General features: G+C 50.3%; 30 protein-coding genes (2 of these 30 cut by a window edge). 22 read left to right on the forward strand and 8 right to left on the reverse strand.

The genetic code is table 11. The features are described 5' to 3' along the window. The 11 genes from VIS48_06090 to VIS48_06140 all read left to right on the forward strand — a co-directional run. On the forward strand, positions 1–561 hold the 3' portion of the coding sequence (locus VIS48_06090; GenBank protein ID HEY9165716.1) for a hypothetical protein. Its footprint begins 180 nt before the window's first position; only the last 561 of its 741 coding nucleotides appear in the window; its start codon lies off the left edge, out of view; the stop codon is at positions 559–561. A 316-nt stretch (positions 562–877) separates the two neighbouring features. Continuing rightward, positions 878–2,107, forward strand: a complete 1,230-nt coding sequence (locus VIS48_06095; GenBank protein ID HEY9165717.1) for an ROK family protein — start codon at positions 878–880, stop codon at positions 2,105–2,107. A gap of 445 nt (positions 2,108–2,552) precedes the next feature. Continuing rightward, positions 2,553–4,928: a glucosamine-6-phosphate deaminase gene (locus tag VIS48_06100; GenBank protein ID HEY9165718.1), complete on the forward strand. Its 2,376-nt coding sequence runs from the start codon at positions 2,553–2,555 to the stop codon at positions 4,926–4,928. 648 nt (positions 4,929–5,576) lie between these two features. Then, the gene (locus VIS48_06105) at positions 5,577–8,621 is read left to right on the forward strand and encodes a TonB-dependent receptor (protein HEY9165719.1); all 3,045 of its coding nucleotides are present in this window, start codon (positions 5,577–5,579) and stop codon (positions 8,619–8,621) included. An 87-nt stretch (positions 8,622–8,708) separates the two neighbouring features. Continuing rightward, a complete protein-coding gene (locus VIS48_06110) occupies positions 8,709–10,493 on the forward strand; it encodes a T9SS type A sorting domain-containing protein (GenBank protein HEY9165720.1) in 1,785 nt (594 codons plus the stop codon). A gap of 849 nt (positions 10,494–11,342) precedes the next feature. Beyond that, positions 11,343–14,276 (forward strand): TonB-dependent receptor, encoded by a 2,934-nt coding sequence (locus tag VIS48_06115; GenBank protein HEY9165721.1) that lies wholly within the window; start codon positions 11,343–11,345, stop codon positions 14,274–14,276. Positions 14,277–14,477: 201 nt separating this feature from the next. Further along, a complete protein-coding gene (locus VIS48_06120) occupies positions 14,478–16,226 on the forward strand; it encodes a T9SS type A sorting domain-containing protein (protein ID HEY9165722.1) in 1,749 nt (582 codons plus the stop codon). A gap of 91 nt (positions 16,227–16,317) precedes the next feature. After that, a complete protein-coding gene (locus VIS48_06125) occupies positions 16,318–17,715 on the forward strand; it encodes a glycosyl hydrolase family 18 protein (GenBank protein HEY9165723.1) in 1,398 nt (465 codons plus the stop codon). Positions 17,716–17,802: 87 nt separating this feature from the next. Next, positions 17,803–19,137, forward strand: coding sequence for an MFS transporter (locus VIS48_06130; GenBank protein ID HEY9165724.1), 1,335 nt, complete (start codon positions 17,803–17,805; stop codon positions 19,135–19,137). A gap of 15 nt (positions 19,138–19,152) precedes the next feature. Continuing rightward, positions 19,153–21,600 carry a GH116 family glycosyl hydrolase gene (locus VIS48_06135; GenBank protein HEY9165725.1) on the forward strand — a complete coding sequence of 816 codons (2,448 nt, stop codon included), beginning with the start codon at positions 19,153–19,155 and terminating at the stop codon, positions 21,598–21,600. Continuing rightward, positions 21,597–23,195: a glycosyl hydrolase family 18 protein gene (locus VIS48_06140; protein ID HEY9165726.1), complete on the forward strand. Its 1,599-nt coding sequence runs from the start codon at positions 21,597–21,599 to the stop codon at positions 23,193–23,195. The genes VIS48_06135 and VIS48_06140 overlap by 4 nt, the downstream gene beginning before the upstream one ends. Before the next feature lie 40 nt (positions 23,196–23,235). On the opposite strand, the gene VIS48_06145 is transcribed toward VIS48_06140, so the two are convergent. Further along, a complete protein-coding gene (locus tag VIS48_06145; protein HEY9165727.1) occupies positions 23,236–24,282 on the reverse strand; it encodes a LacI family DNA-binding transcriptional regulator in 1,047 nt (348 codons plus the stop codon). 559 nt (positions 24,283–24,841) lie between these two features. Here VIS48_06145 and VIS48_06150 point away from each other — a divergent pair. From VIS48_06150 to galK, 3 genes are all read left to right on the forward strand, one after another. Further along, a complete protein-coding gene (locus tag VIS48_06150) occupies positions 24,842–25,114 on the forward strand; it encodes a hypothetical protein (GenBank protein ID HEY9165728.1) in 273 nt (90 codons plus the stop codon). A 62-nt stretch (positions 25,115–25,176) separates the two neighbouring features. Further along, positions 25,177–27,663 (forward strand): beta-galactosidase GalA, encoded by a 2,487-nt coding sequence (galA, locus tag VIS48_06155; GenBank protein HEY9165729.1) that lies wholly within the window; start codon positions 25,177–25,179, stop codon positions 27,661–27,663. 48 nt (positions 27,664–27,711) lie between these two features. Next, positions 27,712–28,887 carry a galactokinase gene (gene galK / locus VIS48_06160; GenBank protein HEY9165730.1) on the forward strand — a complete coding sequence of 392 codons (1,176 nt, stop codon included), beginning with the start codon at positions 27,712–27,714 and terminating at the stop codon, positions 28,885–28,887. 143 nt (positions 28,888–29,030) lie between these two features. Here galK and VIS48_06165 read toward each other — a convergent pair whose 3' ends face one another. After that, positions 29,031–30,320 (reverse strand): hypothetical protein, encoded by a 1,290-nt coding sequence (locus tag VIS48_06165; protein HEY9165731.1) that lies wholly within the window; start codon positions 30,318–30,320, stop codon positions 29,031–29,033. Positions 30,321–30,644: 324 nt separating this feature from the next. Here VIS48_06165 and VIS48_06170 point away from each other — a divergent pair, with 324 nt between their 5' ends. Continuing rightward, a complete protein-coding gene (locus VIS48_06170; GenBank protein HEY9165732.1) occupies positions 30,645–36,821 on the forward strand; it encodes a PAS domain S-box protein in 6,177 nt (2,058 codons plus the stop codon). A gap of 159 nt (positions 36,822–36,980) precedes the next feature. On the opposite strand, the gene VIS48_06175 is transcribed toward VIS48_06170, so the two are convergent. Continuing rightward, complete coding sequence (locus VIS48_06175) at positions 36,981–39,407, reverse strand: discoidin domain-containing protein (GenBank protein ID HEY9165733.1); 2,427 nt, start codon at positions 39,405–39,407, stop codon at positions 36,981–36,983. 465 nt (positions 39,408–39,872) lie between these two features. Here VIS48_06175 and VIS48_06180 point away from each other — a divergent pair, with 465 nt between their 5' ends. Further along, a complete protein-coding gene (locus VIS48_06180) occupies positions 39,873–41,231 on the forward strand; it encodes a cellulase family glycosylhydrolase (GenBank protein HEY9165734.1) in 1,359 nt (452 codons plus the stop codon). Between the two features lie 614 nt (positions 41,232–41,845). Further along, the gene (locus tag VIS48_06185; GenBank protein HEY9165735.1) at positions 41,846–42,064 is read left to right on the forward strand and encodes a PGPGW domain-containing protein; all 219 of its coding nucleotides are present in this window, start codon (positions 41,846–41,848) and stop codon (positions 42,062–42,064) included. A gap of 45 nt (positions 42,065–42,109) precedes the next feature. Here VIS48_06185 and VIS48_06190 read toward each other — a convergent pair whose 3' ends face one another. The 3 genes from VIS48_06190 to VIS48_06200 form a co-directional block, all read right to left on the reverse strand. Beyond that, positions 42,110–43,561 (reverse strand): nitrilase-related carbon-nitrogen hydrolase, encoded by a 1,452-nt coding sequence (locus tag VIS48_06190; GenBank protein ID HEY9165736.1) that lies wholly within the window; start codon positions 43,559–43,561, stop codon positions 42,110–42,112. Positions 43,562–43,712: 151 nt separating this feature from the next. Then, entirely contained in the window at positions 43,713–45,617 is a 1,905-nt protein-coding gene (locus VIS48_06195; protein HEY9165737.1) for a glycoside hydrolase family 44 protein, read from the reverse strand. Positions 45,618–45,635: 18 nt separating this feature from the next. Beyond that, positions 45,636–48,440 carry a TIM-barrel domain-containing protein gene (locus VIS48_06200; protein HEY9165738.1) on the reverse strand — a complete coding sequence of 935 codons (2,805 nt, stop codon included), beginning with the start codon at positions 48,438–48,440 and terminating at the stop codon, positions 45,636–45,638. 458 nt (positions 48,441–48,898) lie between these two features. Here VIS48_06200 and VIS48_06205 point away from each other — a divergent pair, with 458 nt between their 5' ends. The 4 genes from VIS48_06205 to VIS48_06220 all read left to right on the forward strand — a co-directional run bounded on the left by VIS48_06205 (position 48,899) and on the right by VIS48_06220 (position 54,243). Further along, a complete protein-coding gene (locus tag VIS48_06205; protein HEY9165739.1) occupies positions 48,899–50,860 on the forward strand; it encodes a sodium:solute symporter family protein in 1,962 nt (653 codons plus the stop codon). Further along, positions 50,857–52,053, forward strand: a complete 1,197-nt coding sequence (locus VIS48_06210) for a glycosidase (GenBank protein ID HEY9165740.1) — start codon at positions 50,857–50,859, stop codon at positions 52,051–52,053. The genes VIS48_06205 and VIS48_06210 overlap by 4 nt, the downstream gene beginning before the upstream one ends. A gap of 384 nt (positions 52,054–52,437) precedes the next feature. Beyond that, positions 52,438–52,896, forward strand: a complete 459-nt coding sequence (locus tag VIS48_06215; GenBank protein HEY9165741.1) for a hypothetical protein — start codon at positions 52,438–52,440, stop codon at positions 52,894–52,896. Positions 52,897–53,070: 174 nt separating this feature from the next. Further along, complete coding sequence (locus VIS48_06220; protein HEY9165742.1) at positions 53,071–54,243, forward strand: T9SS type A sorting domain-containing protein; 1,173 nt, start codon at positions 53,071–53,073, stop codon at positions 54,241–54,243. Between the two features lie 637 nt (positions 54,244–54,880). On the opposite strand, the gene tnpA is transcribed toward VIS48_06220, so the two are convergent. Both tnpA and VIS48_06230 read right to left on the reverse strand, forming a co-directional pair. Continuing rightward, complete coding sequence (gene tnpA, locus VIS48_06225; protein ID HEY9165743.1) at positions 54,881–55,306, reverse strand: IS200/IS605 family transposase; 426 nt, start codon at positions 55,304–55,306, stop codon at positions 54,881–54,883. A 498-nt stretch (positions 55,307–55,804) separates the two neighbouring features. Beyond that, on the reverse strand, positions 55,805–57,220 hold the full coding sequence (locus tag VIS48_06230; protein ID HEY9165744.1) for an AGE family epimerase/isomerase: 1,416 nt from the start codon (positions 57,218–57,220) through the stop codon (positions 55,805–55,807). Positions 57,221–57,601: 381 nt separating this feature from the next. Here VIS48_06230 and VIS48_06235 point away from each other — a divergent pair, with 381 nt between their 5' ends. Beyond that, positions 57,602–57,671, forward strand: partial view of a cellulase family glycosylhydrolase gene (locus VIS48_06235; GenBank protein ID HEY9165745.1) — the start only. 1,784 nt of this gene lie beyond the right edge of the window; the window shows 70 of its 1,854 coding nt (coding positions 1–70); the start codon lies at positions 57,602–57,604; its stop codon lies beyond the right edge, outside the window.

Consider the following 57,671-nt stretch of genomic DNA (forward strand, 5'->3'; position numbering starts at 1 on the left):
GCTTTCGAATGTATTCCGAAGGATGAATTTTGGCTCGATAAGGAGGCAACGGAGCACGAACAGAGCTTCTTCATCGACCATCTGCTGGTTGAACACAGATTGATGGAGAAGGGTGTTCCCTATGACGCTGCGCTGGAGGCTGCCGATAAGAAAGAGAGGGCAGAGCGTAAGAGAGCGGGTGATATTAAAAAGCTTACACGCGGAGGCAATCTTCCTGATTCAACAAAAGTGCACGTGCGGCTCTGGAAGAAATTAGAAACTGGAATCAGTGTTTGGATCATCAATGGCAGGTTAGTGAGAAGCGTCTTCGACATTGATTTTACCGAAGGCGGGCACGATTACGTGTATGAGTTTGTGCCTCAGAATGAAGTATGGATTGATGATGATCTTGAAGAAGTGGAGCGCCCCTATGTTCTTCTTCACGAGCTGCACGAGCGGAACTTGATGGCGAAAGGATGGACATACAGCAAAGCGCACGAGGATTCAAGCAAGATTGAGTATTACTGTCGCCATCATCCCAACGAGTTGCACTCGAAGCTGGCAGATGAAGGGTGGGAATGAGAGGATGTTTCTTGTTTGAGCGCGCGTTCCCTAGTCGCATCGGGATAATCACACCATGGTGCTGATGCTGATTCGCACAACTGACTTCTTCGGTGAATCGTGCCTAGCCGCGGTTGTTCTCTTAATCTTAGGTCCGTAGAATCGTCAAAATTTCCCCATCTGGGGAGGTTAGAATGATTTTTATTGAAATAATCCGGCCTGTTGTGTATAATTTCCACGCGGCAAGAAATGGTCGAGCTTCTCAACTCAAGTGGTCAATCCGACCTAACGACCGTATGTTTATCTATTAAGATCGAGACAAATACAGAGCGAGGAAATGCAAACAGGTGATCTGAAGTTAGTAAAGAGTATCAACGACCGACTCGTCCTTAATTTGATCAGGACGAATCGAATCATTTCGAGTTCAGATCTTGTCAAGGTCACGGGTATGAGACCGTCGACAATCTTCAACATACTGAACGACCTGTCTGCGAAGTCCATGGTGATCAACCTTGGCAAGGGCGAGTCGACGGAAAAGGGCGGCAAGAAGCCGTACCTTTGGAGTTTGAATAAAGACGCTGCGTACGCCATCGGTTTGGATTTTGAAATCGGTCAGCTCACTGCAGTCGTTCTTGATTTCAGTGCCGACATCGTAGCAAAGAAGACCTATAAGGTCGAGGAGTTCGAATCTCTCGACGAATTAGTCAAACAGATTATTATGATAGTGGATGACGTCCTTGCCGACTCAAAAGCAGAAGGAAGCAAGGTGATCGGAATGGGTATCGCCGTTGCCGGGATAGTGAACAGCGAGACTGGCGTCGCCGTCATGACGAGTGTTTTTCAACAGATGAACGTGCCATTCCTTTCCGCACTGAAGAAGCATTACTCTTTTCCGATCGTAGTAGAGAACAACGCGAATGCTTCAGCTGTTGGCGACAAGTGGGTTGGAGTTGCGAAGGAAAGCAAGAATTGTATGACGGTGCTTGTCGAGTTCGATAAAATATTCCGCGGAATGGGTATCGGGTTGATAATCAACGAGGAGCTCTACCATGGTTCCTCCTTCAGCGCGGGCGAGATCAACTCACCTCTCTTGAACCTCAGGGAAATGCTGGACAATGTCAGGAATCTCCTCTCCAAGGGGGCAATCCTGAAACAGTACGAGTCCACGCCCGATCTCATTGATGTCAACATCATGATCGACGCTGCCAAACAAGGTGACGAAGTTGCTCTTGCGTTTTTCAAGCGGTTGGGTTACTTGATAGGGAGAAGTATAAGCGGCTACATCGCGGTTCTAAATCCTGACATGTTAATTATATCGGGAGACATTGCCGAGCTGGGCGAGATCATTGCAGCGCCCGTAAAAAGCAGCATCGACCTTCAGGTTCTTTCAATCACAAGTGAGACATTGAGTGTAGTGACAAGCTCGCATGGTCATTATTCCGTTGCAATGGGAGCGGCATCCATCATCCTTAGCAATCATTTCAAAGTACCTAACGTCAGGATGATAAGTTTCGGAGCGGCTGGCAGAGGAGCTAAAAAGGTTTCTTCTGCTCGGCGTGCCTCCTGATCCACACTCCTTTTACCTGCACATTGCCTTAGACATCTATCCGGTATGTTTTCTTATCGAGTAAATGAGTGCTACAGCTTGAATGATCTTGAACTCGCTGCATTCTAAGACGAATTGATATGTCTAATTTCTTGCAAAAAAGCGGTGGCCTGGAAATCCGTCCCGAGGCTGGCCTAAGCTTCGCGAAGAGAGGCTCCTGTTCCAAACGAAGAAAGTTTTTCTTGCAAATAAACCGACCACTACGTAGATTTAGAATAGGAGATCACCAGCGAGTTTGACTGATGAGATACCGCGGAAGTTGCTGGGCAGTCCTGCGGCCGATGGGGCGGCTCGACGTCAGCCCCCGAATCCTTGTATCCTCCAATTTGTTATGATGTCGGGATTGATTCCCTAAGAATGATCCGGTGATTTTTCTTGGCAATGTAGAAAGGATGGAATCTAGAGATTGAAAAAAACAGACTCTACGAGGAGAGAAAAAACAGAAAGCACCTTCTCGAAAGTTGAGTTGCAGGCCCTTGCGGTCTCAGGTGAGAAGCTGAGCTACTCGCCGGCAGAGAAGATCGGAGTGATCGTGGTCGACAACTTTCCCATGCTCGGTAAACTGACTGCCTTGAGATTCCTTGAGTGGATGCAGGATAATGCGGGCGGAACAGTCTCCCTTCCTACTGGAAAGACCCCCGAGCATTTTATCAAGTGGGTCTCGCATTATCTTGATAACTGGGGCGACGACTCCTTGAAGAAAGATCTTGAGGCCAACGGCGTCGACCCTTCGCGGAAACCTGATGTGAAATCTCTCCACTTCGTCCAGATAGATGAATTCTATCCGATAAATCCTGAACAGCAGAACAGCTTCTATTATTATGTGAACAAATTTTATATAAAGCCGTTTGGATTCGACCCGAAGAGAAGTATGCTTATCGACTGCAGCAAAATCGGACTCCCCGACGGCAAGAAGCTCGATGATGTCTGGCCCGACAACAAAGTGGATCTGACACTGAGGTTTCGACAGCCGAAGACAGCGCAGGACCGCCTTCAGCAAGCCGTTCTCGAAAATGTGGACCAGTGGTGTGCGGACTACGAGGAAGGAATCCGTGCCCTCGGAGGGATTGGCTTCTTCCTGGGCGGAATCGGACCCGACGGCCATATCGGTTTTAATATTCGCGGGTCTGATCTAAACTCAACGACAAGACTGACACCGACCAATTACGAGACGCAGGCAGCAGCGGCGACTGATCTGGGGGGCATAGAGGTGTCCAGGAACAGACACGTAATAACGATAGGGCTGAGCACGATCACCCGGAACCCCGATTGCACTGCCATAATAATGGCTGCCGGCGAGGCAAAAGCACAGGTGGTCGCGAACGCGATTCAACATCCGAAGCATGTTCGATATCCGGCCACCGTTCTTCAGTCGCTTACTAACGCGCGTTTCTATTTAACAAGAGGCGCCGCTAAGTTGCTGGATGAAAGACGATATGAGGGTTTGGTCGGGAAGAAGACGATATCCGATCAGGAGACCGAAGAGATTGTCATAAACCTCGCCGTTGAGAAGAGAAAGAGGATTAGAGATCTCACGCGAGCCGATTTCGAAAGTAACAGGCTTTCTTCAGAGCTGCTGCGAAAACGGCCCGATGGCATTGACGCGATAACCGCCTGTATAGAGAAGAACATCGTTGAGCGAATCGCGGTCGGGAGCAAATCCGAACTTAACACCGTGTTTCTTCACACTGAGCCGCACCATGATGATATAATGCTAGGCTATCTGGCATACGTCGTCCGGAGGACGCGCGATGCTTCAAACAGGCACACGTTCCTCACGCTAACGAGCGGATTCAACTCGGTGACGAATGAATACATGCTGGAGCAGTTGAGAAATCTTAAATACTTCCTTAACCGCGGAATGTTCGACAAGCTCTTCTCTGAAAACTACTTTACCGCCAATGACGATCACAAGAGCAACCGGGACGTGTGGCAGTACCTGGACGGGGTGGCAGAGAACAATCCCCATACGAAACGCGAAGGAGAAGCGAGAAGACTTCTCCGGAACCTGACAACATTGTTCGAAGATGACAGCAGCGAAAATATTCTTCACCGGATAGACGAATTGATAAATTATTTCGAGACACAGTACCCGGGCAAAAAGGACCTGCCTCATATTCAGCGTCTTAAAGGGATGGTCCGCGAATGGGAGGCTGAATGCCTCTGGGGATATTTCGGATTTAATTCGCCGTCAATCGTGCACGCGCGCCTCGGCTTTTACAAGGGGGACGTCTTTACGGAAGAACCCGAAATCGGGAGAGATGTCGTACCGGTCCTGGGCATTTTGCGTGAAGTCAAACCTGACATCGTGGGTGTTGCCCTTGATCCGGAGGCGAGCGGACCGGATACCCACTACAAAGTTCTTCAGGTCATGGCGGAAGCTCTGAAGATGTATCAGAAAGAAACGGGAAAAGATAACATTAAGGTGATCGGGTATAGAAACATCTGGTACCGCTTCCATCCATCCGAGTCGAATGTATATGTACCGGTATCTCTCAACATGCTTTCGGTTCTCAACGATTCCTTCATGAACGCGTTTGCGTCGCAGCGTGGCGCCTCATTTCCGAGCTACGAATATGACGGACCGTTCTCGGAGCTTGCACAGAAGATTCAGGTTGAGCAATACAGGATTTTGAAAACCTGTCTGGGCCGCGAATACTTCAACGAACATGTAAGTCCGTTGATTCGTGCTACAAGAGGGTTCGTATTCGTGAAAGCGATGACTCTGAACGAGTTTTACGAAACCTGCATGGCACTGAGGAAATCGACGGAGAATATCTAAGCAGAAAGTTCCGCCCAGGTAAGCCGCTTCGAATCTGTAAAAGAAATCCTCCTATCCAATCGGTTGAATCCAATCGTAGAGGAGATGAGGGGAGAACAAAATCTTTTCTCCACGCCTCTGTGCCTCTCGTCGATTAATTCGGGCGTCGAAGGCAAGCGGGAAGTGCAAGCCTGAGAGTGACCCTTACCCGGCGACGATCAGGTCCGTCAGCCTGGACTCGATTTTGCGAATGTCGACATGAGGCCTTCCGTGTCCCTAGCTTCAGAATTTAATTTCTTCAGAAAAAAAATCAACAAACCTATCCGCTTGAAAACAAGGGTGCGCGCAACGGTGAAACCGGCCTAAATTGTCCCCATTCCAGCCAAGGCGGCACTTGACAATCAACCCATGATTGTCTAATATTGTTTGGTTTGTTCGTGCTCCCGACAAACAGGCGGTCGTTTCGAAGACTGCGGGAGCGGGAAGTCACATCGCCTTTCACACCGGTCAAGGCGAAATCCCGTACCACGATTTTGGGCGCACGATGACCTTGGCAAAGGATTAAAGCGCGGGAGCGAGGAACTAGTGACAAGGCAGATCCGTCCGATGCGAATCTAAGAAGTTGCGTACATGCATTTTCCAATCTTGAGTTTTCGAAGGGAAGGAAGTATGCCAATCCAAATTAGAGCTGTAAGCCACAGACTTTTCGCGGGAGTCGCCGTTCCCTCACCGCTAGGAATCATCATTTCAATCAGCGTGCTCGTCACTGGTTTGCTCTTTCAGGTTTCCGCTTATGGCGCGGGGGTTCTGACAAATTCGAGTATAAAGGGTAGTGTTAAGGATTCGCAAACAGGCGACGCACTTCCTGGAGCAACTATCCTTCTGAAGGGGACTAGCCTGGGGTCGTCGTCCGACCTGGCTGGCGACTTCATTATCAGGAATGTCCCGCCCGGCTCTTACACTCTTCGTGCTACCTATGTCGGCTATAGATCTGTTGAGGTTCCGATCACAGTGAATGAAGGCCAGGACCTGACCGAGAACCTGAAACTCGAAGCGGTTGCCATTCAAGGGCAGAGTGTATTGGTGACGGCGCAGGCTAGCGGACAAAATGCGGCGATAAACCAACAACTGTCCTCCATGCAGATTACGAATGTCGTATCCGCCGCGAAGATTCAGGAGCTCCCTGATGCGAACGCGGCGGAATCGGTCGGCAGGCTGCCCGGAGTATCCTTGATCAGAGAGGGCGGCGAGGCCTCTCAAGTGGTCATCCGCGGACTCGCACCGCAATACAATCAGATAACGATTGACGGCGTCCAGATGGGTGGGAATGTCACTCCCAATACCTCCTATAATTTGCTGCCGGATACCCGCTCCCCGGGGATCAACGATCAAACAGCGCTGGCGAACCTCTCCAACTTTGGTGATCGATCAGTGGACCTGAGCATGGTTTCTTCGAACAGCCTTGGAGGAATAGAGGTCACCAAGGCGATAACTCCGGACATGGACGCTGCGGTGCTGGGTGGTGTCGTGAACTTTGATTTGAGGGAGGCTCAAACCGGCGTGTCGGCGTTCCATCTTCTGGCCCAGGGCGGTTACAACAACCTGAAGGACGACTATGGCGATTACAGGCTTGGCACCAGCGGCGAGAAGAGATTCTTCGATGAACGCCTTGGTGTCTACGCAGATGTGGAGGTGGAGCGCAGAAATTTATCCGCAAACCAGCTCGGTGCGGACTACAATATAAAGACAAAAAACTTTGGCGTGACCAACAGAACCTACCTCTATGATGTCACGCTGACAGACATCCCCCGCGAGAGACAACGATATGATGGCACGATCACCATGGATTACAAACTAAACGACGGCAAGATTGATCTGATGACGTTCTACAGCTACGGGGACACGAAAGAGCAGGATCGGGCTGAAACGTTCAAGCTGCTTGATCAGGGCAACAGCCACGTATATTCGCTGACAGACCAGGAAACACAATTGACTCAATTGACTAACATCCTTGATTTCAAGAAAGAAATATCGAGCTTCGACATAGACGCAAAGGTCTCGCACTCTTATTCAGAGAATTATCTGCCTTACAACAACGATTACCAGTTCCAGCAGTTGTCTGCAGGATACTCAAATGTAAATGATGAGAACCTGAGCCCTCAACAGATACCGGCCCTCGCAAACGACAGTCTTCCGATCACACAAATGTTCAGTGTCGCGGACGCAAACAGTATGACCAAACAGAGAAACATATCAGCGTCACTGGATCTAAAGACCAATCTTGACTTTTCGAACTGGCTTACAAGCACGATAAAATTCGGTGGGCAATTTCAGTATGTGACAAGGTCCTACAACTACGAACAGTCCGACGGAAATATCTGGTATAGTGGTGGTAATGTAATTCAAGGTATTGAAAATACATTTCCCTGGATGATACCGACGATTCAGAAGTATGGTATGATAATCCCCCTGGTAACCGACAGCGGTTACAGTTATAAGCACTTCTTCGACGGCAGCTATAATATGGGGCCTGCGATGAACGTGGGGCTTTTGAACCAGATGCTCCAGGTGGCAAAGAAATATGGCACCCTGGAATCTTGGTCTTATAATGCTGTTGCTTCGGGTACGTCGGATTACTCTGGAAAAGAATACAGAAGTGCCGGATATGGAATGGCAACGGTCAATTTTGGTCCCGACCTTACTCTTCTCCCGGGTATCCGGTACCAAGTTCTCGAGACAGACTACACGGCACCACGCGCCCTGAGTCAACTCGGGCCGATCTCGAGATACACATACATCCATAAAGATACGACTGTCGATGTAGCTCATGGTTTTTGGTTGCCGATGGTGCACCTGCGATATAACCCGCTTTCATGGATGCAGATTCATCTAGCATACACCAATTCGATTACTTATCCCGACGTCAGTGCCATAACGCCTGAACTGCAGGTCGGTACATCTTCGGTTGATTACCACAACTATCTGTTGAAACCGGCGCACTCATCGAACTACGATGCGATCTTGTCGATTTACGACAACACAATCGGTTTGTTATCCATTGATGGATTTTACAAGCATATCAACGACCTGATATTTTCTACCGGCACCACTTATGTTCTCAACGCGTCTCAATTTCCGGGCGTGCCGACTTATGCTCTCGGGTACTCGATCAACACGAGCGTCAATGACCCCTATGCGGTTGAAGTATACGGTGCTGAGGTTGACTGGGAGACGCATTTTTGGTACTTGCCGGGCCCCCTGTCCGGATTGGTTCTGAGTGCGAACTACTCTCGAATATTTTCACAGGCTAAATATCCCTATACCTACATACATGTAATAAGCCAATATCCCTTCAAGGCTGACACGATAAGCACTTACTTCACTGATCGTCTTATCAACCAGCCGAGCTTTGTGGCAAATCTTGCGATTGGATACGACTACAGGGATTTTTCCGCACGCGTCTCGATGCTCTACCAGAGTAATGTCTTCGAGGCATATAACTTCTGGCCCGAACTTAGATCCAATACCGACAAGTATCTCAGATGGGATGCTTCTGTTAAACAGGGACTACCCTGGCTCGGGGTTCAGGTATTTTTCGACCTTTACAATATCAACGGTGCTCGTGATATAACTCTCAACAATGGATCGAATTTCCCGAGCGCCGAGGATCATTATGGTATGACCGCTGACCTGGGAATTCGTCTGCAGCTGTGACTATGGCTGAAGGCGCCGAGCGAAAGCGGAGGAAGGCATCATTTGTACGAAACGTCAAGAATCAAACCAAACCAAAGGAGACTTATCATGAAAACGATTTTCACTGCCCTTGTTCTATGCGCAGTGGCATTACTGGCTGCATCGCCCGGACAGCTGTTCGCCCAATCCGACACGATTTGGGTCGCAGCATCCCCGGCTGGTAACATTAACGATTTCATAGGCGGTGACACACTCGCGGACGGGAGCCGAGCTCATGCGAATGCGATCTACGCTCTTTACAGAGATTCCCTGTATTTCTATACTGCGACACTCGAGTCGAAGGGTCCTCTCACAATCGTTGCTCCCGATGGTGCAGGAGCGCCTCCAGTAATAGCGTCGGCTGTTTTGCCAGATGGCTCGACTGTGTGGACATTCCTTAACTCAGACAAAGGAAATCTCACGCTGAAAAACCTTTACTTGCTTGGTGTTGGACCGAACAACCAATGGCTAGGCTGGGGCAGCGCAGTCAACATCAACGGCGACAGCAGTAAGGTCGTTGTTGATGGCTGCGTATTCGACGAATGGAGCGATGGCGCCGTCGACCAGAACGGAAGCTGGGACAGTTTCTGGTTCACAAACAATTACTTCATCAACGACATTCACTCCTCGTCATACTTTGGTGGCCACGATTGGGAGTCGCATGGAGTGCCGACTGATACTATCATCATGGTCAACAATACTATGTTCAACGACAATTCGTATTCCTACTGTCCGACGGGCTACGTTAGATTTAATCGCTTTGAGCATAACACCGTCTGTTTGAACATGGTTAACCCGCAGAATGATTTCTTCGGGACCAATGAGATCGTCAGCAATAACATTTTCTATTCTACTTTGATGATCGGTCAGCAGATCGATGAAGCCTACGGCGCGTGGTACGACACTGTTCCCTACAAGTCATTCGCATGGAGCGGCTCGTCCACTATCAGTCTTGATACTCTCGGGTTGCTAAACTGGATTGCCCAATACCCTGCGGAGCACTTATCCGATGCTACTAGGAAAGTCCTCATCCACAACAATGCGTATTTCTGGCCCTCACAAGTTGTGAACTTCTGGACCGCCTATAACGACACGGTTACAAAGAAGGTAGCTGTGAGCTATTCCGATTCATCTTTCAACCCGAGCCATGGTCCTCACGACACGCTGCTCGTCAACGATACGATAAAAGCGATCCTGGTGCCGCCGGCTGGATGGATGAACGGCAGGACTCAAGGCATGTTCAGCAACAAAACTATGTTCCCTGGACTGAGCGCATGGGCAAACGACAGCGTTGACCCAGGATTTCCTTCGTTTGTTTCGAACCAGATTGATAGTGCTTTGAAATATGTTGTTGCGATCAGAGCCGGCCTGTACCCGGGCTTCATGTGGGACTACACTGCCGGTCAACCGATGTTCAGTTGGCTGTGGCCACTGCCGAATCTCGCGTACTCGAACGTCTCACTTCAAACCGCCGGTAGCGACGGGTACGCGCTTGGAGACCTGAACCAGTTCCCGACTCAGAAGGCGGCATGGCTGGCAGCAGGTGGACTTGGACTCGGAGTTAAACCTCAGGTTGTCTCCGTTCCCGGCAAGTTCGAGCTCAGGAACAATTATCCGAACCCGTTTAACCCGACCACTACAATCAGCTTCACGCTTAACGCAACCGGCCCGGCAAGCCTGAAGATCTATAATGTCCTCGGTCAGCTGGTGATGACTGTGGACGAAGGCGTAAGGAATGCGGGTCAGCTTTATACCTTCAATGTCAACATGGACAGATTCTCCAGCGGAGTATACTTCTACACGCTCCAGCAGGCGACTAATTCAATTACTAAAAAGATGCTCCTTCTGAAGTAGATCGCCATCGGCGAAGGGCTGTCAGTCCAAAGCTGACAGCCCCGCCGAATTTTCATCCACGGTGTCAATTATTCTTGATCGTCTCTTGAGTTGCCCGAAAGAAAAAATGTCCGTTGAGTATTCGGGTTAGGTAACTCCCTCCGTCGAAGATAAAACAGCGATGCGCGTTCCTCGCATCTCCATTCCACTCATCATCCTTTCGCTTCAACAATCCCGTCTCGAGTGAGTCGTCATGCTATTTGAGTGTGTGGTCACTGATCTGCCGTGCACAAACTCCGGTCCATGCTTGCAGAACAGGACCCAGGCATTCGCAAGGTTATCCCACCGGGTTCTCCAGCGGGGCACTTCCAATCTCTGTTGCTGGCAGACCTTGCGACCGTCGATGTTTGCGCTAACATGGATTTTGCCCGAAAATCACGTTGGTGCATTAATTTATTCATCGACAAAATCAACTCGCGTGGGACAGGAGACCTCCGGTTAAGTCGACAGGCCAAAATGGTCGTAATTCCGCCTTTTGCTCGAAACAAAACACTTGACATTGCAGACTGGGTTCAGTAACATATCTTAGTTTGTTCGAGCAACCAATAAACTAAACCGCATAAGGCTGTTATTTGACCGGAATACGTTCTCAGGAAGTAAACTATGTCGACCGAACGCAGTCACGATTGGATGAAAAACGATACTCCCGCGTGTTTGCGGGCAATCTGGCTTGCGGAAACAGCTCTGAAAAGAAGATTTCTGATGCGAACTCGTCTTTTGCATCTTCGCCGATCAATCGGCAGAAAAATGGTGCTCGTCTTTTCAATCCGTCCCTAAGGCTGGCTCATGAAAACATGACAGGGAGACAAAATGAATAGAGCCTTACTACGATTACTGACTTCTATTTCCATTCTCGTTTTTTCAATCTGCGGTGCAGCAAGTGCTTCAGTTAGTCCGAGCGTGCAAGGAACTGTAAAGGACGCTCAAACAGGCGAGCCGCTTCCGGGCGCAAGCGTTCTCCTTCTCGGCACGAGTCTCGGCGGCTCGACTGACCTGAATGGAAAGTACACGATCAAGAACGTCCCCCCGGGAAAGTACACCGCACGTGCGACTTACATCGGCTACAAATCTTCGACTGCAGATATTGAAGTGAAAGAAGGAACAATCCTCACTCAGGATTTCTCGCTCGAAGCTGTCGGCATCCAGGGCCAGGCTGTTATTGTAACAGCTCAGGCGAGCGGTCAGAACCAGGCGATCAACCAGCAGCTTTCATCGATGCAAATCACGAACGTAGTTTCTGCCGCCCGGATACAGGAGCTTCCCGATGCAAACGCTGCTGAATCCGTTGCCAGGCTTCCGGGTATATCGGTCCTCAGAACCGGAGGAGAAGCGGATAAAGTGGTCATCCGCGGACTCGATCCGAAGTATAATGAAGTCACCATAAATGGAGTTCAGATGGCCGGCTCGGATGCGAGTGACCGAAGCGTGGACCTGAGCATGATATCCTCGAACATGTTGGAGGGGATCGATGTCACCAAAACAGTTACCCCTGACATGGATGCGAACGTGATTGGAGGAGTTGTAAACTACGATCTTCGGGAGGCAAGCATGGAGAACCCCGGCGTTCCGAAATTCAGCCTCCTTGCCCAGGGAGCATACAACGGTCTGTCAGATGCCTATAACAAATTCAATAACTATAAATATGCTGCGTCCATCGAGAACAGATTTTTCAACAGCAGGTTTGGTGTTTTTGCGCAAGCATCACTCGAGAGACGAAATCTTTCCGACAATGAACTCAACGCGGGCTACTTTGCTAACCTGCAGGATCCAGTTAATTCGTACTCTGTTCAAAACGTTCAGATAGACGATATCGCCAGAGACAGGCTGAGAGGAAACGGAGTCGTTGCTCTCGACTACAAGCTGCCCGATGGAAGAATCCTTTTGTCCAACTTCTTCAGCAGCGGCAGTACAAAGACCGACGATCGACAGCAGTTCTATAATATTGCGGCGGGTGATGTCCAGGATTTTAATGCGATTAGAACCAATGGAACTTTGAATACGGTTACAAATCTCCTTAGCTACGAACAGCAGGCATGGATATTCAACGTCAAAGCAGGTTTGTCACATTCATATTCAGAGACCAGGGACCCGGCGGACTGGACGGTCAGCTTTATAAATGGCTCGGCCGGCATACCGAGCTCACTGCGCCTCGGTACTAATGTGGATCCCAAAGACATAGTGAAATCCGCGAACAACAATGTCAACACCAGTCTTCTCTATACAGTGCAGACTCAGTACACATTTACTCGCGAGCGGGACTTTGGAGGGTCCTTGGATCTCGATACGCACTTGAACCTGTCGGATGAAATCACCTCCGTAATCAAGTTTGGCGGAAAGTATCAGCATCAAACGCGATCATACAATACGGATTTCATCGATGGAGAATCATTTACTTACGCGAGCGGAGCAGGGATCATAAAAGAGTTGGCCCATGCTTTCCCCTGGGTTCAGACAAGCGCGGATAGTACTACCATCCTGATGGCTTCGGTTTCAGATCCGAACTTCAGCTACGGAAAATTTCTCGGTGGAGACTACACGATGGTTCATCCGCTGGACTTCTCTCGCCTGCAGTCGATGGTGGACTACATGAATGCCCATCAGATAAATCAAAACATAAATTATAATTACGACATCGGCAATTCCGGACAAAGCGATTATTCCGGCCAGGAAGATATAAGCGCCGCTTATGTGATGGCAACTGTCCATATCGGCCCGATGGTCACAATCATCCCGGGTGTCCGGTATCAACAGCTCAGGACCGATTATCTCGCGCTTCAGGGCGAACGCGGTCCCAATCCATACAGTCAGTACGTTGCCCAGACGGACACGGCAATAACTTATCATCATTACTGGCTCCCCGATGTCCTCGTTCGCATCAAGCCGACAGATTGGTTCGATGTGCGCCTCGCCTACACAAATACTTTGTCCTACCCGGACTACGCGTCCCTGGCTCCAATCGTCGTAGTCAACCTGACTGCCAACCAGATTCAGTGGAACGGTTTTGAATTGAATCCGATGAGGTCCACGAATTACGACGCATATTTTTCTTTTTACGATAACACAATCGGTCTCTTCACGGTCGGAGCTTTCTTAAAACAAATTACAGATTTGATTTACCAGTACACGTTCACTCCGACTGCCGCAGAACTGGTTAATTATTGGCCCCAATGGATGACCCCGCCTACAGGACTCAGGAAGGGACCCACAGTCGCCGAGTACATAAACAATCCATATAAGATCAACGATTATGGAATGGAACTCGATTGGCAGACGCACTTCTGGTATCTGCCTGGACCTCTCACGGGTTTAGTGCTGAACGTGAATTACACACATATTTTTTCAAAGGCGCAATACCTGGTACCGCTCGTGACTAACCAACGAACCGGTGAGAGTGTCCCGTCGGGATACTATGATCCGCTTCTTTATCAGCCCGACAATATTGTAAACCTGACAATCGGTTATGACTACAGAGGATTCTCAGTCCGGGTATCTTCAATTTATTCGGCCAAGATTTTCACGACTCCGAGTCAATACCCTGTAATTCGTGCTTCAACTTCAGCATACAATCGGTGGGATGTCGCGCTGAAACAGGAATTGCCGGTGCAAGGACTCGCGGTCTACTGTAATCTGAATAATATCAATGGAGCCAACGATATCAGCGTGATATCATCACCAAATGCAGTGCCGAGAAGCGAACAAAGTTATGATTTCATGGTTGAACTTGGGCTTCGTTATCAACTGTAGACAGACATTTATCAGTGGAAAGCAACATTCAAGAATGAGCTTTCTTGGTTTAACTAAATACAAATTCACATTAGTGCCTGGATGTGAAAGGAGGCGGTGCGAAGACACGAGCGAATTTCTTTATGGAGCTGAATCCATTTTCAAAAATGAACGAAGATGGAAAATCATGAACAGGTCTAAAAAATCAAAAGGAGAATCAGGATGAAGCGATTCAATTACTTGACGTTTCTCCTTGCAATGGTAGCGTTTCTTGCCTTGCGAGGTCAGGTGTTTGCTTACGGTGCAGATACACTTGTCGTATACGCAACACCTATAAACGTCACGCTTGACAGCGTTGTAAGTCATGATCAGGCCACAGCACACCATCATGTGTATGTATTGGCCTCAGTCGATACGCCTTACACCTTCCTCAATACCGTTTTGGTGAATGACAACGTAACGTTCCTCGGTGTATTGGGAGCGAACGGAAGGCCGCCTTGTATTGAACCCGATCCGTCGACCTCAGCCTCGACCGCTCACCAATATTTATTCACCTTTACAAAAAATGGCTCGACTGTAAAACTAATGAACCTTTACCTCCTCGGGATCGCAACGGATGGTTCAATCAATGAAGGTGATGGATTTGGAGTTACAGTAAACGGAGACAGCATACACCTCATTGTTAATAACGTCGTGTTCGAACAGTGGAGTCAGTTCGCAATTAATTATTCCGGGAACTGGGACAAACTTACCATTCTGAACACCGAATTTAGGAATTTGGTCAACCCGGGAAGCGATTACACTGGTGAAGCGATAAGGTTCAGAAACGATATCAACCGTGATCCGCAAGATTCCGTTGTCATTAAAGATTGTACATTCCTTGGCTTGAACGGATACGTGGCGTGCGTGGGGGTGACGGGTTTTCTAACGTACTTTGACTTCGAACACAATAGTGTGGTAGGCGTATACAAGAATCCGTTCTTTGCTATGAATACCACAAATTGGGTATGCCAGCACAATATTTTCTACGCTGCTTATGCGGGCGGAATGGCCAACGGTGAATACCCGTGGTGGGATCGGATTTGGGCGCCCGGCGCAGGTTCAGTCATCGATCTTGATACACTTAACAAGCCGATAGCTGGACAGCTTGGCATTGACACGTCCGCGTCCACCTGGATAACGGCTGCCGAGGCAGCACGTAACATTCAGATAAACGATAACGTGTACTTCATGCCGACATCAATCTCGGACTTTGTGACGGCCTGGGATGACACAGCGCACGGAGTTGACAGCATTTACACTTGCGGCTGGATGAACGCTTACACCGAGGCAATGTTTGCGAACCATTCTAACTTCAAGGCGACCGGCAACCTGGTCGGAACAGACCCAGGATTTGGTTCTGGAATCGCAGCCATGATTGGTGCTGCGGGGACTACAGTCCCGGCTGCTGACGGAATTGGCATGCTACCGTGGCTCACCGAATCAAGAACCCACGGTGATGTAGCCACACATTTCTGGGGATACCAGCAGGCGTTGCCGGACTTCAGCAGCGGAAATTGGGAACCCACATGGCCGCTTCCGGAAGCAACTTCGAATGATCTGAAATACTCTGCTTCGATGAAAGCCACCGACGGACAGTACTACGGCGATACGAGATGGTTCGGTGTGGCGTTGGCAGTGAAGCCCCAGACTCAATCCGTTCCGGCGAAGTTCAGCCTGAGCGACAATTATCCAAATCCGTTCAACCCGACCACGACAATCGATTTCACGGTCGCGAGAAACGGAAGTACAAGTCTCAAGATCTACAACATTCTCGGCCAGCAGGTCATGACTGTGTTTCAAGGAAACGCGGTTGCCGGCCAGAACTACAGCTTTAACGTCAATATGGACAGATTGGCCAGCGGACTCTATTTCTATACGCTGGACCAAATTGGTAATTCAATTACCAAAAAGATGCTCCTTCTGAAATAGCGGAATCCCGGATCGGGGGCTGCTTCGAGACCTTGCAGCCCCCGCCGGGCTATTTCAGTCCAGAAAAATTCCAAACGGGAGAAATTTACTATTGTTCAGACTTTTTGTTCATAGGGAGGCGCACGCTCAGCTCTCGATCATTCTTCTCTGCGGAGCGATCTTCTGTGGACAAGCTGCTGCACAGAACCGCATCGTCGGCTACTATGCCGCATACAATTCGGGTCTTCTTCCCTATGATCAGGTAGAGTATTCAAACCTTACAGATGTTATCGTCGCGTTCGCGATTCCCAATTCGGATGGAAGCATAAGCTTCATTGATCCATCCATGCCTTTCCCCGGCCTCGTCAGCGCTGCACACGCCGCAGGGACTAAAGTTCTGATTTCGTTAGGTGGAGCGTCGGGTGGTACGGCATTCCCTCTCGTGACGGCCGACTCAACGTCGAGGGCTCGCTTTATAAACAGTATCATCGCCTTTCTGACCACGAACAGCTACGACGGGGTCGATCTAGATTGGGAGACACCCGCGGATTCACAGGAGACCGACCAGTTGACAGCGCTCGTCCGGGATATGAGGGCTCGCTTCGCCCAAACTGATTCGTCGTTCTTGATCACCATGGCAATACCGCCGGGCCCATGGGGCGGACAACATTTCGATATCCGCAACCTTGTTGCAAATGTCGATTGGTTCAACGTGATGTGCTATGATTTTGTCGGGTCATGGTCCACCTACGCCGGCCATAATTCACCGTTATACCAGGCGGTCGACGATTCCAACCAGGCGGGATCCGATTCGCTAGCCGTCGCATACTGGATCGGTAGAGGGTCACGATCGGTAGCCATACCAAAAGACAAACTGGTACTCGGTGTACCATTTTACTCTGTGCAATTCGATGCACCCGGACTCTACAGGATGTTATCGAATTCTACCACGACGAATCCATATTATCCTGAGGTCATGAGCGATCTTGCCGCGGGATGGGTATATCATTGGGATAATGTCTCGAAGGTGCCGTACCTTATGAACTCATCAGGTACCGAGTTCATTACGTTTGAAGACACGAACTCCATCGCGATTAAGGTCGAGTTCTGCAGCCGTCAGCAGCTCGGCGGACTAATGATCTGGGAGCTCAGCCAGGATCTGTATAATGGGCACCAACCGCTTCTCGAGACCCTTGCCGGGAAGATGAAGACAACTACGGCGGTCGTGGCACATCCGGTTGCTGCGTCTCAATTCAAGCTTCTTCAGAATTATCCCAATCCGTTCAACCCGACAACCGTAATCAGCTACAAGTTGTCGACATCCAGCTACGTCACGCTCAGGGTCTATGATGCACTTGGCAGGGAAGTGCGTACACTGCAGAACGGGTGGACAAATCCGGGAACGCATGAAATTGTGTTCGACGCGTCCGGTTTCGCGAGCGGAATTTATCTCTGCACCATCACTTCAGGAAGTTTCATGCAGACGGAAAAAATGATTCTGATTAGATAGGGTGTAAATTGAAATCAGTGGTCCCGGATAATATTCTCCCGATCATGCGATCGTTGCGAATTTCTAACGACGAAGCTCGAGACAAGAATGGCTGAAAGCGGCAGAAAAAGGATCAGCCCGGCCTTTTGGGTCCCCACACTGTACACAGCTGAAGGACTGCCGTTCGTTATCGTCAATGTAGTTTCGGTCCTGATGTACAAGAGCTTCAGCCTCAATTTGAAAAGCAAAGGGCTTCCCGATATTCCTGACAGCCAGATCGCGCTGTTTACCACTCTCGCCGCGTGGCCATGGATGCTCAAGCCGCTGTGGGGTCCTTTCCTCGAGATGTTCAAGACGAAGAAATACTTTGCCGTCGCCACACAGTTTTTCGGCGGGATCTGTTTCGGCCTTCTCGCTTTCAGCCTTCAGCTGCCGGATTTCTTCAAATGGTCGATCGTGCTGTTTGCCGTGATCGCTTTCAATTTCGCGACACACGATATCGCGGCCGACGGAGTCTACATCAATTCACTTTCAGTAAAAGAGCAGTCCGCCTTCATCGGTTGGCAGGGCGCATTCTACAACGTGGGGAAGATCCTTTCGCAGGGAGTCTTTGTCATACTTGCAGGCTATCTCGAAGTAAGCATCGGGGTTGTGAAAGCGTGGATGGTCGTCATGATTTTGTTCGGCGTCCTTCTTCTCCTCATAAGTTTTTATCATATGAAGATGCTTCCGACCGGCGGAGCTGCCGGAAGCGTGAAAAACTTCAGAGAGACCGTTGACACATTCTGGGACGTTGTCAAAACCTTCTTCGAGAAGAAATACATCTGGTGGGGAGTTATGTTCCTGGTCCTTTATCGCTTTGCCGAGGGACAGGCGATCAAGATTTTTCCACTCTTCATGCGTGCCACCAGAGATCAAGGCGGCCTCGGACTTCCAACCGAACAAATCGGGCTTCTCTACGGGATATTCCCGCCGCTCGCGTTCATTCTCGGCTCCGTCCTCTCCGGATATTTCACTGCAAAACGTGGACTGAAACGATCTCTCTTCACTCTTTGTTGCTTTTTCAATATTCCTTTCGTTGCTTATGCGTTTCTCGCAATTGTTCAGCCGACAAATATGTTTGTGATCGGCGCGGCTGTCGTTTTGGAATATTTTGGATACGGATTTGGGTTTGTCGGATTGACATTATATATGATGCAGCAGATCGCACCAGGAAAGTACAGGATGGCGCATTACGCGTTCGCAACGGCTCTCATGGCGCTTGGGTATAACATCCCGTCCATGCTCAGTGGATACCTGAGCGATTTCCTGGGTTATAAGAACTTCTTCATCTGGGTACTCGTTGCGACTATCCCTTCGTTCCTTGCGTCGCGGTTTGTGCCGTTCAGGGTGACGGAGGATGCTTCGAACAACGCAATTCAATTTGCGGAAAAATCGGAATAAATCGGGAATAAGTAAATGAAATACGGTTTTTTTGATGAACAAAAAAAAGAATATGTAATAGAACGGCCGGACGTGCCTGTCTCCTGGACGAATTACCTCGGCGTCAAAGACCTGTGTACCATTATATCACATAACGCCGGGGGATACTCCTTCTTCAAGTCAACCGAGCATCATCGCGTGACGAGGTTCCGGCAGAACGGAGTTCCGCTCGACCGGCCCGGACATTATGTCTACATTCGGGACGACGAGACAGGAGAATACTGGTCGCTGTCCTGGCAGCCGGTTGGGAAGGATTTTACAAAAGCCCGATATACATGTCGCCATGGATTGTCGTATTCGAAATTCCAGTGTGAATACAATGGAATAGAAGCCGAACAGCTGGTATTCATCCCGGTCGACGACGATGTCGAATTGTGGGACGTCAGAATATCGAACAAGGGCGGCGCGCCGCGAAACCTTAGCGTCTTCAGTTACGTGGAATTCTCGTTCCATCATGTCGAGATCGACAATCAGAATCTGCAGATGAGTCTTTATGCTGCCGGTTCCAATTACGCAGACGGCATCATCGAATATGACTTTTTCTATGAACCGTGGATGTACCACTTCTTCGCTTCTAACTTCGAGCCGGACAGCTATGATTGCGTGAGAGACTCTTTTATCGGCAGCTACCGGACGGAGTCCAACCCGATCGCTGTGGAGCAAGGCACGTGCAGCAACAGCAGCGAGCTCGGCGGTAATCATTGCGGCTCGCTTCATAAGAAAATATATCTCAAGCCGGGTGAAGGAACGCGCATCGTGTTCATGCTCGGCGTCGGTCCGAGGGACGGTGACGGCAGATCGATGAAGAAGAAGTATTCTGATCTGAATAATGTCGACGCGGCCTTCGGCAATCTGAAGAAATATTGGGAAGCAAAAACTTCAGTCTTCAAATGCGATACGCCTAACGACGGTCTTAATGCTATGGTGAACACATGGACTTTATACCAGGCGGAGACTTGCGTCGTATGGTCGCGGTTTGCATCGTTTGTCGAGGTGGGCGGAAGAGTAGGTCTCGGCTACCGCGACACGTCGCAGGATGTAATGGCCGTCCCGCACACGAATCCGGAAAGGGTGAAAGAACGAATTGTCGAGCTCCTGCACGGGCAGGTCAGCGCCGGATACGGGCTGCATCTCTTCGATCCTGATGTGTTCAAGCCCCAGTCCGAGAGACTTCCGGGGGTGAAGTTGCCGACGGTGGTCCCCACTCCGTCGCCGGATTCCATCATTCACGGGATCGAGGACGTGTGTTCGGACGACGCACTCTGGGTCGTCGGGTCGATATGCGAATACGTGATGGAGACAGGCGACACCGGATTTTTCGATCTCGTCGTTCCGTTCGCAGATGGAGGCAAGGGAAGCGTATATGATCATCTTAAGCGGTCACTGGATTTTACTGCCGGACAAACTGCGGCTAACGGTATCGCGCTCGGATTGCGCGCCGACTGGAACGACTGTCTCAACCTTGGCGGCGGGCAAAGTGCTATGGTTTCGTTCATGCATTTCTGGGCGCTGACATATTTTATAGAAGCGGCAGAACATCTCGGACGGAGAGACGATGTGAAGAAGTATTCCCGTCTTGCCGAGAAAGTGCGCTCAGCAATCGAGAGAGAATTGTGGGACGGCGAATGGTACGCGCGCGGCGTGACCCGCACGGGAATCAAGATAGGCGTGAACGAAAATGAAGAGGGGAAGATATTCCTTGAGAGCAATGCGTGGGCCGGTTTGTCGGGCGCGGCATCGAAAGAACGGGCGCGCAAGGCAATGGATTCCGTGCACAAACACCTCGGATCGAGCTACGGCATTCATCTCAATTGGCCTTCTTACACAAAACCAAACGACGAGATCGGATACGTGACGCGCGTTTATCGAGGCATAAAGGAGAACGGCGCTATCTTCAGCCACCCGAACCCGTGGGCCGTCATTGCCGAGTGCAAGCTGGGTCGCGGGAACCGGGCGATGGAATACTACGACGCGATCCTCCCTTATAACCAGAACGATTCGATCGAAGTCAGGCAGTCCGAACCGTACGTGTACTGCCAATTCATCATGGGAAAAGATCATACTGCATACGGCAGAGCAAGACATCCCTGGCTCACCGGTTCGGCTGGATGGTCCTACACGGCCGCTACGAAATATATTCTTGGCGTGCGACCATCTTATAAAGGTCTGATAATCGATCCTTGTATCCCGTCGGACTGGGATGGTTTTCATGTTGAACGAAAGTGGAGAGGTGCCACATACCGGATCTCGGTCGAGAATCCCGAAGGCGTCGAGAAAGGAGTAGTCTCCATCGAACTGAACGGCAAGCCGATAAGCGGCGCGATCCCGGTTCAACCGAAGGGCTCCGTTAATGAGGTGAGAGCAGTCATGGGGAGTGTCAAGATCCCCCAGGAATCGTACGCAGTCGGGAAAGAAGCCAAATGAAGGGCAGAAATCTGCTAGTCGGACTTTTCATCCTTTGTTCGTTCCTCCTGATATCCGCGGCGTTCGCACAGGAGAAACAGGTCGCGGTGTATTATCCCGAATGGCGAATCGCTGACAACGGTTACTCCGTCAAGGATTTTGAAAAGAGTGGCGCGGCAAAAAAGGCGACCGTCATTATATATGCGTTCTGTGAACCTTCCCCGGACTCAACAGGGAACATCGAACCCAAATTCATGAATTCATATTCCGCATATCAGCAACCGTACACAAGTCAGATGAGCATCGACGGTGCAGCTGACGACTCGACACAACCGCTCAGGGGTCAGTTCAATCAGCTGTTGAAAATGAAAAAGCGGCATCCGAATATAAAGATCCTCATTTCCATCGGCGGGTGGACCGGATCGGAGTTTATCTCCGATGCTCTTCTCACGGAGGAATCGAGAGAGAGATTTGCGGACGAGATAATAGACAGATACATAAAAGGAAATCTGCCCGTTGCGCGGAACGCGGGGGGAATGGGGGTCGCCGCTGGAATTTTCGATGGTGTCGATTTCGATTGGGAATACCCGCTTGCAGGTGGAAACGAAGGGATTCACCATAACGACAAAGACAATGACCATCTTACGGAGTTTTACAAGCTGCTTCGAGACAAACTGAATTCTATAAACCCTGCCTTCCTCCTCACGGCAGCAATTCCGGGAGGTGAAACTTACGCGGTGAACTACAATCTTCATGCGGACCAGAAATACCTGAACTGGTACAATCTGATGACGTATGACTTTGCGGGGGGATGGTCAGCCAGAACTGTGCACCATACAAACCTCCTGACATCACTGTCCGCTCCTCCCGGGATGCAATGGTCATTCGATCAGTCAATTCAGATGATCGAAAAGAAATTTGGCGTAGCGCCGGAAAAGATCGTACCCGGAGTTGCTTTCTACGGAAGAGGGTGGAAAGACGTCGACTCAACAAACTTTGGGCTGTACCAGGCCGCCGGCGGGCCTGCTCCTGCGGTAGGAGAAGATGGATTTGCGTATTACCCGGATCTCATTCGGAACTTTTCATCTCCCTCTGACTGTCACTGGGACAAGGACGCCATGGCGCCCTGGATATATGATGCGGCCGGAAGAGTATTCTGGTCCTTCGACGATCCGAAATCGATTTCCCTGAAAGTCCATTATGTCGAAGCGTACGGACTCGGAGGCATAATGTGCTGGGAGGTCAGTGGAGACGATTCGATTGGAACGCTTCTCAGTGACGTGGTCACAGGAGCCATGCCGTACCGCACGTTCAACGCATCGGGAAGCGGTAAGAGTCGACCACACGTTGAGATTGCCGTTCCCGGCCCGACAGACACTCTGCGCGCCGGTACGTGCCTAATTATAAACACTGATGTTTCAGACTCGAACGGAGCGATCCAGAAAGTGGAATTCTTCGTCGACGGAAATTCAATCGGCTATGACGCGTGCTATCCGTTTGACTGGGTCTGGTTCAATTTGCCGGCCGGCAAACATGAGGTAGTCGCAGTAGCAACCGACAATCTTGGGAACTCGTCTCGTTCAAGATTACTGACTTTAACCGTCAACGACAAATAAAGCTGCGGTTGAAATTTTCCACGACTTAATTTGTGATGCCTCAGACGCATCCGCAGGATTTCCTCACCGCAAGTTCAGCATGCACGATGATACGTTTCCCTGGTTTGGACTTGCCTTCAATTTCTGAAATCAAAGTCTCGGCAGCGGTCTTGCCTATTTCGTAAGCCGGCTGACGAATTGTTGTCAGCGGGCTGAAGACAAGTTCCGCGCGAACGTCGTCTGTCATTCCCACGATTGCGATATCCTGAGGTATCCTTAATTTATGTTCCTGGACTGCCTTCATCGCGCCAAAGGCGGCCGGATCGTTTACCGCGACGACCGCATCAGGCCTGCTTCTCACCGGCAACTGGAGCAGACTCTCCATCGCTTCATACCCGCCTTTTTCGTGGAAACCGGATTCGACAACAAGTTCCGGCCTGAACTTCAGGCCGTTGCGCTCGAGCGCCTTACGGTATCCGTTGAGTCTTCCTCTTCCGATAGAAACGCTCGACGGCCCGCCGAGATGCGCAATTGATTTGTAACCGTGCCCTATCAAGTGCTCCGTGAGCCTTATGGAGCATTCCTCATCGTCGATACTTACACAGCTTGCACCGATATTCTGAACAATCCTGTCGAAGAACACGATGGGTAGTCCTCGCCTTATCGCATCACGGTACACAGAGTGTCCCTTCACAGTCTGGGCCGTCGAGATGAGAAGACCGTCCACCCTCTTGGACTCGAGTGTGCTTATCGCATCCTTTTCACGTGTCTCGTTTTCAGCGGAGTGAGCAAGTATCAAGTGGTATCCTGCAGAATAAGCCGCATCCTCGATTCCTCTTATGACTTCCGGGAAAAAGGAATGCGATATTTCAGGAACGACAACTCCCAAAGTTTCTGTTCTCCGAAGTGCAAGACTCCTGGCGATATGGTTCGGCGAATAACCGAACTTCTTCGCCGCTTTCAAAATCCGTTCGCGTGTTTTCTTGTCGACGTTCGGACGTTTGTTCAATGCTCTGGAGACGGTCATTGCCGAGACTCCCACTTGAGCAGCGATAGATTCCGCCGTCACCCGCCTCGTCGATCTTCCTCTTGTTCTTCTTTTCGCCATTTGTTTTCTGCTAGCCCCTTGCTGCTGACGACTTATCATGTATGAAAGTTAACGCATCTTTGGCAAAAATCTTCTTTACGAAAATCGACTTCTTGATGAATCGTTGCCGGCGCGAGGGAAACAATTAGCCTGGCAAAAGCGGACCCGGACAACTCCCATATTCAACCTGAAGCGAGCAAGAAAATCATTCGAATCGATTACAAGAACGCTGCGTGCGGGCTGATCTGTTCTGAATGTCCGGGCAGATTCAGTTTGTGCCGCTTGTTTCTCGCGAAGGGAAACACCGCTATTACGGGTCCTTGCGGGACTGAAATCCCCTTGAAATTGGCGAAATGGTGGGTTACATTTGAGTTGTTAGCGCTAACATTTCGTGGCCTCGATCCGGTGTGTCGCAGCGCGATACCGAAGATGCACGCCTTGGAATACGGTTGGTGATGAGACTGCCTCGCAAACTTGCCGGGAAAAAAGTCGCGACGATCCGGGAGGTCGCCTCTGGACCGACCGAGGGCATAAGTGCTTAGTATGGATTCCAAATCGAAAGTGTTTTGGACAAAATCAGTTGATGAAGTGCGTTGATTCGGCCCGGGAAAATGCTGCCCTCTTTGATTCCGGCAGACACGCGCTCAGTTCTAAGGCGGCAGTCGGATTTCAGCCGACAGAAATGAGCGTAAAGTGGAATGCAGTTTCCGGACTTTCACTCTACCCTAATCATCTGAATCCGTCTAACCCCTCAATGATAACCCAATTCGCGCTGGGGCTTACTGCAAATGCCATTATCGAAATCTACAACATCGTGGGCAAGGGCTTCACTGTAATTCCGGCCAGCCCATGACGCTTCTGAAATAAATAGTTGGGATCGCAACTGTTAATAGTTGAAATGAAAGGAGCAAGAAATTGAAACCGTTTCTATTCTTTGCGGCTCTTCTTTTTGTGGCATCATCAAGTGCGTTTTGCGCCCGGCAAGATCGTGGACAAGATTACAATCTCACCGCGAGGACGCCGCGCGAAAAACTCCTTCTCGATCCCGGATGGAAGTTTCATCTCGGCAATGCTGCCGATCTTGAAAAAGATTTCGGATTCGGGATGACTGCTACTTTTTCTAAAGCAGGATGGGCAAGTGGTCCGGCAAGACCGGAGTTTAGCGACTCGACCTGGCGCACTGTGGATCTTCCGCATGACTGGGCAGTGGAGATTCCCATCGTATATATGGATGACGACAATCTAAACAGTCACGGCTACAAGCCCGTCGGAAGACGGTTTCCTGAAACCTCTATAGGATGGTACAGGCGTTCAATATCTATCCCGAAGTCCGATTCGGGTAATCGAGTCCTGATCAAATTCGACGGCGTCTTCCGCGACTGTATGGTATGGCTGAACGGCTTCTACCTCGGAAGAAATGAAAGCGGATACGGGGAGTTTAACTTCGATGTGACCGATTATGTGGAATTCGGGGAAAAGAATGTCCTGGTCGTTCGCGTCGATGCAACAGAAGCCGAAGGTTGGTTCTATGAGGGCGCTGGAATTTATCGTCACGTTTGGCTGATCGAATATTCACCCCTGCATATCCCGCTATACGGCACATACGCAGTTTCGGATGTCCGTGAAAATGTCGCCAACTTTAAGATCAATACCGAGGTAGCTAACCAGACCGGAGCGGCGGCTCGAGTTCGCCTGGTTTCCGTCCTATTGGATTCAAAGGGCAACCAGGTCGGGTCGAACTCATCGGCTCCGTCGATTGTCGAAGCATACGCAAAGAAAACTGTTGACCAGCAGATCAAGATTCCCAATCCCCATCTGTGGTCACTTGAGGATCCTTACTTGTATAAACTGGTACAGCTGGTTGAATCAGACGGGAAAGTGGCCGATCGGACGGAGACATCTGTGGGAATTCGCACGGTGAGATTCGATAAGGACAACGGTTTTTTTCTAAACGGCAAGCACGTGGAAATACAGGGAGTCTGCTGCCACCAGGATCATGCAGGTGTAGGTTCTGCACTCCCCGACGGTCTGCAGATTTTCAGGATAAAGAAACTCAAAGAGATGGGGGTGAACGCATACCGGACAAGTCACAACCCACCGACGCCCGAATTGCTTGATGCCTGCGATAGTCTTGGTATGCTGGTCCTCGACGAGAACAGGCTCCTGGGAAGCACACCGATCGAAACAGACCAGCTGAAGTGTCTAATCCTTCGCGACAGGAACCATCCATCCGTCATCGCGTGGTCAATCGGTAATGAAGAGTGGAGAGTCGAGAGTTATCCGATCGGCGCTTTGATTGCCCGGACTATGAAGCGGGTGCAGGAAAAGTACGATCCGTCGAGGGTCTGCACATTCGCAGCAGATAACGGGCCGGACTATATCGGGGTGAACAGCGTCGTTGACGTCCGTGGCGTCAATTATATCGAGAGGTGGCTCGAGGGAATCGACAGGTACCATCGCGAGCACCCCGATCAGCCGATGTGGGGAAGCGAGGAGTCGAGTGCTTATACCACGCGCGGAGTCTACCGGACCGACACGGTAAATGGTTACGTAAGCGATTACGACGTCAATTTCCCGTACTGGGGAGGGCTTGCTGAGAAGTGGTGGAACATTTACAAGGCGCGCCCGTGGCTTGCGGGTGGATTTGTCTGGACCGGCTTCGACTATCGCGGGGAACCGACCCCCTATGGATGGCCGGATATTAATTCGAACTTTGGAATCCTGGACATGTGCGGGTTTCCGAAGAACGCATTTTACTACTACGAATCGCAATGGACGGACAAAGACGTGCTCCATATTTTCCCGCATTGGAACTGGGCTGGAAAGGAAGGCAAGCCGATCGATGTCTGGTGTTACAGCAACTGCGACAGCGTCGAGCTCTTCTTGAATGGCGCAAGTCTCGGAAGAAAGATAATGCCGCCGGGACTTCATCTCGACTGGAGCGTTCTGTATTCGCCGGGGACTCTCGAAGCTTTTGCATGGAGAAATGGACGGACGTTGACGACAAAACTCGAGACAACCGGTGCACCCGTCGCGATTCGGCTCACACCTGACAGGTCCTCGATCCGGGCCGACGGTGAAGACGTGTCAGTAGTTACTGTCACCTTGGTTGATTCACTCGGCCGGGAAGTTCCGGACGCGGATAACCTGGTACACTTTGAATCTACAGGTGCGGGCCAGATCATTGGAGTCGGAAACGGTAACCCGAGCAGTCATGAAGCCGACAAATATCTGGATGGCGGGTATCAACGGAGGCTATTTAGCGGAAAATGCGAAGTTATTCTTGAATCGACGCGCAATCCGGGGACGATCTTGCTCAAGGCAACCGGAGATGGAATTCGCGCGGCCGCGATCAACGTGAACACGTTGTCGGCCCCGCTCGAGCCTGTCGCTGCGGAATGACGATTTGAGATTCAATTGTCGGAAACGATTTGCTGGAGTTATGAATAAATGAAATCAGAATTAAGTCATGCCGGGAGAGTCGGTAGGGAATTAAAAAGATCTTTCGGTGAAAATGACGAAATGATTATTGTCAGATCCCCGGGAAGAATCAATCTCATCGGGGAGCACACAGATTATAATGAGGGGTTCGTGCTCCCCTCGGCGATCGATCGGGCGATCTACCTCGCACTTGCGCCGGGGAGAAATCATGAAACGAGAATCAAGTCGCTGAACTTTGACGAGGTGATCAGCTTCGATGTCTCGCGCCCGGTCAGGATGAACCGGAGTTGGGCCAATTACCTCGTGGGAATTGTCGACCAGATCGCTAAAGCCGGAAAGCAGCTCTCTGGGTTCGACTGCGTGTTCACCGGCGATATCCCGATCGGCGCAGGAATGTCGTCCTCTGCAGCAATAGAAGCTGGACTTGCATTCGCGCTCAACACACTCTTCGATTTAAAAATTGATCTTGTGAAGCTGGCAAGGCTTGCCCAGCGCGCGGAAAATGAATTTGTCGGCGTCAGATGCGGCATAATGGATCAGTTCGCGAATCTGATGAGCAAAGGAGATTCGGCCATTCAACTAGATTGCAGGAGTCTCGAGTACAGGTATATCCCGTTCTCCCGGGACAATCTAAAGTTTGTCTTATGCGATACCGGAGTGAAGCACGATCTCGCCTCATCCGAATACAATGTACGACGGCTCCAATGTGAGTCGGGCGTTGAAAAAATTCGCTCTCACGTTCCGGCAGTTCACAGCCTTCGCGATGTGAACATTGCAATGCTCGAGGAATTTAAGTCTGAAATGGACGAGACCGTCTATAAGAGATGCAGTTTCGTACTCGAAGAGAACGCCCGCCTCCAAGCTGCTTGCACATTTCCGCAAAACGGGGACTTCGTCCGCTTCGGCGAACAGCTTTACAAATCCCATGAAGGGCTGCGCGACAAATACGAGGTTACATGCAGGGAGCTCGACATCCTGGTCGAAGCGGCTTCCGAAATAAGCGGCGTGCTCGGAGCACGCATGATGGGCGGAGGATTCGGAGGCTGCACGCTGAATCTCGTCGTCGAAAGTTCAGTTCGGGAATTCGAATCGAGAATAAGTGAGGAGTATCTTAAGGACACAGGAATAAATCTGAGGATGTTCGAGTGCAATCTCGTGCCGGGCACGAGTATCGTGCACGATTGAGATCGCCGCCTCTTCGGATCAACTCGTGAGATCTTGCGGGCTGTCGGGCACGTCGGTGAATGCGGCGCGTTGTTCTTGCTTGAACCGGTGAACGGTCGGCGATAAAATACACATTTTCCCCTTTATGATGAACCTCTGTGCAATCAGAGTGGAAGCGGAACATTCCTCTTGGATTTGAACCACTCGTAGAGGAACACGCCGACTACCGGGATGTATTCCAGTATGAGGACCGGGATGTACTCTTTCCAAACACCGGTCAGTTGGTAGTTGACTACAGTAATTGAAGTGAGACTCACCAGCGACACGAAAAGGATTCCGCTCCATCGTGGCACGATCGGAATCAAGACTGCAAGCCACATTAAGTACCACGGATGAACGACGGGTGAAAAGATGAGAAGTGTAAAAATTGACAAATAGATCTTTGTCATCAAATCCTTCCTGCTGAAAACAATCGCTGCGTACGGGATCAGGAACAGGATCCCGCATATCAGTCTTGTCCGCTGGTTATCGCGAATGAACCTGTCGAGTATATCGAAAACGATCCCGTTGAAAGTCCAATTCTCCGCGAATGTTGTCAGGGCCTGAAAAGGACTTCCGGAAAACACAAAGGGAAGGTATATGCCGATACATACAAGCACAGGTATTAAGATTGTCTTCACCTTTTGCGCAAAGCCCCTTTCCTCGAGAAAGAAGATCGGTATTACGATTAGCGCCAGAGGTTTGACGCAAATGGATAGTGCGAGGAAGAAATAGCTCGCATTCTTTTTTCCATCCATGAAGAAATATATCGAGAAGATGAGAAGGGCCGTTCCGAATCCGTCGATATGACCGTCGACAAGTATCTCGTAAAGCGGAAGGGGACACAACGTGAACAGAAAAACATTGGACCAAGTTGTTTTCAACTTCCCGATGATGAGCAGTAGTCCAATGATCGTCGCCAGGTGAGAGATGAGAAGGAGAGTCTTGAGGCCGACAAGACTATCTCCGCCAATCTTATATGCAAGGTAGAAAAAGATTTCGCCTGCTGGCGGGTATACTGTCTTCATGTCCGGAAAATTTATCCTGGAGGGGAGTGTGGCTGTACGCAGAGCGCTCAACGCAACATCGGACGGAGCATACCCGTATGGATTCATTCCGTTTGCCATCACTTTGCCGTCCCAGATATATCGGTAGTAATCGTCCGATCCGACTGGATGTGCGAAGGTCATCGCGACCGCAAATGCAGCGGAAGCGGCTATGATAATTTTCGTGACTTGTTCGCCGTACCCGTTGCCTGAAAGTAAAACACGGAGCAAAATGAAAAGGATCGACGCCGAGATGAACGAAACTGCGTATGCGAGGATATGACTGCCTTTTATTAGAAAGAATGCCGCGTAAGCTGAAGCAAAAGCAATCAGAAGAACGACAATCAGGATTTCCGCGCGCTTTTTCATTTAGACTTAGTCTTAGTGTGCGATGAAAGTTAATGCAGCAGTTCATGGCCCTCAAGCTTGTGGCTTGCCCCTCCTCACCGCCTTAATTTCGAGCCCGAAACGGCATTCCATGACAGGTAAAGATTTTCACGCGTATGACGAAGTATTAGGATAGGGCGAGAAGTGTGAGATGCATGCCGTCCGGATTTCACCAGCAATGCTTTTTCCGAACCTCTTCGTTAACTTATCATCCATAGCCGGGTCATAATTGTCGGGACCTGCGGTTGAAAATTCAAATTTGTTTGCGGTGATGTATTAATCATGCGCTATTCAACGGAGCAGCCTATGCATAAGAAACCGGACGATTCTGTTCTGAAAAACGCCAGAGAGATTACCTACTCTACCCTGGCGGACGAGAAACTTTCCAGAGGACGACTCGATTACATAAGTCCGAATGTCGAAGCACTCCTCGGCTACAAGCCGGGCGACTTCTCAGCTAATCGGAATCTCTGGTCGTCAATAATCCATCGGGAGGATATCGCGAAAGTCGAAGCGCAGTCGAAGAAATATTCCGGCAACATCTCTATTAAGCTCGAATACCGTGTGCGTCACAGGAGAACTGGCAAGTACCGAACTGTCGAAGATGTGATCAATCCGCGATTAGATAGAAAAGGGAAACGTATAGGTGTTGTAGGATCGATTATCGATATTACGGACCGCGAGGCAATGAAGCCTCGTCGTCGACGGGAACGGTTCATGGACAACGAATTCTGGCTCAATGAATCGCAACGTGTGGCGAAGGTCGGCTCATACGTGTACGATTTTTCCACGGGAGAGTGGTCGGGATCGCCGACCCTCGACGGAATACTCGGCCTGGACAGATCCTTCAGGAAAGATGTGGAGAGCTGGCTGCAACTGATTCACCCTGAAGACAGAAAGTCAGTTTACACTCAAGTCAGGAAGGCATATTCGTCAAGCACCAAGTCGAGTGTCGAGTTCAGAATTGTCCGGTGGAAAGATAAGAAGATACGCTGGATCTGGGGAACAGGGGAGATCTTGAGAGATTCAAGAGGACGACCGGTTAAAATGTTCGGAACTGTTCAGGACATAACTGAAAGGAAAAAAGCGGAAGACGCTCTCCAGCAGAACGAGATACTCTTTCATAACTCGTTCGAGCAGTCCGCCGGTGGAATGGCACTTGTCGGGATCGATGGAAAGTTCCGGCTGGTGAACAATAGATTTGCCGAGATGCTTGGCTTCTCGAAGGAGGAGCTGCTAAGGAAGACCATTGTTAGCGTCGCGCATCCGGAAGAACGAGAGCAAGCGAAAAAATCTATCCCTGCGATACTCGCAAGCGGGGTGAAGAATCAAATCATCGAGAAGAGATTAATCAGGAAGGACGGAAGCATAATCTGGGCGAGTATTTCCGTCGCGCTCATCCAGGACCTGGAGGGGAAACCGGAATATCTGGTGGCGAATTTCCAGGACATGACCGAGCGAAACAAGTTCGAGGAGACTCTCCGAAACGAGCGAATAATCCTCAGGACACTCATCGATAGTTTGCCGAGCGCAGTGTACGTCAAAGATAGAGAATGCCGGGCGAGAGTAGTAAATCTTGCTGCCGTGAGAAATGGCGGAATGAAATCGGAATCGGAAATCATCGGCAAGACGGACTTCGACTTCTTCCCGAGAGAAATCGCGGAAGGTTTCTTCGCCGACGACCAGAAGGTGATAAAAGAAGGAAAACCGGTGCTCGACAGAGAGGAATATTTTTTCGATAACGAGGGCAAGAAACACTGGCAGCTTACGTCGAAGGTTCCGCTCTGCGATGAGACAGGGAAAGTCGTAGGTTTGGTTGGTGTCGGCACCGACATAACGGAAAGAAAACTTGAGGAGGAGCAACACCAGCGGGAGCGCATTCTCCTCAGAACGCTGGTCGATAATCTTCCCAACGCCGTGTTCGTGAAAGACAAAGAGTACAGGAAGGTCATCGCGAATCCTGCCCACATTCGACGTGTGGGATTGTCCACCGGACACGACATAACTTCGGAAAGCGAAATCCTGGGGAAAACTGATTTCGAAGTCTATCCAAAACATCTGGCTGAGGAATTCTTTATTGACGATCAGAAAGTCATACGAGACGGCCAATCGGTCATCAACCGCGAACAATTCGGTGTCGATCCGAGCGGCTATAAACGATGGGAGTTGATTTCTAAACTCCCACTGAGAGATGAGAAAGGTGAAATCATCGGGCTGGTGGGAATCACCTCCGAAATTACAAAGCAGAAGAGCGTAGAGGAAGCGCTCGAGCGTGAGCGGATTCTGTTGAAAACACTCATCGACAATCTTCCAAGCGCAATCTTCGCAAAGGACCGGGAATACAGGAAAATAATCGTTAACCCTGCACATGTGAAGCGAGTCGGCCTGAGCGTCGGACCCAAAGCAGAAGCTGAAATCCTTGGCAAGACAGATTTTGATATATATCCGATAGATCTGGCCGAAGGGTATTTCAATGAAGACCTGGAGATCGTCGAAGAAGGCCGACAGGTGCTTAATCGCGAAAGCCTGAACATCGACAAGAACGGTGAACGACACTGGGATCTGATCTCGAAAATCCCATTCCGTAACAGTGAAGGGAAGATAGCAGGGATGGTCGGGATCACGACAGACATAACTTCTCTGAAGGCAGCGGAGGAATCTCTCCTTCGTGAACGAACTCTGCTGAGAACACTTATCGACAACCTCCCCAGCGCTGTTTTCGTCAAAGACCGATCATATCGAAAAACGGTCGTGAACCCTGTTCATGTCAAAGACGTAAGAGCGCATCTCGAAAGCATCGGAGTCGAATCGTCGATAGATATTGTCGGGAAAACCGACTTTGATGTCTACCCGGCTGAACTGGCAGAGAAATTTATGATTGACGACAGGATGGTCCTGGAAGAAGGCGTCCCGGTGGTAAACAAGGAAGAGACCGCCTTCGACAGCCGCGGCGAGCAAAATTGGACCCTCGTTTCCAAAATTCCATTGAGAGACGATCAAGGCAACATTTCCGGACTGCTCGGAATTACAACGGACATCACCGCGTTCAAGCGGGCGCAGGAATCCCAGCAGCGCGAGCGCACGCTGATGAGAACACTTATCGATCATTTACCTAATGCGATCTTTGCGAAAGATAAAAACCTGCGCAAGATTCTTGTGAATCCTGCTCATGTGAAACGGATGGCCGCGCACATTGGCCCGATTACCGAGGAGCAGCTTCTCGGAAAGACGGATTTTGAAGTATGTCCTCCAGACATTGCGGACGCATACTTCAAAGATGACCAGAGAATGATGCGCGATGGCATAGCGGACCTGAACAGGGAACTCTACGAAACAGACGCCAACGGCCAGAAGCATTGGGAATTAATTTCCAAGATCCCGATCAGAGATTCGAACCGCGAGATCGTCGGGATAGTCGGCATCTCCACAGATATCACCGCATTAAGAGAGGCCGAGGAGGCGCTCAGGAAATCGGAAGCTGAGCTCCGAACTCTTTTCGCGTCCATGAAGGATGTGGTGTTCGTGGTGGATGGCGAAGGCAGATACCTTGAAGTTGCGCCCACCGATCCCACTCTTCTGTACAGACCTCCGCACGTACTACTAGGGAGGACCCTATATGAAATTTTCCCTAAAGACCAGGCAGATTCATTTCTTGCCGTCATCCGGGAAGCATTGAGATCTGGAGATCTGCAGAGCACAGAATACAGCCTGGAGCTAAGCGGTTCGACGGTCTGGTTCGATGCGAGCGTATCTCGAATGGCAGACAACCGCGTACTCTGGGTTGCGAGGGATATTACTCGCCGACGAACCGCAGAAGATGCCCTCAGGAGATCTGAAGAGACTCTCGCGCGCATTGCTTCGTCGATCGACGATGTAATTTACAGCCTGGACGGGAAAACCGGTGAATTCGCCTATATCAGCCCCGCGTTTGAAAGGAAGTTCGGATATTCGCTGTCCGATGTTCTGAAGATGGGAGGGAGATGGGCCTTTATTTCAAATGTAATAATGAGAGAAGATGTTCCCCTGATCGACCCGGTTGTCACCGTGATGCAGGAACAAGTGCTCGATGATGTCCCTGTATGGGAAAACTGGTGGCGCTGTAAAGACGGCACGCTTCTTTTCATCGAGGATCACTCGGTACCGACATACGAGAACGGCAAGCTGGTGCGTGTCGACGGAGTGTTGCGGGACGTGACGGAGAAAAAGAGCGCTGAAGACGCTAAACAGCGGGAGCGGATCCTGTTGCGAACACTCATCGATAATTTCCCTCACGCGATTTACGTGAAGGATTCGAACTACAAAACCATAATCGCCAACCCGGCGAGCCTGAAGTATACCGGACTTCCTTCCGAAGCCGATGTAATCGGAAAGACAGACTTCGACGTCTATCCGCTCGAAGAGGCGGAAAAGTTCTTTACCGACGACCAGAAAGTGATCAGGGACGGGCAACCCGTGCTGAACAGGGAGGAGTCCCTCATCGACGTCGAGGGAAAGAAGCATTGGCTCCTAACCTCGAAGATTCCCCTGCGCGATCAGAACGGAGCAATTACCGGTCTGGTGGGAGTCGGCATGGACGTCACTGAACGCAAAATGATAGACGAGGCGCTTCGCCAATCGGAAGCGGAACTTCGGGCACTCTTTAATTCGATGAACGATGTTATACTCGTGCTCGGCAGGGATGGAAAATTTCTGAAAGCTGCGCCAGCCAAGGATACGCTGCTGTACAGGCCGGCTGCGGAGATAGTTGGTAAAACGAATCGCGAGATCTTTCCCAAGGAACAATCCGATTTCTTTATGTCGATCATTGAAAAGACTCTCGCGACTAATACTGCGCAGAATGTCGAGTACGCCATCAATATCAGAGGAAAGGAAAAGTGGCGCGCCGCTGCCGTGTCGCCGATGTCCGAAGACTCTGTCCTGTGGGTCGCCCGCGACATTACCGAGCGCAAACAGATGGAGAGAGAAATAACCGAGTCGGAGCGAAAATACCGGGAACTCGTCGAGAACGCGCTGGTAGGTGTATACAAAACAACCGTCGATGGAGAATTCATTTACGCGAACAAAGCGATGGCTGACATTCTCGAATATGATTCTCCACAAATGATGATGTCTGCAAGTCTGCCGAAGCTTTACAAAAGCGTGCGCGAATGGGAATCGTTCACGGAAGATCTCAAGAAGGACGGCAAAACCGGGAAGAGCAAAGAATTCGAGTTCATTACCAGGACTGGCAAAATAAGAAACGTGCTTCTGAGCGCTTCCTTCGACGGCGACGTCGTCTCCGGAATGGTCAAGGACATCACAGAGATCAGAACGCTCGAACGGCAATTCATACAGACTCAGAAACTTGAAGGGCTCGGAAACATCGCCGCCGGAATCGCGCACGACTTCAACAATATTCTCGGTGTGATCCTGGGTTATTCCGAACTCCTTGGGCAGGGAACCTACGAAATCCAGAAATTCGACCGGGGCATAAAGGCTATTACCAAGGCTGCCGATCGAGGGAAGTCACTCGTTCAACAACTCCTGACATTTGCCAGGAAAACCGAAACTACGTTTGAGTCCATCAACCTGAACGAGATCATTGGTGAGACCGAACGACTAATCGAAGAGACGTTCCCGAAGACAATTGAAATAACTACAGACTGCAGAAGCGATATACCTTTGGTTATGGCAGACTCCACGCAAATCCAACAGGTACTTCTCAATCTCTGCGTCAATTCACGGGATGCAATGTCAAAGGGCGGTACTCTCACAATTGGCACGAGAACGGTGCACGGGAAAACTCTCGAGGAACGGCATTTTGCCGCTGCGGACAAAGAGTACGTGGAAGTCAGGATCTCCGACACCGGCTCAGGCATGGACAAGATGACGAGACAGCACATCTTCGAGCCTTTCTTTACCACGAAAGATGTAGGTAAGGGAACGGGCCTCGGTCTTTCTGTCGTCTACGGGATCGTCGAGAGCCACAGAGGTTTCATCGATGTTGCCAGCGAACTTGGAAAAGGGACCGATGTCTTCGTGTACTTTCCTGCCCAGCGAGAAGGCGCCTCCGGGAGTGAGCTGGTAAAGGAAATGGCCGAAGACTTCCCGACCGGAAAAGGTACCGTGCTCGTCATCGAAGACGAGGAGATGTTGAGAGACTTGTTGACGACGATTCTAACTTCGAAGGGCTACGAAGTTATCCTCTCGCACGATGGAGAGGAGGGAATTGAAACATTCAGGCGCGAGAAAGATCGGATCGCGGTGGTCATCTCAGATCTTGGTCTTCCGAAGATGAGCGGTGAATCGGTGGTGAGCGCGGTTAAGGAGATTAATCCGCACGCCAGGGTCGTAATCGCAAGCGGGTTCATCGATCCGGAAGTCAAAGCGTCTCTTGAGAAAATTGGCGTGGATCAATTTATCCAGAAGCCGTACAAGGCTGCTGAAGTCTTCAGGGCGGTGCGAGATGCGATTGCTGATTCGGGGTTCAAAGGGGAGCATTAGATCGTCACACTCGCCACGAGCACGCATGCCTCTTGAGCCGGTCAGGGATGGGGATTCATCTGACTCGGGAAGCGCCCCGTTTGGTAAATGGATGCTTTGTAAATGACGGTCCTCCTCAGTTAATCCAGGAGGACCGCAAAATCACTCGGGATGTCCGGTCTACTTCAAAAGCAACATCTTCTTAGTCACAAAATAACTCCCGGCTCTTAACGAATAGAAGTAAACACCGCTGCTGAGTCGCGAAGCATCGAAATCCAATTCGTAATTTCCCGGCGACATTCGCTGGTGAAGAAGCGTTTCTACTTCCCGGCCCAATACATCGTACACGGTCAGTGTCACGTCTCCCGCATTCGGCAGCGCGAATCTTATACGGGTCGACGGGTTGAATGGGTTCGGGAAATTCTGAGACAGTGAATATGTTTTTGGAAGCAAATCATTTGTAGATCGCACACCCGTAGCAAGCGTCCCCTGAACCATTATTTCTGCAATCGAGTAAGCTCCGTTGGTCCCCTGGCTTAGTAACAAGAGTGCGAGGTATCTCGCCGTGTCCTGCAATCCAGAAACCGTCTCGACGTAGTTTGTACCGCCGGTTCCGTTTGACTGTGACTTTACCACGATCCAATTCACGTTGTCAGGAGCGAGCTGTAGAGAGTAAGATTTCGCGTATGCATGGTTTCCCCACCGGATGGTAACCTGGGTGACGGCAAACAAATTTCCCATGTCAATCCTAACCCATTGAGCCGTCGGGGAGGCGGAAGCCTGCCAACGCGTGAAGTTGTTGCCATCGACAATATTCTGAGGATTGCTGAAGGTGTATGTTACGGTATCGTTCGACGAAGCAGTCACCGTTCCTTGGTATGCCCTGTCTACTTGATCCGGCGGGAGAACCTGTATCGAGATCGTCGTCGAATCGTGCTCGTCTCCCTCGGTGAGAAGCGTGTAAGTATTGTTGACCACATCCGGATAAACCACGATGGAATCTACGACCGGCACAGTCGCATTGTTAAGTGTGGCCGTAGAATTTTTGACCACCTGCCAGACAAGCGAAGTGCTCTCTCCTGTACCGATTTGAAGGGGAGTTGCCTTAAAGCTCATGATTCTTCCCGTCGGCAGGACTGTGACCGTCAGCCTCGACGTATCGTTCACCATGCCAGAGGCGGTTAAGGTGTAAGAGGTGGTTACGAGAGGCGAGACTATCACGCTGTCCTTAACCGATGACTCGCTCAAGCCGTTAAATGTGACCGTCGAGCCGGGCTCCGCATCCCATCTAATTACTGTGCTGTCTGTTTTCTGAATCGTGCCCGGTGTCGCACTGAATACATATATGCTTCCGGTCTTCGGGAACACGATGATATCGTTCCTGTAATTTGCAAACATGTACTGCAGTGCACTCCATGTATCCGTCAACGACGTCTTGGTCTGATCCTCTGCCCAGGCCCACATGAGCGCGCCTGCATATCCGTTATTGTATAACCTGGGATATAAGACCCCGTCGGCAAGCCCGTCGGTCGGCGCCATAAAGAATTCTCCGATGACAAGGGGCTTGTCAAGCATGTATGCGCTGCAATTATGCAGGAAAGGACTGTATGACGTTCCCGCTCCGCTGTAGTAGTCGACGGTGTAGAAATCGAGCGTACCGTCGCTATCTCCGCCTGCTGCCTTGAGGCGCGCGTCGGTGTAGTAGTTTGTATTTCCCGCCAGCGAGATCTTTTGCATGTACGCGACCCAGTCGGCGGTGGTCATGTTAGTCCGGTGGAGAATGTTGAATTCATTTGTGTACTGACTTACTTGCTGCGGAGAAAGACTGCTCACGTTGAACTGACCCTGGATGGTGCCGGCAGGCGATTGCACGTCAGTGTTTGACTGCATCGTGTTCGCGTCCAGCGTAACAAGTGCGCTCGTGTCTGTGCGGTGGATTGCGCCGGCGATCAGGTTCACGAATCTTTGAATGTCGGCAATCGGCACATGCACGCGATTGCCCCAGCCGAGCACGTCGCTGAACCCTTCCGGCTCGATCACGATGTTCCACGACTGGATTGCCGGGTTGCCTTTCAAGGAGTCGACCATCGGAATCAAAGCGTTTCTTATGTACGCCATGGTGTACGCAGTGTCGGTGAATAGTTTCGCGTTCCGGTATAATTGGGCCGAGTCCAGCTCATCTGTGCTCAGCAGGTCGTGCGACCATAAAGTCATCATAATCCCGACGCTATATTGACTCGCAAGCGAGAGGATCTGCTTGAGGTCCTGGATCATGTACTGCCCGGGCCCGGTCACCAATCCGGTGTCGTTGTACACAGGCGTTTGTACACCGTCGACATGCATCCAGAATTTCAAAACGTTCCCACCATTGTCGTGAACAGTCTTGAACTCGGTGGCGAATTGTGTGAGGTCGGGACTTGCACCCAGGTCGTTAGCGTAATTTACCCACGCGATATTGATCCCGCTCAAGAAAATTTCCTTGTTCGCGTAGTGAGTCCTGGATTGAGAACGAACGGGTTCAGATGTAAATCCGATCATTATCGGCAACGCCAATAACAAGATCGCCGGATTCATCTTTATGAATAACCTCGTAAAGATTGCGTTCATCTTACCTCCAGTTTTAATAATGATTCTGAAATGTCCGACGCTTTGATCCCTCGAAACGTTATCCTGACATTATTTCCCATCGAGTCCCTGATCGACTGATTATGTATGAACTTTAACGAAAATAATCAATATCAACCGTTGAAAACAGGCGAACTCCCTGATGCCGATTTTCCTGCACCTTAGCGTGACAAAACGAATTATCGTATGCAGATTCCGAAGAGATGAAATACTTACGATAATCACATAGAAATGAACAGGGACCCATAAGGGATCAGGTAGTGGGCTATTTTGACGCTACTGAAATGTCCCATCGTTGAGTATTCTACGGCGTTCAAAAAAAACACAAATGTCATTTCACTTTGAAAGTAGCCCACTGCTAGGGATCACAGATTCTCCCTTTATTGTCAGATTGTTTATATCTTTTATAAATGTTTCATGACTGCAATCTCTTCTGAGGAAAAAGTGATGCAAAAAATTCTCATCCTGCTGTGTTCGGTTCTTATGGCGTCCTTCCTGGAGGCGTGCTCAAGTTTTCTTTTCTGGGGTAAACCTGATTACGTGCGAGTCGACGGGATGCAATTTGAATTCGATGGCAAACCGTTCTACTATACCGGAACAAACATGTGGGACGGCTGTTACCTCGGCTCGACGGGCAATACAGGCGATAGGCCGAGACTCCTCAGAGAACTCGACGATCTGAAATCGCTTGGCATCACTAACCTGCGCGTCCTCGGTGCTTCTGAGGAATCATATATAGAGAACTCTCTCAAACCTGCGATCCAGATTAAGCCGGGAGTCTACGACGAGAATTTACTGGACGGACTGGATTTCCTTCTTTCAGAATTGGACAAGAGGGGCATGCACGCAGTGATTTTCCTGAACAATTACTGGGAGTGGTCGGGCGGCATGGCGCAATACGTCGACTGGGCGAATGGCGGTGGCGGTGTCGATGCCGCAAATGGAAATTATGCGGCCTTCATGGACTACTCCGCTTCATTCTACGTGAATCAAAAAGCACAATCCCTCTTCTACAATTTTGTTACGGATCTCGTGACGAGAAGAAACCAGTATGACGGCCGTTATTATTATGAAGAGCCCTCAATAATGGCGTGGGAACTCGCGAACGAACCTCGTCCAGGTCGGGATGATAGGTATCTTCAACAGTATTACCAATGGATAGATTCTACAGCGCACTTCATCCACGCCCTCGATCCGAATCACCTTGTGACAACAGGTAGCGAAGGACTAATCGGCAACCTGCAAGACTCCACGATCTTCGTGACTTGCAACCGGTCGAAGTATATAGACTATCTGACATTTCATCTCTGGCCGAAAAACTGGGGATGGTTCGACGCAAAGAACATCGACAAGACCTATTCGAGGACTGAATCGAATGCAATCGGTTACATCGACAAACATATCGCACTGGCGCGTGTGCTGGACAAACCGATTGTCATGGAGGAATTCGGAATGCCGCGCGACAGCGAGCTCTGCAAGCCCGGCACTCCGACGACCGCGAGAGACAGGTATTTCAGGAAGATCCTCAGGATTATCTACGACAGCGCCGCCACCGGCGCGCCTATTGCCGGCACAAATGTCTGGGGCTGGGGCGGAGAAGGGAGAGGACTCCACCCGGACGACAGATGGCAGCCGGGTGACCCTTTTACAGGAGACCCGCCTCAGGAAGCTCAGGGTCTCAACTCGATTTACGATGTGGACACTACAACCCTTGCCATTTTCAATCGGAACGCAATGGAGATGATTGCGCTCCGGAAAAGTGAAAGTCTTCTGGAACAGAAAAAGCTTGCTGAATTGAGGAAGTGATCTCACAAATTCGCGTCATTTCCCTCAAGAATTGAATCGGTCACGAAATTGGGCGCCTGGTTTTCTTCCTTTCCTCTTATGGAATTTAGATCGCCGCCGTAAAATGCCCCCCGCACACTCAGAGCCTTGATTATTTCGCATATCAACAAATAACTTCTTCTAAGTCAGCGGGACTTAATATCAGTTAATATTCGGGTGGTTCAGTGCAGTGCGTTCAGTGTAATATCGAGTCGAGGGAAACGCGAACTCTGGTTGATGAAAATAAGATACCAGGCAAGTACCAGTCAACATTTGAGGGAACGGGTTTACCAAGCGGAATTTACACTTGCAGGCTCACTGCAGGTGCATTCACTTCGACAAAGAAAATGTTGATGCTCAAGTGATTTGATTGTATCGACAGAGTTACAATTCTGTTCGTGCCGAGTTCTTCTCAAAATGGCCTCGTTGCAACAACTCTCAAGTCCATTCATCAAGAATGCTCGTCGTGCATTAAAGTTTCGGTTGGAAAATTCCTGAATTAATCTTACTCTAATGACGCCATTTTGTCAGGGAGGGCAGATCCGAGAAATCCGATTGAATCTAAACCCTGAGCCTGTAGCCGACAGAGTTCGATGATGAACAAAACGATCAAACAAATCCGCAGACTTATGATAGCCGTCGTGGGCTTCACACTCCTAATCAGTGGAGTCGTGATGTTCGTTCTCCCTGCACCCGGCCTCCTCGTCGTTCTTCTCGCGCTCGCGATACTCGGGACAGAGTTTCTCTGGGCTAGAAACCTTCTCCATCACGTCAGGAAACGCTTTCAAAAGAAAAACAATGGCGATCAATCGTAAAGAATCAAATCGCGCAGCGTTGCCGGCTCAACAGGGAAATGCTGGTCAGTCTTTTCGTGTGCCCGGCAACATTGTAAGTATGAGCGCGGCCGTTGCCGCGACACTCAACCACCCGAACCAGTCCCCGATTGTCGAATAGAAAGTTCTTCCCGGACCGGGCGAAACGAGACTCAACAGAAGTACTTCCGGCGATTTCGAGCTCGGTTCTTCCGCGATTATTTTTCCCCTGAAGTCGCTGACGGTGAGAAGCCCCTGCTGCGCGCAGCGGACGATCGAAAATCCGTTCTCTACTCCGCGCAGTATTGCCATCCTCATATGAAGTTCTCCGTCTACCGTGAAGTCCCACGCCGGCACGAAGAGAATCGTCGCCCCGCGTGCCGCGTATTCTCTCGACCATTCAGGGAAATCCATGTCCTTGCAGATCTCAACGCCGGCGGTTCTTTCGCCGACAGAGAAAGTGAGCGGGGTGTTCCCGGAGTAGTATTTCGATTCGAACCCGGGAACGAGATACTTCTTCCTATAGTTCAGTATTTTTCCGTCGGGAAAGTACACCGTCGCCGCATTTGTATCGCGGTCGGTTCCGATCACATTCAGTCCCGCGACGATCACGATACTGTCACGCATGGAAGTCCGTGAGAAAATGGTTCTCACGATTGAGTCGGACTTAACTGTTACCGCGGCGAACTTCTCGGGGAGGACTACCACTCTCGCACCGAATCCGGAAAGATCCGCTGCCCGATCCGCGTACGCTCTGATGACCGGAAGCGATTCCGCTGGATTTTCAGATTGGAAATACTTTATTGTCGTATCTGTGACCGCAAGCCCGACAGGCATCGCCTGCGGCCTCCAGTCACGCGTCATTCGAACGTAGCCGAACACCAGAACAAACGCAGCAATCAAAGCGGGAATAGCGAGCGCGCCCATAATTTGTTTCATAGACGACTTTACACTCCACGCTACTGCGAGCACGGCTGGAATCAGCGTAACAATGAAGACAATTCCCCACATGCCGGTCAGCGAAGACACCTGGATGAGGGCGAGAAAATTCGTCTGTGTGTAAGCGATGCTTCCGCCCGTTCCGTTCGGCGATGCGATCGAACGAAGGAATTCGAACGCTGTCCATGTCGATGGAAAAACAAAGGGTGAAAGGAGCGGTGCCAATCTGATTTGCGCTGCACGGTGCGCAAGAATCGTCAGCCCGAAGACTCCCGAAAATAAAACGAGCGTGGAAATCAGGAGCGGAGGCGGCATGAATACCGCGAGATAGACTGCAAAGTTCATCGTGCCAATCGCCGACGCCAGGAAAGAAACGACAAATGTTTTTCCAGCCGAGAGCCGGCGGGAGACAACGAGGACGGGAAGCGGTGCGATGAAAAGGAGCGCACCCACCGGATTGAGTCCCGTGGAGAAAAAGTAGAGGACTCCCGATACACCCGCGGCGATTAATCCTGTTATCCATGGCCGGCGATATGTTCTGATGCTTTCAGACGTTGTCATGTTTTCGAGGAATATATCAGTAGAGATGAGGAATTCAAAGTGGCGAGACGTGATATCCCGGTCCTAATCCTCGTTTTGATCCTGACTGAGACGCACCAATGTAGTGTCTTGGGCAACCTCTGCGCTCGCGGTCTGCTTGTGGGGCGCGCTCTCACTTCAGCAAAAGAAGCTTCTGAGTCGCGAAAAGATGCGACTGGTTTCGGAGTATCGCGAAGTAAACTCCCGACGCAACACGGACGTTATTTGTGTTTGTCCCGTCCCATGAGAGCAATCCCGAATGCGACAGCCGCTCGAAAGACTTTATCAGTACTCCCTGCACCGAATAAATGTCGAGCTCCGAGCTCGAGTTGTCTGGAATATTGTACTCAATCCGGCACGAAGGATTGAATGGGTTTGGAAATGCGGCGAGATCGTACTTGGTCGGCACGCTGCGCGATGCGATCGCGTTAATCGTCCCTGACGTTGTGAGAACTATGTGCAGGATCGATGGACCGGGAATGGAGTATGAGAAAGAATTATTTGATATCGTTGTCAATGTGTCGAGCTGGTGAATCTGTGAGTTGAACCTGTTTATCTCCCAAACTGTGCCACCGGATATGGTCGAGGGACAGGAGATGGTGAAGTTCCCGGCGATGGGTTCGTTGTAGTTCCTATTTATCACTATGAGATGAATTTCATTTGCTCCATCGTCGACGGACCCATAAATCGAACAATCGGCTGTGTCGCTTGTCTGAGACGGCATGTAATAATCGCCGAACGAAGAATTATTTCCGTCGTAATTCGTGTAAATCCGGTACGCCGACGATATGTAAGGTGATGTTGAGTTCAAGGGCCAGACGCTTGAAAGATATATTCCAAACCTCGCGAATACTCCGAGCACGTCAGCCATTGCCAGCGCGCCTGAAATATCCTGCTCACCGCCATAGTTGAATTCTGTGAACGCTAATTTCGTCCCCGGATAATATTTATTTATGGAGGAAATTATTTTGGGAAGGAGCGGAAGGTACGAGGAAAAGTATTGTTCGATCCAGCTATCCTCTTTGTATGTCTTGTCCCACAGGGTACGTGGCGCCTGGACTCGCGCGAGAACATCGTTTGTCGTGGCGGCTGTCGGATCCGTTATCCTGTCGTCTCCCTGTGCTTCGGAATACCAGTGAAGATCGAGGACATCGAGAAGTCTCTTGCCGGCAGTGTCGCTTGCTTTCTTCATCTGGTCGAGATAGTAGTCGAGGAACCATGAATAGCCCTTTCCTGAACTTACCGTGTTCCAATCGGGAGCGCCCTGGAAACTGAGATAGCCGTTGAATCCGTATGAAACCGGTCCGAACACTTCTGCTGTCGGGTCGATGTTCTTTATAGTCTGCGCGAGCGCGACGGACCTTTGAATTATTTCCTGGCAAGTCGGCTGGGCCGGATGGAGAAGAGGATGAGTCGAATTCCACAGGTCCGGTTCGTTGTCAAGCTCATATCCTTTTATACCTGTCTGCGAGCTTGCCGGTCCGTATTTGTCCACGAGGAAATTCACATATTCGTCCATGTAGACTGTGTCGTCGCTCGTATCGGGTGAAAGAGAAAGCGGACTTCCTTTTGAGAATTTTACAAAGGCCCACCGCGGTGACGGTGCTTTTTGACTTGTGTCCACAATACCATTCTTGTCTTTCGCCACGAATCCCGCCATCTGGAGAGTGACGAGGGGATACGCATTGAATTGTGCGGCCTGCCTGTAAAAAACTTCAGTAACAATTCCGGGAACGTTCGCGCTGTCGGGGGGAACTCCGAAAACTGATGTCAGATAATCATCGCTCTCCTGGAGATAATCGCTCCCAGCGTTCGAGGCATTGTTCTCCCAGTTGTATCCAGTGAGGCGGTTCCCGCCGATTCTCATTGCTTTCCAGTTCTCGCCGCCCGTTAACAGTTGGTTTGTGCCGAATATGTACGGACTGATCCTGATTGCCGAATCTCTGTTCACACTAACGCTGAAGTTTACCGTCTGTGAATAAGAATCCGCGAGTGCAGCGATAAGGCTTACTGAAATGGCCAGTACTTCTCTCATCATTTTCCTTACCCCCTACTTCTAAAATTTTATCTTCAATTCTTTTCCGTCGTATGTTACCGTCTTGTCAGGCACGGGTGTCGGATCGATTCCAACTCCGTGATCTTCGTGGACGATTACGATGTTGAATTTCCGCTCCACCGGCATGCCCGGGAATTCTCCCTTCCTTTCACCGATTGTCAGTATCTTCGACTTATTGTCCCATTGAAATAGAATTGTCGCGTACAATCCTTCTTCATAATCGTAATTGTCATTCTCGTCTTCGTACAGCTGAAAGCTGGCATTTCTCCCCGGATAGACTCTGATCTCGATTGGCGAATCGGGTTTCTCGGATGCGTATTGCACCTCCGGACCGATCGGGATAATGGAACCGGCCGGTACGTAAACCGGGATCATGTCGATAGGCGTCTCGATCAGAATATTTTGTCCGGCTTTGAGATCCCGTCCGCTCCAGAAATCGTACCATGACCCGGAAGAATCTTCAGGGAGATAGACATCTGTCTCGTTCGGATGACTGTCTGTCGAAGGCACGATCCAGTTGATTTTTAAATTTGCTGTGTTCTGCCTGAACTGTCTGTGGAATAATACGAAATCATATTTCTTGTTCGAATCGAGAAGAATGTCTCCTTCAAACTTCGCGCTTTCTTTATTGTCCCATTTGTCGACGAGTAATTTCCCGTTCACCCACAACTGCACACCCGCGTCAGCAAGAACGAAGAACCTGTAGTTCCCCTTGACTTCGGACATGATCTTTCCCGTGATCTTCAGGCTGTAGCATGTGTCGAGCCCGACAGGAAGACAGCCGATCCATCCTACCTGGCTTGCGTCGAATTTCCTGGACAGGACTAGCTGATTGAAATCGGTGCCGCGGTAAACTTCGAGTTGTGCCCCATGTTCTTTTCCATCCGCGGAATAGAAATGATCGGGGGTAATGTCTATGCCGTTGTAGGCGGCCGGGTGAAACATCGGCTTCGTTACCGGGCGGACAAGGAGCGAAGGGCCAAACATGATTTCATTTCCGATCGAAAATGTCCGCCTGTCGCCGGTGAAATCCATCGGCAGTGCGCGCATCATTGTATATCCGTTGTTCGTCACTCTCCAAGCAGTTGAATAAATGTATGGCATGAGCCGATATCGCAGCCTGTCGAATTTTACAAGCGCATCGTACGCCCAATCTCCATTCGATCCGAACTGCCAGACTTCTCTCGGAGTGTTGGTCCCGTGTGATCTGAATATCGGATTGAACGCACCGAATTCGAACCACCTCACGTAAAGCTCTTTGTACGCGTCGTCCTTCACGCCGTCAGGGTAATTGAAGAACGTTATGAACCCGCCGATGTCGTTCGTCCAGTAGGGTATGCCGGACACACAGAAATTTATTCCGGCGGCGATCTGTGTCTTCAGAGCGTCCCAGCTGGCGAATGTATCTCCCGACCATGTCGCAGCCGCAAATCTCTGCTGACCGGTAAACGTGGATCGTGTAAGTATGAACACTCTCTTCTTATCCGTCGTCTCTCTTTCGTGTTCGTAGATCCCGCGGGTGTCTTCGAGGGAGTACGAGTTCAAGTATCTTGCATTCGTCCCGAGGTAATTCCGTCCAGCGTCCTCAAGCGAGAGCGCCGTGATATACCTGTCGTCGGTGCACCTGAACTCGGGTTCCGTGGCGTCCATCCAAAACGCGTCGACACCCGCTGCGAGCAGCCCCTTATTTATGTATTTCCAGTAAAGATCTCTCGCCGCAGGATTCCATGCGTCATAGACATTCCCACCGCACCAGTGTACCGGATTGAAAAGGAAACCGTCTTTTTTCATTTCATTATGAATGTCCGACTTTATCCCGAATGCCGGCCAGATGGTGACCATGAGGTGCGAATGCAGATCATGGAGCGAATCGATTATCGATTTCGGATTCTTATAGCGTACGGAGTCCCAGACCATTCCGCTGAACTGGTCCATGTCTCCCCAGTATTGCCAGTCCTGGACGATGTTGTCTATCGGAATTTGTCTTTCACGATATTCTTTTACGATGCCGATCAACTCACTTGAAGTCTGATAACGCTCCTTCGATTGCCAGTAGCCGTATGCCCATCTGCCGAACATCGGGGCTTTACCCGTGAGCTTTCGATATCCTGCGATCACTTCGTCCATCGTCGGGCCGTACACGAAATAATATTGGATTTGATCGCCGACTTCCGACCAGAAGTAAGTTCCGTCGCTGCTGTCGTGGAATTTCGATTCCGATGGATTGTCCCAGAGGATACCGTATCCCTTTGTCGAAACGAGAAACGGATTCACGGCGGTCCTGTTTGCCTGCGCGATCAGAATGTCTTTTCCCCTGTAGTTCATGATCGGATCTTCGAATTGGCCAAGACCGTAAAGCCCCTCCGTTTTCGAGAGAACGAAAGTTTGTCGGACGTGGTAAGTGCCCTCACCCTCCACAATCGCCGGAACGAAGCAGGAATTCCCCGCACCTGCGGAAGCTAAAATCTTTTCGTGTTTTAAATTGTAAAATGTTATGGCGCCTGTCGACTTCGAGATCACGATTTCAATCCTGCCTGTGAATATTGAAATCGAATTCTTGTCTTCTTCCTTTCTGCAATTCACATCTTCATCTACAGGGACTGTGGATAATGATTTTCTTGTCGAAAGCGAATCTCCGGGTGCAAGTGTGACTCTGACAACGACAGGTGTCAGGACTTCGACACGAAGCTTCACGCCTGCGAGGTTTAGCATCGTGGTACAGTTTGCTCCTCCGCCTATCGCATTGCCTGCAAGAGCCAGGATGGCGAGTGACAGGAGACTGAGAATCTTAAGAGAGTTCTTCATGTCAAGTTTGCTCTTCTTCGTTTATCCGGGGCCCGAGCCAGCCCTCAAGTTCGCGCGATCCGTGCAGATTCCAGGATCTTAGCCCGACCGATCGGCTTTGTGGTAGAGATTAGTTCGTTCCTCTTTCCCATGGGATTTAATATCGCAATATATCGAGGGATAATGAAACGCAGCGAAGGCAAATCCGCTCCCGGTTTGCGGGTGCCGCTGAACTATTGAGTATTAGAATGCAGCATGGGGACCGAATGAGTTTAACGGGGGTAACAAAAGTTTTGGTTCGGCCAGTGCCAAAGGCAAAACCAGTAGAAGATTTCCGCGAGATTTACTAATATGAACGAACGTGGAAAAATGTAATTCTTTCAGGCTGGTTTGCGTGCGTAATGTTCAGAAAATCTTATCGGTTCCCACGTGACTTTGCTCATGTCCTCTTTATCTCAAAGAAAGGATGAATTAGGCAAATGCATTTGAGTGTGGTGGATCTCAGTATCATAGTCATATACTTGATAATAGTTGTCGTTCTCGGTGTGCTCGTGACAAAGAGAGCTGCGAAGAATATACACAACTATTTTCTCGGCGGGAACGTGATGCCGTGGTGGGTGCTTGGTGTTTCCAACGCATCCGGTATGTTCGATATAGCTGGCACGATGCTTCTCGTGTACTGGCTTGCAGTGTACGGTATGAAAAGCGTGTGGCTCCCGTGGTTGTGGCCGGTGTTCAATCAGATATTTTTAATGGTTTACCTCTCCGCCTGGCTCCGAAGATCGAACGTCATGACGGGGGCGGAATGGATCAAAACGAGATTCGGCAGCGGGACGGGCTCGACCTTATCACATATAATTGTCGTCATCTTTGCGCTTATCGGGGTGATCGGATTCCTGTCGTACGGATTCAAGGGAATCGGGAAATTTGCGGTGGCGTTTCTTCCGCCACTCGTGACCAACTCACAGACTCTATTGGCACATCCGGACATAAATGCTAACCTTTACGCGCTAATATTGATGGGAATAACCACCATTTACGTCGTGAAAGGCGGGATGATAAGCGTCGTGCTTACCGAGGTGATCCAGTATGCGACACTTACGATCGCATCGATCGCGATAGGGATCATCGCCATGGTACACGTTTCGCCTGGCATGGTGAACGCCGTTCTACCTGAAGGATGGAAGAGCCTGTTCTTCGGGTGGAACCTCAATCTTGACTGGTCGACTGTGAATTCGGTAGTCTCCTCGAAGGTGACTGCGTTCAACGAATGGATCAGAACCGACGGCTACTCGATGTTCGGACTCTTTTTCGGTATGGTGTTGTTTAAAGGAATTTTCACTGCTGCCGCGGGTCCGGCTCCGAACTACGACATGCAGCGCGTGCTCTCGACCAAGAACCCGAAGGAAGCCGCGAAGATGAGTTCTCTGGTCAACGTCGTGCTGAATCCTGCAAGATACTTCATGGTGGCCGGACTGACTATCCTTGCGCTCACGAATTTCAATGCGCTGTACGCCGGGTCTATATCGACACCGGACTTTGAAACGATCCTTCCAGAAGTGCTTGCACACTACATACCGGTCGGGTTGCTCGGATTCCTCATGGCAGGACTGATCGCGGCCTTCATGAGTAACTTTGCTGCGACCGTCAACGCCGCGCCGGCTTATCTCGTGAACGACATTTATAAGAAGTACATAAATCCGAACGCTTCTCCAAAGAGATACGTAGAGATGAGCTACATAACTTCGATACTCGTCGTCGTCGTCGGCGTGTCGATCGGATTTTTCGTCGAGTCGATCAACCAGGTCATGGTCTGGATCACGGCATCTCTATATGGCGGTTACGTCGCGGCGAACGTTTTCAAGTGGTACTGGTGGAGGTTCAACGGGCACGGATACTTCTGGGGAATGCTCGGCGGCATTTTGGGCTCGCTGGTGCTTCTCGCGATGAACAGCTTCAACCTCCTTCCGTTCCTTCACGACTGGCCGCTGTCGAACAACCCGAGCATGAATGCGTTCCCAATTATTTTCTTTCTCTCGATAGCGGGATGCATCATTGCGACGCTCGTGACACCCGCTGAGAGTGATGAGATCCTCATGGACTTCTACAAGAAAGTTCGCCCGTGGGGATTCTGGAAGCCGATAAGAGAAAAGGTCATGAACGCCAACCCGTCGTTCGTGCCGAACAGAGATTTTAAGCGGGACATGTTCAACGTAATCGTCGGCATCGTGTGGCAGATAACGCTCATGGCCGCACCGGTTTTTCTCGTAATCGGAGACTACACGTCGCTGATAGTTTCGGTAGCGGTGATGATAGGCACGTCGCTGGTACTGAAATTCAACTGGTGGGACAAACTCGAAGCTACTTTCGGTGAGCGTTCACTCGATGACAAACAAGTCTCCGGGAATTCAAAAGTAGAACTTGCGGGAGAAATAAAATGACCAAGAAGCAGTTTGGTGAAAGACTTAGGCGGCTGAATTCCGAACATAAGAAACTCATTTCGAGGAAGAACAAGCCGTTGAAGGATGGGAATGGAATTTACACGAGGTACGAGCATCCCGTTCTAACCGCGGAGCACGCGCCGATCCACTGGCGTTACGATTTAAATTTTAAAACAAACCCGTTCCTTCTTGAAAGAATTGGAGTGAACGCGACATTCAACTCCGGCGCGATGGAATTCAACAGGAAGATAGTTCTTGCGGTCAGAGTCGAGGGCACAGACAGGAAATCCTTCTTTGCAATAGCCGAGTCACCTAACGGAGTGGATAACTTCAAGTTCTGGGATTACCCGATCACTATGCCTGAGCTTATAGGTAATCCCGACACGAACGTCTATGACATGCGGCTCGTAAAGCATGAAGACGGATGGATCTACGGCCTGTTCTGCACCGAGCGCAAAGACCCGAAGGCACCGGCGAGTGATACTTCTTCCGCCATTGCGACATGCGGCATAGCCCGGACGAAAGATCTGAAATCCTGGGAAAGGCTTCCCGATCTAAAAACAAAATCGCCTCAACAGCGAAATGTCGTCCTTCATCCTGAATTCGTGGACCGCCAGTACGCTTTCTACACCCGTCCGCAAGACGGGTTCATCGACGCCGGTACGGGAGGCGGCATTGGGTGGGGACTTTCTCCGACGATTGTCGGTGCGGAGATAGGCAAGGAGACCATTATCGATGACAGACAGTATCACACGATTAAGGAAGCGAAGAACGGTCTGGGTCCCGCTCCGATCAAGACCGAGAAGGGCTGGCTGCAGTTAGCGCACGGCGTAAGGAACACCGCCGCGGGTCTCAGATACGTTTTATATATGTTCCTCACCGACCTTAAAGAACCAAACAGGGTAATTGCTGAGCCGGCCGGGTATTTCTTGGCCCCGCAAGGCGAGGAGAGAGTGGGTGACGTATCGAACGTCGTCTTCAGTAATGGCTGGGTTAAGAGAGCGAATGGCGATGTGCTGATCTATTACGGTTCATCGGACACGAGGATGCATGTCGCGGTTTCTACGGTGAATAAACTTCTCGATTATGTTTTGAACACTTCACCGGACGGACTCAGGAGTGCCGAAAGTGTCAACGAACGTATAAAACTCATCGAGAAGAACCTCAAACCAACGAAGAAGAAGAAAAGATAGGCGTCCTAAAATATTTCCATTGTGCGAATGCCGTCCGACTCTTGTCCCACGGCATTTTTTTATTCGTGTGTCAGTCTTGGCGCGTCCCCGAGTTTGCTCTATATTTTTATCGATCCTTGCGGGTGCACCGAGAGAGGGCGGGGAATTTCCTAAAAGGAATCGAGAGAATTGATTCGCTAAACTTTGTCAGGAGTAAGGGCGAGCATTCGTTTCGAGATGCGCATATTTCTGTCCGAAGACGGGAAGATTCGAGGGATTCAAACAACTCACCGGTTTATCAAGAATGTTTTTTCCTTTTCTTGAATTGGCCGCTTTCCTTTGGGTGATATTCAGAGTGGCGACGAAGCCAAGCCGCCTGACATATATCCCTGTGTTAGAGCGGCGATGCCGATCGCATCGGGTTTCGTGGGCGAGTTGATCGTTCTCGCCGGAGCGGGGCTCGCGTATCTAAGATCGAAGAAATCGATCGTTAGCTCGCCCGCGCTCTATGCTGGAGCATTCTTTGTCCTCGGCATCGGGGGATCGCTGTGGGTAAACGATATCACTAACAGCTCGCGGAATGTACACTATCCGGATATCGTTCTGGATGCGAATGATCCTGCCGGCGTTGCAAAAGGAATTTTCCCCGGTCGGGTGGTTTGGGTCCATGACTCCACCGCCACGAATCAGAAGTGCGTTCTAAATTCTTACGGCCATGGCTGGTTCATGCCGGAAAACAATAACCAGCCAGTTGTTGACGCGATGGTTTCCGCTGCTATCAGGCAGCTGACGGGGACCACGAATGACTCCACGGCGTGGGATTCTATTTTTGTTTACTTCAACAGGAATCATGGTAAGGGGTGAGTCGGATACTCGGCCGGTGAAAAACTCTTCATAAAGACCAACGCGACCAGTTCTTGGAGTGGAAATTTCAATACATACGATCTCAGTGCGGCTAACAATAGCTACTACGGAGTCTCGGAGACTTCACCGGCCATTGTTCTTGCAATTCTGAAGCAGCTTGTCAATGTCGTGGGCGTGTCCCAGTCGAACATCTACGTTGGAGACCCGCTGAAACATGTATACAAGCATTGCTATGACCTCTGGCACGGACAATTCCCGGGTGTCCACTATCTCGATCACGACGGTTACACGAACCTCGGCAGGGAGAAAGTGGTTGCAAGCACAACGGCAAAAATACATTACTCGGATAACGATACGGTGCTCACTGTCGGTTCTACTCCGGTCCATAGCGATTTTGTGTATACGGTTTTTCAAAATGTCGATTACGTCCTGGACGTCCCGATGTTGAAAGGGCATCTGCGCGCCGGCGTTACGATGTTCGCGAAGAATCATTTCGGCTCCCAGACCAGGGGAGATGCGTCTCACCTTCACAACGGCCTTCTCGCGCCGGATGAAGTCAATGCGACGAGAACGGGTTATGGGCGGTATCGCGTGCAAGTGGATCTCATGGGAAGTAGCGTGGTGAGCGGTAAGAATCTGTTCTATCTCATGGACGCGCTTTGGGCGACGGACTACGAGCTCGATACTCCTCTCAAGTGGAAACTTCCGCCGTTCAACAATACTTACATGTCATCGGTTTTCGCATCGTTCGATCCTGTTGCGATCGAATGTGTCGGGTACGATTTTGTGAGATCCGAGTTCACAGAAGCGCGCTGCCTTGCGGAGGGAACATCCGACCATGTGCAGATGCCGGGAGTCGACGACTATCTGAAGCAGGCAGCGGACTCGACTGCATGGCCCGCAGGTATCAAGTACGATCCCGACAGCAGCGGTGTCCATCTCGGTAGTCTCGGAGTCTATGAGCACTGGAATGATTCGCTGGACAGAGAGTACTCGCGCAACCTCGGCACAGGAGATGGAATAGAGCTGGTAAAGGTGGAGACGATCACTTCTGTGAAAAACGTGAATCCTTCGGTGCCGAACGAGTTTGTGCTTTACCCGAACTATCCCAACCCTTTCAACCCTTCCACAACGGTGAGGTTTATTCTTAATAAGTCCGAACGTGTTAGTCTGTCGGTTTACGACATGTCCGGACGTTTGGTAAGAACGATCATTGAGGGCGATCTGAAGCAACCCGGGACATATTCAGTGCGTTTCAATGCAGATAGGTTATCGAGTGGTACGTACCTCTTGAGATTGCGAGCCGGCGGATTTGTCCAGACGCAAAAAATTGTTTTGCTGAAGTAATGCTCTGATTTGCAGCTGAGATATTCGGCTAAAGCCGAAAATCATTGTTAATTCATTGCCGCAGGCTAAAGCTCGCGGCAATGTCAATGAACTTTTCCACACACGCGTTTGTCCGCAAAGGTTCTTCTGCGCGGGTGCTGTTGTTCACGCAGGCTCATCTCCTCAAACGCTATTTGCCATTCAAGTCATCGTTCGCAGAAGCTTTCCACGACCCGAGCCGCTGTGCGCACGGGCCAACGCTTTCTCACGTCATTTCCCTCTCGAGATGATTTCGGCTCACGCCTTTCTCGATGCGGGCTATCGTCCCCGGGTGTCGTTGTCTGTACTGCCCATTGTCCGCTGGGGCATCGCCTGCATAGAACACTGCTCCGACCGGGAAGCCCACTTCCAGCGTAGTCCACTGCCTTGAGCAGACAGACCACCGCCTGCAGAGGTCACTCTCCCGACCGGGAGAGAAGCACTTCCTGCGTAGACCACTACGCCCACCGAGCAGAGCACTGCCCGCATTGCCCACTGCCCCGACCAAATTGGTCACCGCCCCGATCAAATTGGTCATTGCCCCGACCCCAAATTGGTCATTGCCCCGACCTTCAGGTCGGGGCAATGAGAACAAAACCCAGCCGGGCTTTAGCCCAATCTACTCTTTCAATCCCTGTTCTTCGAGGATTTCTTCGAACTCCTCGCTAAATGACTTCATACGATGGTGTGCTTCCTGGTTCTTAATATACTCTCGAACATTGTACACAGCCCCGTCACTGACCGAGAACGCAGCGAAATCGTCCTGCCATTCAAACCTGCCCCTCAAGAGGCGCGTCGCGTTCACCCAGTGAGACGACTCTCCCTTGAGCAGTTGCGCGATTGCGCTGACGCTTTGAGTCGCGCCAAGAGAAACAAGAACATGGACATGATCTTCAACGCAGTTGATTGCATCGATGTAGATGCCCTTGTCGCGGGCATTCTCGATGATGTGATTTATCAGTTTCCCTTTCAGCTCGTGAGCTATTGTCTTCTCCCGGTACTTTGTCGACCAAACAAAATGAATCCACAATTTCAGGTAAGACATGTCCCCCTCCTTCCTATCCTTTTCTGAATTCGTATTCGGCTGAAGCCGAATAACTATGTTAATTCATTGCCGCGAGCTAAAGCTCGCGGCAATGTTCCTATGACCACTTTCCAGACAGAACGAACTACTGCCCTGACGGGCGTACAACTGCTCAGACAGGATGACGAACCACTTTCCAGACAGAACGAACCACTGCCCTGACGGGCGAACCACTGTCCAGACAGGACGAACCATTGTCCTGACAGAACGACGAACCACTGCCGAGTCAGGACGAACCATTGTCCTGACAGGACGACGAACCACTGCCGGGTCAGGACGAACCATTGTCCTGACAGCCTTGCCACTGCCCCAACAGCCTTGGCCTCTGCCCCGACAGCCTTGCCACCGCCCCGACGCCTTGGCTATTGCCCCGACACAGCCTTGCCATTGGCCCCGACACAGCCTTGCCATTGCCCCGACCTTCAGGTCGGGGCAATGAGAACAAAACCCAGCCGGGCTTTAGCCCAATCCCTCAGCGATTTTTCTCCAGTGTTCGATAAACTCACTCATCTCCTTCGCTGCCTTTGCAAACCCTGGATTCTTCGGACTCTTCGCCGGGAAATCGCCTGCCAGCATCTTCGCGCAATTCATCAGCGCTCTACCGGTGTGGTATGCTGCTTTCCAGATGTGACCCTTAGGACCATTTTTGAAATGTGGCTCCCTGTCCAATCCGCCCTCATACCAGTCGCCGTGTTTGTGATCGAGAAGATAATTCTTGATGTAACTCCACTGCTTCAGGAAATGTTCGTGGTACGTCGCCTCATTTGGAAATATCTTCGACATCATAAGGAGCACATTCAGCCCTTCCGCCTGCGCCCACCAGTTCTTCGTGTTCTTGATGACAGTGCATTTCTTTTCACCGGCGAAATAATATGCCTCATCGACAAACCCGCCGTTCTCCTTGTCCCATCCGTTCGCGAGAGCGTGATCCAGCATCTTCTTCGCCACAGTTAGAGTTTTCTTGTCGTCTTTCGATCCAAGAATGTTCGACGCCTCGAGCATCAGGAATCCCGTCTCATAATTGTGCCCGAATGAAACGTGATCGAGTCTGTAATTCTTTTCCCTGATCTCCTTCGGGGTATTCTTGAATGACAGCGGATTCCAATCGTTGTCAAAAAATAAGTTCATATACCCTTCCGGGGCAGTGATCGTGTCTCTGATTAGTAATAAGAGATCGTTCAGCCTGTTCTTCAGCGTTTTATCCGGCCATACGCCGTAAAGTTCGGTATAGGCTTCCAGAAGATGAATTGACGAATTTTGGTCCTTGTAACCCGCCTCAACTTCGTCGTATGCTTTTGTCTTATATGGAGCGTTCTTGCCGTACGGTTTTCCTTCCGCAGTCATGAATTGGAAATAACCTCTGCCATTCGGATCATGTGCGTGTTCTTCGATCCATGCGAATCCCTCTTTCGCCAGATCGAGCACTTTCGGATCTTTCGTGAGTTCGTATAACGCCGCGAGTCCGTAGACCGCGAACGCACAACCGTATGTCCGCTTCTCGTCAAAGAACCCGAGGTAATCGCAGACTTCGCCGTCGCCGCCCCTCATCTGAAAGAAGCCGCCGTTTTTCTGGTCCCACATTTTCTTTCTGAAAAATTCGTACCCGTGCTTCGCCGCCTCGGCATAAGTCGTACTGTCGAACAGCATCGCCGCCTTCGCCGTCGTCCACACATGACGTCCCTGCGTCACGACCATCTTATGCTGGATCGGCTCGAGTTTGAAATCAAATGAAATATCTGTGAAGTATCCGCCATACTTTTTATCAACGGCAAGCGGATACCATTTCTCGAGAAGATTCTCCCCAAGTGAATTCAGGATCTCTCGAAATATCGTCTCATCCTTTGATGGCTGATTTGAAGTCTGACCTTTTGGCATTTCAACTCACCTTTGTTATTTAATAGAGACTGTCTTATTTGAATCCTGTCTTTTTGCCGGCCGAACGATGGAGGACAAATCCTGACATTGCAGCAGGATGATAACATTTCTGACGGTCGGGTTCAAGAATTCCTCCGAAAGCCTCCTCCCATAAGTTCATTGATTTGATTGTCAATATCTGCCCTGAGATTTAGGGAAATATTGGAATTTATCTTATATATTCATTGGCACATTTACTTGGGTGAACGTCGGATGTCTTGCCATAGCTGGTATCGGTTCAGCCTGTTCGCCCTTTCAAGGCTCTTTGATCAGAATGATTAGGCCGCACGAAAATGGTATTTGCATACGTGAGTAAATTCCTGAACCATTGGAGAGAATAAATTGAAGAGATACCACATTTACTTCCTATTAATGTCAACTCTTTGGCTTTGTGGTTGTGCTGCCTCCAGCG

The sequence above is a fragment of the Candidatus Kryptoniota bacterium genome, from assembly GCA_036567965.1.
Lineage (GTDB): Bacteria > Bacteroidota > Ignavibacteria > Kryptoniales > JAKASW01 > JAKASW01.

Excerpts from the sequence above, each read along its gene's own strand:
- VIS48_06095 (HEY9165717.1), top strand. The coding sequence starts at position 878 with ATGCAAACAGGTGATCTGAAGTTAGTAAAGAGTATCAACGACCGACTC.
- VIS48_06135 (HEY9165725.1), top strand. The coding sequence starts at position 19,153 with ATGAAATACGGTTTTTTTGATGAACAAAAAAAAGAATATGTAATAGAA.
- galK (HEY9165730.1), top strand. The coding sequence starts at position 27,712 with ATGAAATCAGAATTAAGTCATGCCGGGAGAGTCGGTAGGGAATTAAAA.
- VIS48_06205 (HEY9165739.1), top strand. The coding sequence starts at position 48,899 with ATGCATTTGAGTGTGGTGGATCTCAGTATCATAGTCATATACTTGATA.
- VIS48_06200 (HEY9165738.1), bottom strand. The coding sequence starts at position 48,440 with ATGAAGAACTCTCTTAAGATTCTCAGTCTCCTGTCACTCGCCATCCTG.
- tnpA (HEY9165743.1), bottom strand. The coding sequence starts at position 55,306 with ATGTCTTACCTGAAATTGTGGATTCATTTTGTTTGGTCGACAAAGTAC.
- VIS48_06215 (HEY9165741.1), top strand. The coding sequence starts at position 52,438 with ATGCCGATCGCATCGGGTTTCGTGGGCGAGTTGATCGTTCTCGCCGGA.
- VIS48_06140 (HEY9165726.1), top strand. The coding sequence starts at position 21,597 with ATGAAGGGCAGAAATCTGCTAGTCGGACTTTTCATCCTTTGTTCGTTC.
- VIS48_06210 (HEY9165740.1), top strand. The coding sequence starts at position 50,857 with ATGACCAAGAAGCAGTTTGGTGAAAGACTTAGGCGGCTGAATTCCGAA.
- VIS48_06165 (HEY9165731.1), bottom strand. The coding sequence starts at position 30,320 with ATGAAAAAGCGCGCGGAAATCCTGATTGTCGTTCTTCTGATTGCTTTT.
- VIS48_06195 (HEY9165737.1), bottom strand. The coding sequence starts at position 45,617 with ATGATGAGAGAAGTACTGGCCATTTCAGTAAGCCTTATCGCTGCACTC.
- VIS48_06170 (HEY9165732.1), top strand. The coding sequence starts at position 30,645 with ATGCATAAGAAACCGGACGATTCTGTTCTGAAAAACGCCAGAGAGATT.
- VIS48_06110 (HEY9165720.1), top strand. The coding sequence starts at position 8,709 with ATGAAAACGATTTTCACTGCCCTTGTTCTATGCGCAGTGGCATTACTG.
- VIS48_06180 (HEY9165734.1), top strand. The coding sequence starts at position 39,873 with ATGCAAAAAATTCTCATCCTGCTGTGTTCGGTTCTTATGGCGTCCTTC.
- VIS48_06185 (HEY9165735.1), top strand. The coding sequence starts at position 41,846 with ATGAACAAAACGATCAAACAAATCCGCAGACTTATGATAGCCGTCGTG.
- VIS48_06130 (HEY9165724.1), top strand. The coding sequence starts at position 17,803 with ATGGCTGAAAGCGGCAGAAAAAGGATCAGCCCGGCCTTTTGGGTCCCC.
- VIS48_06105 (HEY9165719.1), top strand. The coding sequence starts at position 5,577 with ATGCCAATCCAAATTAGAGCTGTAAGCCACAGACTTTTCGCGGGAGTC.
- VIS48_06175 (HEY9165733.1), bottom strand. The coding sequence starts at position 39,407 with ATGAACGCAATCTTTACGAGGTTATTCATAAAGATGAATCCGGCGATC.
- VIS48_06115 (HEY9165721.1), top strand. The coding sequence starts at position 11,343 with ATGAATAGAGCCTTACTACGATTACTGACTTCTATTTCCATTCTCGTT.
- VIS48_06145 (HEY9165727.1), bottom strand. The coding sequence starts at position 24,282 with ATGGCGAAAAGAAGAACAAGAGGAAGATCGACGAGGCGGGTGACGGCG.
- VIS48_06190 (HEY9165736.1), bottom strand. The coding sequence starts at position 43,561 with ATGACAACGTCTGAAAGCATCAGAACATATCGCCGGCCATGGATAACA.
- VIS48_06230 (HEY9165744.1), bottom strand. The coding sequence starts at position 57,220 with ATGCCAAAAGGTCAGACTTCAAATCAGCCATCAAAGGATGAGACGATA.
- VIS48_06120 (HEY9165722.1), top strand. The coding sequence starts at position 14,478 with ATGAAGCGATTCAATTACTTGACGTTTCTCCTTGCAATGGTAGCGTTT.